General features: G+C 63.3%; 52 protein-coding genes (2 of these 52 running past the window's edge). 29 read left to right on the forward strand and 23 right to left on the reverse strand.

Annotated features, from left to right (window positions below; all coding sequences use genetic code 11):
• The 4 genes from PAN31117_RS01920 to PAN31117_RS01935 form a co-directional block, all read left to right on the forward strand.
• A protein-coding gene (locus tag PAN31117_RS01920) for a single-stranded DNA-binding protein (protein WP_150736685.1) crosses the window boundary here: on the forward strand, positions 1-362 show its 3' portion. It extends 157 nt beyond the left edge of the window; only the last 362 of its 519 coding nucleotides appear in the window; its start codon lies off the left edge, out of view; its stop codon occupies positions 360-362.
• A 191-nt stretch (positions 363-553) separates the two neighbouring features.
• Positions 554-1,774 carry a glycosyltransferase gene (locus tag PAN31117_RS01925; RefSeq protein ID WP_150736686.1) on the forward strand — a complete coding sequence of 407 codons (1,221 nt, stop codon included), beginning with the start codon at positions 554-556 and terminating at the stop codon, positions 1,772-1,774.
• Positions 1,775-1,784: 10 nt separating this feature from the next.
• Entirely contained in the window at positions 1,785-2,486 is a 702-nt protein-coding gene (locus PAN31117_RS01930) for a polysaccharide deacetylase family protein (RefSeq protein ID WP_150736687.1), read from the forward strand.
• Positions 2,487-2,633: 147 nt separating this feature from the next.
• Entirely contained in the window at positions 2,634-4,988 is a 2,355-nt protein-coding gene (locus PAN31117_RS01935; RefSeq protein ID WP_306440177.1) for a patatin-like phospholipase family protein, read from the forward strand.
• Between the two features lie 6 nt (positions 4,989-4,994).
• Here PAN31117_RS01935 and PAN31117_RS01940 read toward each other — a convergent pair whose 3' ends face one another.
• The 3 genes from PAN31117_RS01940 to PAN31117_RS01950 form a co-directional block, all read right to left on the reverse strand.
• A complete protein-coding gene (locus tag PAN31117_RS01940; protein WP_150736688.1) occupies positions 4,995-6,134 on the reverse strand; it encodes an ATP-binding protein in 1,140 nt (379 codons plus the stop codon).
• A 39-nt stretch (positions 6,135-6,173) separates the two neighbouring features.
• Entirely contained in the window at positions 6,174-6,878 is a 705-nt protein-coding gene (locus tag PAN31117_RS01945; RefSeq protein WP_150736689.1) for a response regulator, read from the reverse strand.
• 205 nt (positions 6,879-7,083) lie between these two features.
• Positions 7,084-7,470, reverse strand: a complete 387-nt coding sequence (locus PAN31117_RS01950) for a DoxX family protein (RefSeq protein WP_246188867.1) — start codon at positions 7,468-7,470, stop codon at positions 7,084-7,086.
• Between the two features lie 300 nt (positions 7,471-7,770).
• Between PAN31117_RS01950 and PAN31117_RS01955 the strand changes: the two genes are divergently transcribed.
• Positions 7,771-8,475: a GntR family transcriptional regulator gene (locus tag PAN31117_RS01955; protein ID WP_150736691.1), complete on the forward strand. Its 705-nt coding sequence runs from the start codon at positions 7,771-7,773 to the stop codon at positions 8,473-8,475.
• 10 nt (positions 8,476-8,485) lie between these two features.
• Here PAN31117_RS01955 and PAN31117_RS01960 read toward each other — a convergent pair whose 3' ends face one another.
• Positions 8,486-8,941 (reverse strand): GNAT family N-acetyltransferase, encoded by a 456-nt coding sequence (locus PAN31117_RS01960; protein WP_150736692.1) that lies wholly within the window; start codon positions 8,939-8,941, stop codon positions 8,486-8,488.
• 51 nt (positions 8,942-8,992) lie between these two features.
• Positions 8,993-10,006 carry a serine hydrolase domain-containing protein gene (locus PAN31117_RS01965; RefSeq protein ID WP_150736693.1) on the reverse strand — a complete coding sequence of 338 codons (1,014 nt, stop codon included), beginning with the start codon at positions 10,004-10,006 and terminating at the stop codon, positions 8,993-8,995.
• A 481-nt stretch (positions 10,007-10,487) separates the two neighbouring features.
• On the opposite strand from PAN31117_RS01965, the gene PAN31117_RS01970 reads away from it, so the two are divergent.
• The 4 genes from PAN31117_RS01970 (at position 10,488) to PAN31117_RS01985 (ending at position 14,444) form a co-directional block, all read left to right on the forward strand.
• Complete coding sequence (locus tag PAN31117_RS01970; RefSeq protein WP_150736694.1) at positions 10,488-11,555, forward strand: TauD/TfdA family dioxygenase; 1,068 nt, start codon at positions 10,488-10,490, stop codon at positions 11,553-11,555.
• A gap of 72 nt (positions 11,556-11,627) precedes the next feature.
• Positions 11,628-12,521, forward strand: coding sequence for an ABC transporter substrate-binding protein (locus PAN31117_RS01975; protein ID WP_150736695.1), 894 nt, complete (start codon positions 11,628-11,630; stop codon positions 12,519-12,521).
• A 26-nt stretch (positions 12,522-12,547) separates the two neighbouring features.
• A complete protein-coding gene (locus PAN31117_RS01980) occupies positions 12,548-13,687 on the forward strand; it encodes an amino acid ABC transporter permease (protein WP_150736696.1) in 1,140 nt (379 codons plus the stop codon).
• 13 nt (positions 13,688-13,700) lie between these two features.
• The gene (locus PAN31117_RS01985) at positions 13,701-14,444 is read left to right on the forward strand and encodes an amino acid ABC transporter ATP-binding protein (RefSeq protein WP_150736697.1); all 744 of its coding nucleotides are present in this window, start codon (positions 13,701-13,703) and stop codon (positions 14,442-14,444) included.
• A gap of 69 nt (positions 14,445-14,513) precedes the next feature.
• On the opposite strand, the gene PAN31117_RS01990 is transcribed toward PAN31117_RS01985, so the two are convergent.
• Positions 14,514-15,533: a LacI family DNA-binding transcriptional regulator gene (locus tag PAN31117_RS01990; protein ID WP_174990764.1), complete on the reverse strand. Its 1,020-nt coding sequence runs from the start codon at positions 15,531-15,533 to the stop codon at positions 14,514-14,516.
• A gap of 123 nt (positions 15,534-15,656) precedes the next feature.
• On the opposite strand from PAN31117_RS01990, the gene PAN31117_RS01995 reads away from it, so the two are divergent.
• The 3 genes from PAN31117_RS01995 (at position 15,657) to PAN31117_RS02005 (ending at position 19,122) form a co-directional block, all read left to right on the forward strand.
• Positions 15,657-17,189 carry an alkaline phosphatase D family protein gene (locus tag PAN31117_RS01995; protein ID WP_150736699.1) on the forward strand — a complete coding sequence of 511 codons (1,533 nt, stop codon included), beginning with the start codon at positions 15,657-15,659 and terminating at the stop codon, positions 17,187-17,189.
• 5 nt (positions 17,190-17,194) lie between these two features.
• The gene (locus PAN31117_RS02000) at positions 17,195-17,896 is read left to right on the forward strand and encodes an HD domain-containing protein (RefSeq protein WP_150736700.1); all 702 of its coding nucleotides are present in this window, start codon (positions 17,195-17,197) and stop codon (positions 17,894-17,896) included.
• An 86-nt stretch (positions 17,897-17,982) separates the two neighbouring features.
• Complete coding sequence (locus PAN31117_RS02005; RefSeq protein ID WP_150736701.1) at positions 17,983-19,122, forward strand: porin; 1,140 nt, start codon at positions 17,983-17,985, stop codon at positions 19,120-19,122.
• Positions 19,123-19,157: 35 nt separating this feature from the next.
• Here the strand turns inward: PAN31117_RS02005 and PAN31117_RS02010 are convergent, their stop codons facing one another.
• On the reverse strand, positions 19,158-19,631 hold the full coding sequence (locus tag PAN31117_RS02010) for an Lrp/AsnC family transcriptional regulator (RefSeq protein ID WP_150736702.1): 474 nt from the start codon (positions 19,629-19,631) through the stop codon (positions 19,158-19,160).
• Positions 19,632-19,790: 159 nt separating this feature from the next.
• Between PAN31117_RS02010 and PAN31117_RS02015 the strand changes: the two genes are divergently transcribed.
• From PAN31117_RS02015 to PAN31117_RS02025, 3 genes are all read left to right on the forward strand, one after another.
• A complete protein-coding gene (locus PAN31117_RS02015) occupies positions 19,791-21,059 on the forward strand; it encodes a Zn-dependent hydrolase (RefSeq protein WP_150736703.1) in 1,269 nt (422 codons plus the stop codon).
• Between the two features lie 64 nt (positions 21,060-21,123).
• A complete protein-coding gene (locus tag PAN31117_RS02020; protein WP_150736919.1) occupies positions 21,124-22,356 on the forward strand; it encodes a diaminopropionate ammonia-lyase in 1,233 nt (410 codons plus the stop codon).
• Between the two features lie 36 nt (positions 22,357-22,392).
• Entirely contained in the window at positions 22,393-23,571 is a 1,179-nt protein-coding gene (locus tag PAN31117_RS02025) for a M20 aminoacylase family protein (protein ID WP_150736704.1), read from the forward strand.
• Positions 23,572-23,589: 18 nt separating this feature from the next.
• On the opposite strand, the gene PAN31117_RS02030 is transcribed toward PAN31117_RS02025, so the two are convergent.
• Positions 23,590-24,327 carry a GntR family transcriptional regulator gene (locus PAN31117_RS02030; protein WP_150736705.1) on the reverse strand — a complete coding sequence of 246 codons (738 nt, stop codon included), beginning with the start codon at positions 24,325-24,327 and terminating at the stop codon, positions 23,590-23,592.
• A 224-nt stretch (positions 24,328-24,551) separates the two neighbouring features.
• Between PAN31117_RS02030 and PAN31117_RS02035 the strand changes: the two genes are divergently transcribed.
• Entirely contained in the window at positions 24,552-26,006 is a 1,455-nt protein-coding gene (locus PAN31117_RS02035) for a 2-hydroxymuconic semialdehyde dehydrogenase (protein WP_150736706.1), read from the forward strand.
• A 90-nt stretch (positions 26,007-26,096) separates the two neighbouring features.
• Here PAN31117_RS02035 and PAN31117_RS02040 read toward each other — a convergent pair whose 3' ends face one another.
• From PAN31117_RS02040 to PAN31117_RS02050, 3 genes are read right to left on the reverse strand one after another with little or no spacing between them, the layout of a single operon-like run.
• A complete protein-coding gene (locus PAN31117_RS02040; protein ID WP_150736707.1) occupies positions 26,097-27,293 on the reverse strand; it encodes an aminotransferase-like domain-containing protein in 1,197 nt (398 codons plus the stop codon).
• 20 nt (positions 27,294-27,313) lie between these two features.
• Positions 27,314-28,813, reverse strand: coding sequence for an L-piperidine-6-carboxylate dehydrogenase (amaB, locus tag PAN31117_RS02045; RefSeq protein ID WP_150736708.1), 1,500 nt, complete (start codon positions 28,811-28,813; stop codon positions 27,314-27,316).
• 37 nt (positions 28,814-28,850) lie between these two features.
• Positions 28,851-29,876, reverse strand: a complete 1,026-nt coding sequence (locus PAN31117_RS02050) for a DUF1338 domain-containing protein (protein WP_150736709.1) — start codon at positions 29,874-29,876, stop codon at positions 28,851-28,853.
• Between the two features lie 171 nt (positions 29,877-30,047).
• Between PAN31117_RS02050 and PAN31117_RS02055 the strand changes: the two genes are divergently transcribed.
• Positions 30,048-30,971 carry a LysR family transcriptional regulator gene (locus tag PAN31117_RS02055; RefSeq protein WP_039395699.1) on the forward strand — a complete coding sequence of 308 codons (924 nt, stop codon included), beginning with the start codon at positions 30,048-30,050 and terminating at the stop codon, positions 30,969-30,971.
• Positions 30,972-30,990: 19 nt separating this feature from the next.
• Here PAN31117_RS02055 and PAN31117_RS02060 read toward each other — a convergent pair whose 3' ends face one another.
• Together PAN31117_RS02060 and PAN31117_RS02065 are read right to left on the reverse strand one after the other, a co-directional pair.
• Positions 30,991-31,638 (reverse strand): YitT family protein, encoded by a 648-nt coding sequence (locus PAN31117_RS02060; RefSeq protein WP_150736710.1) that lies wholly within the window; start codon positions 31,636-31,638, stop codon positions 30,991-30,993.
• Between the two features lie 139 nt (positions 31,639-31,777).
• On the reverse strand, positions 31,778-32,875 hold the full coding sequence (locus PAN31117_RS02065) for a branched-chain amino acid aminotransferase (RefSeq protein ID WP_150736711.1): 1,098 nt from the start codon (positions 32,873-32,875) through the stop codon (positions 31,778-31,780).
• Positions 32,876-33,296: 421 nt separating this feature from the next.
• Between PAN31117_RS02065 and PAN31117_RS02070 the strand changes: the two genes are divergently transcribed.
• Positions 33,297-33,668, forward strand: coding sequence for a hypothetical protein (locus PAN31117_RS02070; protein WP_150736712.1), 372 nt, complete (start codon positions 33,297-33,299; stop codon positions 33,666-33,668).
• A 43-nt stretch (positions 33,669-33,711) separates the two neighbouring features.
• Here the strand turns inward: PAN31117_RS02070 and yfcF are convergent, their stop codons facing one another.
• Positions 33,712-34,383: a glutathione transferase gene (gene yfcF / locus PAN31117_RS02075; protein WP_150736713.1), complete on the reverse strand. Its 672-nt coding sequence runs from the start codon at positions 34,381-34,383 to the stop codon at positions 33,712-33,714.
• A 192-nt stretch (positions 34,384-34,575) separates the two neighbouring features.
• Here yfcF and PAN31117_RS02080 point away from each other — a divergent pair, with 192 nt between their 5' ends.
• The 6 genes from PAN31117_RS02080 (at position 34,576) to PAN31117_RS02105 (ending at position 41,097) form a co-directional block, all read left to right on the forward strand.
• Entirely contained in the window at positions 34,576-35,475 is a 900-nt protein-coding gene (locus PAN31117_RS02080; protein ID WP_150736714.1) for a LysR substrate-binding domain-containing protein, read from the forward strand.
• Positions 35,476-35,580: 105 nt separating this feature from the next.
• Positions 35,581-36,501 carry a LysR family transcriptional regulator gene (locus PAN31117_RS02085; protein WP_150736715.1) on the forward strand — a complete coding sequence of 307 codons (921 nt, stop codon included), beginning with the start codon at positions 35,581-35,583 and terminating at the stop codon, positions 36,499-36,501.
• Positions 36,502-36,711: 210 nt separating this feature from the next.
• Entirely contained in the window at positions 36,712-37,575 is an 864-nt protein-coding gene (locus PAN31117_RS02090) for a VOC family protein (protein WP_150736716.1), read from the forward strand.
• 19 nt (positions 37,576-37,594) lie between these two features.
• On the forward strand, positions 37,595-38,350 hold the full coding sequence (locus PAN31117_RS02095) for a class II aldolase/adducin family protein (RefSeq protein ID WP_150736717.1): 756 nt from the start codon (positions 37,595-37,597) through the stop codon (positions 38,348-38,350).
• A gap of 99 nt (positions 38,351-38,449) precedes the next feature.
• Positions 38,450-39,790, forward strand: a complete 1,341-nt coding sequence (locus tag PAN31117_RS02100; protein WP_150736718.1) for an MFS transporter — start codon at positions 38,450-38,452, stop codon at positions 39,788-39,790.
• A gap of 179 nt (positions 39,791-39,969) precedes the next feature.
• The gene (locus tag PAN31117_RS02105; protein ID WP_150736920.1) at positions 39,970-41,097 is read left to right on the forward strand and encodes a porin; all 1,128 of its coding nucleotides are present in this window, start codon (positions 39,970-39,972) and stop codon (positions 41,095-41,097) included.
• Between the two features lie 90 nt (positions 41,098-41,187).
• On the opposite strand, the gene PAN31117_RS02110 is transcribed toward PAN31117_RS02105, so the two are convergent.
• On the reverse strand, positions 41,188-42,237 hold the full coding sequence (locus PAN31117_RS02110; protein ID WP_150736719.1) for an aldo/keto reductase: 1,050 nt from the start codon (positions 42,235-42,237) through the stop codon (positions 41,188-41,190).
• Positions 42,238-42,641: 404 nt separating this feature from the next.
• On the opposite strand from PAN31117_RS02110, the gene PAN31117_RS02115 reads away from it, so the two are divergent.
• Positions 42,642-43,628, forward strand: coding sequence for an AraC family transcriptional regulator (locus tag PAN31117_RS02115; protein WP_150736720.1), 987 nt, complete (start codon positions 42,642-42,644; stop codon positions 43,626-43,628).
• A gap of 197 nt (positions 43,629-43,825) precedes the next feature.
• Here PAN31117_RS02115 and ligD read toward each other — a convergent pair whose 3' ends face one another.
• Positions 43,826-46,312 carry a DNA ligase D gene (gene ligD / locus PAN31117_RS02120; protein ID WP_150736721.1) on the reverse strand — a complete coding sequence of 829 codons (2,487 nt, stop codon included), beginning with the start codon at positions 46,310-46,312 and terminating at the stop codon, positions 43,826-43,828.
• 8 nt (positions 46,313-46,320) lie between these two features.
• Entirely contained in the window at positions 46,321-47,286 is a 966-nt protein-coding gene (gene ku, locus PAN31117_RS02125; RefSeq protein WP_150736722.1) for a non-homologous end joining protein Ku, read from the reverse strand.
• Between the two features lie 173 nt (positions 47,287-47,459).
• Here ku and PAN31117_RS02130 point away from each other — a divergent pair, with 173 nt between their 5' ends.
• Both PAN31117_RS02130 and PAN31117_RS02135 read left to right on the forward strand, forming a co-directional pair.
• A complete protein-coding gene (locus PAN31117_RS02130; protein WP_246188868.1) occupies positions 47,460-48,146 on the forward strand; it encodes a hypothetical protein in 687 nt (228 codons plus the stop codon).
• A 40-nt stretch (positions 48,147-48,186) separates the two neighbouring features.
• Positions 48,187-48,438 carry an MJ0042-type zinc finger domain-containing protein gene (locus PAN31117_RS02135; protein WP_150736723.1) on the forward strand — a complete coding sequence of 84 codons (252 nt, stop codon included), beginning with the start codon at positions 48,187-48,189 and terminating at the stop codon, positions 48,436-48,438.
• 32 nt (positions 48,439-48,470) lie between these two features.
• On the opposite strand, the gene PAN31117_RS02140 is transcribed toward PAN31117_RS02135, so the two are convergent.
• The 6 genes from PAN31117_RS02140 to gtdA form a co-directional block, all read right to left on the reverse strand.
• Positions 48,471-49,412 (reverse strand): 2-hydroxyacid dehydrogenase, encoded by a 942-nt coding sequence (locus PAN31117_RS02140; RefSeq protein ID WP_150736724.1) that lies wholly within the window; start codon positions 49,410-49,412, stop codon positions 48,471-48,473.
• 119 nt (positions 49,413-49,531) lie between these two features.
• A complete protein-coding gene (locus PAN31117_RS02145) occupies positions 49,532-50,875 on the reverse strand; it encodes an MFS transporter (protein ID WP_150736725.1) in 1,344 nt (447 codons plus the stop codon).
• Between the two features lie 111 nt (positions 50,876-50,986).
• On the reverse strand, positions 50,987-52,204 hold the full coding sequence (locus PAN31117_RS02150) for a 3-hydroxybenzoate 6-monooxygenase (RefSeq protein WP_150736726.1): 1,218 nt from the start codon (positions 52,202-52,204) through the stop codon (positions 50,987-50,989).
• A gap of 94 nt (positions 52,205-52,298) precedes the next feature.
• Complete coding sequence (gene maiA / locus PAN31117_RS02155) at positions 52,299-52,940, reverse strand: maleylacetoacetate isomerase (protein WP_150736727.1); 642 nt, start codon at positions 52,938-52,940, stop codon at positions 52,299-52,301.
• Positions 52,941-52,950: 10 nt separating this feature from the next.
• On the reverse strand, positions 52,951-53,649 hold the full coding sequence (locus tag PAN31117_RS02160) for a fumarylacetoacetate hydrolase family protein (protein WP_046290737.1): 699 nt from the start codon (positions 53,647-53,649) through the stop codon (positions 52,951-52,953).
• A gap of 98 nt (positions 53,650-53,747) precedes the next feature.
• The gene (gene gtdA, locus PAN31117_RS02165) at positions 53,748-54,785 is read right to left on the reverse strand and encodes a gentisate 1,2-dioxygenase (protein WP_039395745.1); all 1,038 of its coding nucleotides are present in this window, start codon (positions 54,783-54,785) and stop codon (positions 53,748-53,750) included.
• Between the two features lie 204 nt (positions 54,786-54,989).
• On the opposite strand from gtdA, the gene PAN31117_RS02170 reads away from it, so the two are divergent.
• Positions 54,990-55,940: a LysR substrate-binding domain-containing protein gene (locus PAN31117_RS02170; protein ID WP_039395747.1), complete on the forward strand. Its 951-nt coding sequence runs from the start codon at positions 54,990-54,992 to the stop codon at positions 55,938-55,940.
• A 168-nt stretch (positions 55,941-56,108) separates the two neighbouring features.
• Positions 56,109-56,385, forward strand: the 5' portion of a protein-coding gene (ruvA, locus tag PAN31117_RS02175; protein ID WP_150736728.1) for a Holliday junction branch migration protein RuvA. It continues 305 nt past the right edge of the window; 277 of the gene's 582 nt are visible here — the first part of the coding sequence; it begins with the start codon at positions 56,109-56,111; the stop codon falls past the right edge of the window.

A 56,385-nucleotide genomic window follows, 5' to 3' on the forward strand; every position in this document is an offset into this window, starting at 1 on the left:
GGCACCGCGTGTCGTTCTTCGGCCGTCTGGCGGAGATCGTCAACGAGTACCTGAAGAAGGGCTCGTCGGTGTATATCGAAGGCCGCATCCGTACGCGCAAGTACCAGGCGCAGGACGGCACGGAGCGCTACAGCACGGAAATCGTGGCTGACCAGATGCAAATGCTGGGTGGCCGTAGCGGCGGCGGTGAAGGCGGCGGCGGTGGCGGCTACTCGCGCGGCGGTGGCGGTGGTGGCGAAGAAGGCGGTGGCGGCGGTTACTCGCGTGGCGGCGGTGGTGGCGGCGGCGGTGCCCGTCAGCAAGCCCCGGCCAAGCAGTCCGGCGGCGGCTTCGACGACATGGACGACGATATTCCGTTCTAAGAAGAGACGACCGGGCGACATCTCGCCCGTCGACAAAACCCGGCAAGCGTTACGCTGCCGGGTTTTTTTACGTCCATACGTCCACACGCCCGCACACCCGGCGACAAAACGAAACAAAACTCATTGAGTCTCGACACCGTGCCGCCCCGGGTCTCTCTACCATTCGTGGAGACACCATCGGGCCGGAACGCATGAAGATTCTTTACACCAACTTTCACGTCGGCTGCGGCGGCGGGCAGGACACCTACGTCCGCGAGCTCGCGCTCGCCATGAGCCGCGACCATGAGGTCACCGTCGCTACCCCTCCCGGTAGCTGGCTCGGTGAACAGGTCAAACGGCTGCCGCGCATCACATCGGTCGACATCGACTTCAAACCACGCTGGTACCGCTTCTGGCGCGAGACGCTGCGTTTGCGCCGTCTGATCCGCGAGCACCGCTTCGACGTCGTGCACGTCAACGGCTCTCCCGATCATCGCCAGGTCATGCTCGCCGTCGCCGGATTGTCGGTGCGCCCCGAAATCGTCTTCACCAAGCACAACACCTATCCCGCCAACTCGTTCGGCAACTGGTTGCGCGCAAGCTTCGGCACGAGCCGGACCATCGCCGTGAGCGATTACGTACGCACGATGCTCAGACGTGAGTCGTCCTATCCGAACATCGTGGTGATCAAACACGGCGTGCGTTCGCCGGCTGCCGAACGGCTCAACGAGGAGGAACGCCTGCGCCGTCGCTCGGCACTGCTCGGTGCAAGCACCGACGACAGCATCGTGCTCGGCAGCGCGGCGGGTACCGGCGCAGCGAAGGGATGGGCCGACCTCGTCCTGGCGCTCACGCTGCTGCCCGAAGCGACACGTCGGCGCTTTCGCGTCTGGCTCGCGGGCACCGAGCCGAGCATCGAGCAACGTGCAATGGTCGAGGAGTGCGGTCTCGACGCGCAGATCCTCTTCACCGGGCCGATCAACCACGTCCACCATCTGCTCGCGGCCACCGATGTCGCATTCGTCCTCTCCTATCACGAGAGCCTGTCGTACGCGTGCCGCGAAGCAATGGCCGCTGGCTGCGCCAGTCTTGTGACGAAGGTCGGCGGATTGCCGGAAAACGTCACCCCGTGGGTTGACGGCTGGATTGTGCCGCCGCGCGATCCGCAAGCGATTGCCAACGTGCTGATGCACATCGCCGACAAACCGGAGCGCGTGCGACACATGGGGCACATGGCACGGATGAAGGGGCGGACCGAGTTCGATTTCGACGATTTCGTCGAGGCGACCTACGGCGTGTATCTGGACGCCGTTGCCGCCAGCATCAGGCCGCACCCCCCGACTCGCGCGAATCTCCCGATGCGTCAGTGGCTGCATAAGTGCTTGCATAAGGCATTGCGTCGCCATCGACGCAATCAGAAGCGAGCCGCCTGAGGCCCCCGCCATGTCGGTTCCGATCCTGATGTATCACCAGATTTGCGCAGTGCCACCGCACGACAATCCGCTGCGGGGGCTGTGCGTCGACCCCGATACGTTTGCGTCACAGATGGCCTGGCTTCGTCGCTTCGGCTATCAGGGCCTGAGCATGTGCGAGCTTCAGTTGTATCTTCGTGCACCGGGACGCGCCAAAGTGCTCGGCATCACGTTCGACGACGGCTTTCAGAACGTATTCGATCACGCGATGCCCGTGCTCGATTCGGTGGGCTTCACTGCGACCTGCTATTTCGTGGCGGATCATCTGGGCGGCACCAATCACTGGGACGCCCACCTTGCCCCGTCCCCCGCACCGCTCATGGACCGCGACCGGCTCCTGACATGGATGCGTCGCGGGCACGAGGTCGGCGCGCACACGCTCAATCACGTGTCGTTGCCGGACCTGACGCTGGACGATGCGGCCGCAGAAATCGTCGGCGCCAAGCACCAACTCGAATCGATTTGCGGGACGAACATCGAAGCGTTCTGCTACCCGTACGGCAACGTCACCCGACACGTGCGCGATATCGTCGAGCGCGCCGGGTATCGCAACGCCACGACCACGCGACGCGCTCGGGCCGACCGTGACGACGACCCCTTTCTTCTGCCCCGTCTGGCCGTCGCGCCGGATGTCGGGCCCTTCCGCCTTTTGTTCAAGTGTCTGGCGAGCTAGTTCGCCCCGCATCGAATCGGCCGAGAGGCCGCCTTTCTGTACCTCTCCCGTCTGAAAGATCCTCCGCACGTAATTCGTGGGAGCAGGTCCATTAGGTGAAACGGAAAGCGGGTATTCTTGCGTTTTTCCCAAATCTCTCCGTAAGCCATGAGCCGTTTCCCCCAACTTCATCTGCGCGACGGGGACGGTTTTCGCTGGCTCGGCGCGTGCCTGCTGCTCGGTGGGTTGTTCGCCTTGCTCTGCCCGGCGGCAAGGGCTGCAGCATCCACTGCGGGTACTGCGTCCGCAACACCCGGGACGATCTGTCGCGTTGAAGGCGGCGATTCCGGGCGTCCGTCGGTCGGGCTGGTGCTTTCCGGCGGAGGTGCGCGAGGCTACGCGCACCTCGGCGTGCTCAAAGTACTCGAAGACAATCGCATTCCGGTGGACTGCGTCGCAGCGACGAGCATGGGTGCAGTCGTCGGCGGCTTGTACGCGAGCGGCCTGAGCGCGTCCGACATGCGCGCCAGGCTTGAACACGTGAACCTCGCGGACGTTGCGTTCGACGTCACCGATCGCAGCGATCTTCCGCAGTCGCAGCGCGAAGACGAACGCTACTACGTCGACAGCTTCTCCCTCGGCTTCGGTCGTAACGGCTTCCAACTGCCTTCAGGGCTGGTGCATGGCAACCGGCTTCAGGCCCTGCTTCAGGAGTGGACGCCGAACATCGGCGGTTCGGTGTCGTTCGACAAACTTCCCGTGCCGTTCCGCGCGATTGCCGCCGACTTGCAGACCGGCCAGATGGTCGTGCTCGATCACGGCTCGTTGCCGCAGGCCATTCGCGCGAGCATGGCGCTGCCCGGTCTGTTCTCCCCGGTGGACGTCAATGGCCGCACGCTGGTCGACGGCGGCATCGTCAGCAATCTGCCGATCGAGACGGCACGCTCGATGGGCGCGGATGTCGTAATTGCCGTGGACATCGGCTCGCCGCTGCGTCCGCTGAACGCGCTGTCGTCGCCAGCGGACGTGTTCCAGCAAATGGTCGGCATTCTGATTCGCCAGAACGTCGCGCGTCAGCGCGAGCAGCTTCGCGCAACCGACGTGCTGATTCAGCCGGATCTGGGAGGCCTGACGTTTACCGACTTCGAGAACGCTACACAGGCCATTGCCTCGGGTGAAGCGGCCGCTCGGGCGGCGTTGCCGCAACTTCAACGGCTCGCGCTGAGTCCGGAACAATATGCTGCTTGGCGAACTGCGCACGGGACAGCCCCGGCGCAAGCGGTACGCATCACGAAGGTCGAGATTAACTCGCGCGGTGTGGTGCCTGCCAAGCGCATCCGGGCGGCGCTGCATGTGAAGGAGGGGGACGTCTACGACCCGGCCGCAGTCAACAAGGACCTGCTCGCACTCGTCAACGAAGACGATTTCGAGAGCGTCACGCAGCAAATGGTGGAAGAGAACGGCGAGCACAAGCTCGTCATCACCGCGCAGGAAAAGCGTTGGGGACCGAACTTCCTGCTGTTCGGCCTCGGCTTGTCGGCGACGTCGAAGGAGGAGGGCAGCTTCCGTCTGCACCTCGGATACCGTCGCCCGTGGCTGACGAGCAGCGGGCTCGAAGCCCGTGCCGACGCCACGCTCGGCAGCGACGTCCTCGCGTTTCATGGTGAGTTGCGTCAGCCGTTCGCCAACCCGTGGGGTGCTTACATCGCGCCGTACGTGGAGATTCAGCGCCGTCACGCCAACGTGTACGACGAGTCGGGCGATATCAGACTCACGCGGTATCGACTCACCACGGAGCGCGCCGGTGTCGATATCGGCTTCCCGATATCGACACTTGGCGACTTCCGTGTCGGTCTGGTGTATTCGCACGGCACGGCCGTGCCGCAGTACAACCTGCCCATTGGCAATGACGATGACGACGATGCGACCCCGACGAATCAACTGCTCTTCCCCGACATTTACGGACGTCAGCTGAGCGCCCGCGCAAAGCTGGTAATCGACCAGCTCGACGATCCGCAATTTGCCCGTCGCGGTTACTTCACGGAGTTGCGCGCAGAGCGGTCGTTGTTCGCGGGAAGCAACAGCTATACCGAGGTGTACGGCAAGGGCATGGTGGCGATGAGCTACGGGCGGCATAGCGTGAGCGCTACGGTGGAGGCGGGCAACAACTTCGGCGGCACCAACGTGACGAACCCGCTCGGCTTCACGCTCGGCGGCTTCCAGCACTTGTCCGCATACGCCGCCGATCAGTTGGCGGGCAATTCCATGATGTACGGGAACATCACGTACATGAACCGGATTGCGTCGTTCAGCGCATCGCCGATCCGGCGTCTGTTCGTCGGGGTGAGCGTGGAAGCGGGCAACGTCTGGTCCGTGGACGATTCGTTCGGGAGCGGTACGCTCAAGCGCAGCGTCACGGTCTTCTCCGCGCTCACTACGTCGTTCGGTCCGATCTACTTCGGCGTGGCGTTCGCGCCGGGCGGACGCAACAACATCTACTTCCAGTTGGGACGTACGTACTGAGTCGGCTCAAGGGGGCACCGAGGCCGAACCGGCGGGCGACACAGCGGGCCAGCTGATTTCGAAGCGCGCCCCGCCGAGCGTGACGGGATCCGTGGCGGCAACGTTGCCGTTGTGCGCCCGCATGACTTGCTCCGTGATGGCGAGGCCGAGCCCGTAACCGCCGGTGTGGCGGTCGAGTCGCACGAAGGCGTCGAAGATCCGTTTGCGGTCGTCTGGCGGAATGCCGGGGCCGTCGTCTTCCACGTAGATACCGATGTTCCCATGGCGCAACTGCATCCCCACGACGATGCGCGAGCGCGCATACCGGCTCGCGTTGCGCAGCAGATTGCGCATGGCATACGCCATCAGCCGCTTGTCCATGACGACCTGATACGACGGCGCAAGATTGCACTCCAGCGTGATGTCGCGCTCGGCGTAGAGCAGGGAAGCGTCGCGTACCTGATTCGCGAACCAGTGTGCAACGGACGTGGCCTCAAGATTCGACTGAAGCGAGCTGTACTCCAGCCGCGCGAAGGTCAGACTCATGTCGATGAGTTCGTCGAGCTCGGTCACGTCCAGATCGATGCTCGCCAGTGCTTGCTGATACGCGTCGGCAGACGACGTCGGGTCGCGAAGTATCTCCAGCGCAAAACGCAGGCGCGCGAGCGGTGTGCGCAGTTCGTGCGAGATGCCGTTGGTCAGGTCGCGCTGCGTGGCGATCAGTTTCTCCATTCGCTCGGCCAGCGCATTGAGCGTGCGTGCCAGCGGGCCGATGATGACGCTGTACGACTCCTTTGCGCGAGTGTGGAAGCGGCCGCCACTGAAGTCGATGGCACGCTCGCGCACCATCACGAGATCGACCCAGACCGGACGCATCCACCGATACGCGACGATGGCAGGTAACAGCAGCGTGCTCAATATCACGGGCGCCAGAAAGTGAGCGGTCCCCAGACTCGTGCGCCATGCGCTGTCCGGTGCATTAAACACGATGAAGAGCGCCGGGACGGCGAGCACCAGCAGACAAAGCCCCAGCAGGTTCGTGTACGTGCGCACGAAGAGCCGCGACCAACTGGGACGACGGTCGGCGCGGGTGTCCGTCCATGAACGACGAAATCGCTGCCACCGCAGCCGGCAGTATCGATAGGGCTGGAAGGGGTTGGCGGGCATGATGTGCGCTGGGCGGGCCGGTCGTGAGGTCGTGCTGGGTCAGTCCCAGCAGGATTTGTTGAGTTGATACCCCTTGCCGCGCACCGTCAGAATGCACTGCGGGGCGGTGGGATCGTCGTTGAGCTTGCGTCGCAGCTTGTAGATGCCGCCGTCCACCGAGCGGTCGATGCCGTCGAATTCGACGCCCCGCAAGTGGCGCACCAGCGCGTCGCGCGTCACTACTTCGCCCGCCGAGCACGCGAGTGCCCAGAGCAGATCGAATTCGGCGGAGGTCAGATCGGGCTGCTTGCCGTTCGGCAGCGTGACGGACCGGGTGCCCCGGTCAATGCGGCACCGGCCGAGCGAGATGCTCTCGGGGGAGTTGCTGACGGGAATCAGGTGTTCGTTGCGACGCAACTGAGCCTTGATGCGGGCAAGCAGCACACGTGGCTCCACCGGTTTGTGAACGTAATCGTCCGCGCCCAGCTCCAGCCCCAGCACTTCGTCGAATTCCTCGTCGCGTGCCGTCACCATGATGACGATGCCGCGATACTGCGCGCGCGCCTCACGACAGATCTCGAAGCCGTCCTTGCCCGGCAGATTGACGTCGAGAATCACCAGATCGGGGCGACGGCGCAGGATGGTTTGCACGGCACGTGCGCCATCGAGCACGCATTCGACCTGATAGCCGTGCTTCTGAAGGTAGCCGCAAACCAGGGCGGACAGACGGGCGTCGTCTTCAACGAGAAGGATGCGGGCGGACATGTGGATGCTGAAGGGAGATTGCGCGAGTGTAACGAGTTCCGTTGCGCCGGTATTGCCTGGCGACAAAACTCGACAATTCTCCAACGTCGATGCGTTGTGTTTTCGGCATCTGCTTAAAACGAACACCCCGAGGACCGTAAGCCTCTCGGGGTGTTGTCCGGACGACGTGCCCGATCACGCCGGGCTAACCGACGGGTTCGCTGGTTTACGCTTTCGACGAAGACGTGTGCGCCTGTGCGACCAGCAGAAGGAACCCACCGGCAATCGCAATGTTCTTGAAGAAGTTGTTAAGTTGACCGCTGAACTGCGCGGGATCGGCGGCCCAGAACTTATGGCCGATGAGGGCCGTTGCCACGGTGTAGATCGCGAGCAGAAGCGCCAGCGGCTTGAGACGCCAGCCAAGAATCAGTGCGATGGCGCCACCGGCTTCGATCAGGATGACCAGCGCGGTCACGACTTCGGCAAAGGGCAGACCGATGGCGGCGAAATAACCGGCGGTCGCTTTGAAGGCGAAGATTTTGCGAACCCCGGCAATCAGGAACAGGGCCGACATCAGCACCCGTGCAAACCACTGAATATTGAAACGATGCATGGTGATTGTTCTCATCCAAAAGCGAGTTTTATTCGACAAAACGTCGGCATTGATGCGTTCCAGCGTGATGTGCTGTCGCAGTTGGCGGTCATCATATCGATGCGATACGCGGCACGAAATACATGCCCGGGTAACTTAAAGTTGCATGGACGGAACAATTGACATGAAACCTTTGCGTGGACATGCGATAGCCGGATGTCCGAGAAATTCTCAACCGGCCGCTGATGTGGAAACGTATACGGAAATTGGAATTTGTATAATCGTCGCGTTATCCACTTCGGCCTCGACGGGTTCTGCGCTGTGACCAAATCCCCACGCGACGACGCGACCGGCAATCTCGCCGCCACTGCCACGCTCGATGAAGCTTCGCTCTCGACGGCGGACCGGGCTTACGACGCCATTCGCCGTCAGATTGTGTCGGGCGAACTGCCGGAAGGTGCGCCGATTCGTCAGGACGAGATCGCGGCGCAACTCGGCGTAAGCAAGATTCCGGTGCGTGAGGCGCTGATGCGTTTGCAATCCGAGGGATGGGTGTCGCTCAAGCGTCATTCGGGGGCGATTGTTTCGCCGCTCACGGTGAACGATTGCGTTGAGATGCTCGACATGCGAATCGCACTGGAATGTCGCGCGCTGGAGATTGCGGTGCCAAACATGGCGCCGAGCGATCTCGCGCTGGCTGAACAATTGCTGAAACGCTACGCCAAGGCCGACACACCGCAATCGTGGAGCGATCTGAATCTCGCATTCCATCAGGCGCTCTACGCACCGGCGAATCGCCCGCGCCTCGTCGCCACGGCGCAGGCCGCACAAGAACGCATGGGACGTTTTCTGCGCGCTCACCTCTCGGCCGTCAACGACCACCAGCGCTCGACCGACGAGCACATCGCCATCCATCAGGCCTGCGCTGCGGGCGACACAAAAACCGCCGTGCGTCTGCTGCGCAAACATTTAGAACAAACGCAGCGCGAAGTGATGGCGTATTTCCGGTTGAACGGGAAGGCGTAGGGAACCCGCGCTAGTGCGACTCGCCTACCGCATTCGTGAATAACATGTGCGTCGCGTTCGCATCCTTGATGCGAACAAAGCCAAGCCGCGAATAGAACGCATCACCGGCATCGGTATCCGTCGAGAGCCGAACTACGCGGAACCTGTGGTGTGCGTCTAAAAGAAGCTCGTACACCAACGCTTCGCCGATCCCGCGACGCCGAAAGTCATTTGCCACATACAGACGACGCAGCCGCGCCGTGTCGCCAGTTGAATCGTACGGGTCTACGTTCAGACCGCCGATGCCGACGAGGCACCCGCTGTGTGTCGCCACAAGAAGGCGCTCCCCTGGCTTGTCAAACCTGTTCTTGCCCGTCTCCCATTCTTCGATCAGACGGCCGAGAAACCTGAACCCTTGCGCTGCGGCTTCACGCTCAAGGTCGGTCAACTGTGGGGGAAGGTCTTCTATCTGGATTATCGCGAGCATGTGCACACATTGACGCCTTGGGCGTCGCGATGTTTCGGTCTCATTGGTGGCTCATTCGCTGACGTTCTCAGCTAGCCAACGAATTGCGTCATGATGCCCCGGTAAAACGTCGCGCGTCACGCCTTCCATCAGCCTTAACCCGCGATTGCCGTTCGTCAGCAAAACGACGCCTGCCTGTCGTTCGAGGCTTCCGAGCACGAAGGCTCTGACCCCCGTCATCTTCCCCCACTGGAAGAAGGTTCGATGACTCGGTTCTATACCCCAGCCCAGACCCCAACCGATGTCACGCTCAGTTTCCGGCGGTTCGCCATGTAGATGAACGATTGCGTCCTTGGGCACCATAATGCTTGCGCTCAGCCATGCCTTCCAGGTTGAAGGCTTGAGTCGCGCGCCACGGAGTACCGCTGCAACGAATGCCCCGTAGTCGGAGGCGGTTGTGAGGAGAGAGTAAGACGCGTTCGCGGCCGAAGGGCGGTGAATCTCGACCTCCCGGTTCTCCTCATGCGGACGCGCCAGATTGTTGAGAAACCGATCCTGCCATTCAAGGCTTGACAAGCGCATTCCCAGCGGCTCGAACACAAGCCGACGCATCGTCGCTTCCAGTCGTTCACCCGTCTGCGCTTCGACCGCCGACTGCATCAACGTGAATCCCATGCTGGAATAGCTGAACCACGCGCCAGGCGTGAAATGCACCCGAACCGGCTCCTTCCCTCGAATGTTTTGCAAACCACAGGTATGTGTGAGGACGTGGCGCAGGGTGATAAGCGCGGATCTCGGATCGTCGGGCACTACTGGCGCAATCGAGCGGGCAAGCGGCGCATCGAGATCCAGTACCCCGGCATCCGCAAGCTGAAGCACGGCGTACGACACGACAGGCTTCGTCAGAGACGCTACCGGAAAGACTGTGTCGACGCGAACGGCATCGCCAGTCTCTTTGCCTTTCAGGCCGCTGGCAGCGGCGTCGATGCCGTTTTCATGCACGCATGCCACTGACGCGCCAATCACGTCACGGTCGGCCATTTCGCGCTTAAGCCAACGCTCGAGAGACTGTTCACTTCGGTTCATTCGCCCCTCGCATTTTCGATTTGGCAAGCCGTGAAGGAAGGTTTCGAGAATGGATTGTTGACGATTTCAGCAGGCGTGTCGAACGACCGGTCATGCGCCACAGTGGCCTTGCCGCGTCATGTCTGTCGCCTTCGCACGTTCAAAATCGTATACGAAAATAATAAATGATATACGGACGCAATTCTGTTCGCGTATAGTCCATGTGACCGGGGTTTTGCGTACCCGCTGTTCGGGCAGTCCCGCGCGGGGCTATGAACCCGAAGCTTGTCTCGTCTGTCGCCTGCCAGAGAGGCGCTGCGCGCGCTCGCACCGCGATGTAGAGCGCACCCAGGACACCTGGCCGTTGTGTTGTTTTCCAGCGCCAGGACTTTCCCTGATCCGACGCAACCCCTGATTGCCGGAATCGAAAAGCTTGGTGCAATGTCTTTGCATGTATATACAACACAGAGCGAACTACTAAACACATCTATCAGGAGGTTTCATGTCCGAGTCGAAGAGTCTTCAGGGCGCTGCCGTCTGGCGCGGTGCCGAAATGGTGAACAACGACCGTTGGGTCAAGACGTTCCCGGCACACGTGCTCGATCAGATCGATGCCGCGCTGGCGCAAACGCGCAACGTCGATTGGCGTGACATCAATCGTCAGAACTTCCCGCTGCCCGATGCGGGCGCGTTCTTCGACGACGTGCGTGAAGAACTCGAAAACGGCTCCGGCATGGTCAAGATTCGCGGTCTGGACGTCAGCCGCTATGACGCCGAACAACTGCGTCGCATCTGGTACGCGCTCGGTGCACACCTCGGCACGCCGATGTTCCAGAACTGCCGTGGCGAAGTCATGCGCGAGATCAAGGACGAAGGCATGGGCGTCGGCGCGAAGCTCTACGGCGCGACCGTCGACAGCTCAGGCAAGCAATTCCTCTCCTCCGGCGCACGTACGCTCTCGCCGGGGCAGCTGCGCTTCCACACGGACCGCTGCGACGTGGTCGGTTTGCTGTGCGTGCGTCAGGCATCGGAAGGCGGTGTGAGCAAGCTGGCGAGCAGTGCTACCGTCTACAACGAGATGCTCAAGCGTCGTCCGGATCTGCACGCGCTGCTGTGCAAACCGATTCCGCGCAGCCGTTTCGGCGAAGAGGCCGGCGGCGAACACATCGCTTACGACCTGCCGATTTTCGGCGTGCGAGACGGTAAGCTGACGAGCCACTTCTCGCTCACCTATATTGAGAACGCCCAGATGCTGCCGGGCGTACGCAAGCTCAGCTACGCCGAGCACGAAGCCATCCAGATGCTCATGGCGCTGGCCGAAGAAGAGTGCTTTCAGATGCGGTTCGCACCGGGCGACATTCAGTTGCTGAACAACCACATCGTGTACCACGGGCGTACGGCCTTCGTGGACGATGTGCAGACCGGTCAGGACCGCATGCTCATGCGCCTGTGGCTGTCGATGCCCAACTCCCGTGCCTTGCCCGACGATCACGCCGTCCTCTGGGGCGACGTTGCCTCGGGCAAACCGCATGGTGGCATCGCTCAACCGGCTGCAGCATTGCCTGCTTGACACCCTGGACCACTGAAGCCCCCGCGCTCGCGCCCCGAATCACATACTAAAGACGCAAGGAGAGACTCCCTCATGAAACCGATCGAACAGCAGGACAAGAACCGCGCAACCCGCAAATCGACTCATCTGCGCTCGCTGCTCATTCCGCTCGTGCTGGGCGGCCTCTCCGTTTTGTCGACGGCCGCCTCCGCAGCGCCAGACTTCGGCAATTGCCAGGTCACCGGCACGCGCGGCTCGGTCAAACTCGAAACGGTCACGCCGGGCGCATTGTCGGTGCGTCCTGTGCTGCCCGCACCGGGCTGGTGGAACGGCGATTCCCCTGACACCATCAAGGACGGCTTCGAATACTGCATGGCCGCCAACATGGCTTATCGCGCCGGTCTGGATCGCGTGATCGTCGTCAACCGCTCGTTCGCGCAAGTGGTGACGGGGCAGGCCAAGGGCTTTGATATCGCGCTGAGCGAAATCACGATTACCGACGAGCGCAAGAAGGTCGTCAACTTCACCGATCCGTACTTCAGCTCGGATCAGGGCATTCTCGTGAAGACGGGCACCAAGGTCGACAAGGACAGCATCAAGAAGATGCGTCTGGGCGTGAAGCAGGGCACCACGATCCTGCCGTATCTGACGGACAAGGTGAAGGTCGCCGAACACCCGAAGGTCTACACCGACGCCGCTGCCATGTACGCCGCACTGGCCGCCGGTCAGGTCGACGCCGTGCTCTACGACACGCCGAACGTGCTGTCCATCGCGAAGAAGTCCGAAGGCCGTTTCGAAGTCGTCGGCCGCTATGACACGAGCGAACAATGGGGCGGCCTCGTCAACAAGGATTCGCCGAATCTGGCCGCCTTCAACAAGCTGATCGCCGAGATGAAGAAGGACGGCACGTTCGACCGTCTGGCCACGCAATACCTCGTGCCGAGCCTCGGTGCCGATCCCGCCAAGGTGCCGGTCCTGACGCCGTAAGGTCGACGAGACCCGAGTCAATCCATATGAGCGAATCCACTCAAAAGGCCCCGGGGTCTACCCTCGGTGGCATGGGCCGGGAGCGCCGTCTGAACGTGGGCGGTACGCCGTCCGCACCGACGGTGCTGTGCTTGTGCGCATTGCTGGGGGCGGCGATTGCCGTCGCCAGCAGCGTCTACACGATCGGCGCCCTGCGTGAAGGACTGATGGCCAACCAACTGGGTGGCTGGTGGGTGCCCGTCGGTACGGTTCTGCTCGGGCTGGCCTCGTTGCTCGTGCTCATTCCGCTGGTGCGCGCGTTTGCGCGTTACCGGGACTTCCGAAGCGCCACATTGCGCCGTGACATTGTCGCGGCGCGCGTGGCGAAGGCCGAAGCCGGGGTGCAAAGCTGGATCACGCTGGGCTACACGCTCGCGCAACTGATCGTCGTGCTCGCGTTGCAGTTCGTGCTGGCGAACGATCTGGCAGTGGCGAAGACATTCTTCCTCGTTCCGCTCATCGTCAAGACGTTCCCGCTCGTGCTCGAAGCCTTCTGGGTGAACGTGAAGATATTCCTGATTGCGGAAGTCTTCGTGCTGATCTGGGGCCTGGTCGTCGCACTCGCGATGTTCGCACCGGGGAATGCTGGTAAGCCGCTGCGGTTCATCGCTACGGCTTACGTCGACATCTTCCGCGCGATGCCTGCCGTGCTGGTGATCTATCTGGTCGGCTTCGGTCTGCCGCTCACCGGCGTGCCGATCCTGAAGGACCTGTCGCTCACTACCTACGTTGTGATCGCGTTGACGCTGACCGTCGGCGCGTACGTGGCGGAGATCTATCGCGCCGGTATTCAAGGCGTGCACTGGTCACAGGTGGCGGCGGCGCGCTCGCTCGGCCTGTCATACACCCAGACGCTGCGCTTCGTGGTGCTGCCGCAGGGCATCCGCCAGATCATCCCGCCGTTGCTCAACGCTTTCATCGCATTGCAGAAGGACACGGCGCTCGTGAACGTCGTCGGCGTGATCGATGCGTTCAATCAGTCGATGGTGATCGCGTCGAACCATTACAACCTGTCGGCGGCGACGACCGTCGCCATCCTGTTCATCATCATCTCGGTTCCGCAGGTGCGCTTCGTGGAACGGATGGCCAAACGCGACCGCGCCCGCATGCGTGCCGGCGGTGCCTGAGGAGCGAACGACCATGTCATTCATCGAGATTCGCGACATTGCCAAGTCGTACGGCGACGTGTCGGTCATCAACGGTCTGGCGATGACGGTGGAGGAGCATCAGGTGGTGTGCCTGATCGGTCCGTCCGGCTCCGGCAAGTCGACGTTGCTGCGCTGTATCAACGGGCTGGAGTCCATCGACGCGGGCGAGATCCTCGTGCACGGCGACCGCATTACCGGCCCGGGCGTGGACGTCAATTCGCTACGCCGGGACATCGGCATCGTGTTCCAGGGCTACAACCTGTTCCCGCATATGACCGTGCTGGAGAACGTCACGCTCGCGCCGATTCGTGTGCTCAAGCAGCCCAGGCGCGAAGCGGAGGCACGCGCGATGGCGTTGTTGGAGCGCTTCAGTCTGGCGCATAAGGCGAACGAGTATCCGGACCGGATGTCGGGCGGTCAGCAACAACGCGTGGCCATCGTGCGTGCGCTGGCGATGGACCCGATGGTGTTGTTGCTCGACGAAATCACGTCGGCGCTCGATCCCGAGCTGGTGTCCGAAGTGCTCAACATCGTGCGCGATCTCGCGCACGAGGGCATGACGATGCTGCTCGCCACGCACGAGATGGGCTTCGCACGCGAAGTGGCGTCGAAGGTCTGCTTCCTGTGCGACGGTGCCGTATGCGAGGAGGGACCGCCGGAGCAGATCTTCGGCGACCCGCAGCAGGAGCGCACGCGGGCTTTCCTGCGAAGCATCCGGCAAGCCAAGCGTCTGTAACAGACACCCCCTCGCGCCTCTCGGTTCGAGGGGGTTTTTCTTTATCGCGTCATTTTCTGCGCGCGTCGATCAGGCGATGCAGGGCCCCGTCGAATCCCGCAATATCAGCCGTGTTTGCACTGTGCTGACAGTCGTCGGTTGTCCGGCGCGTTTGCGCAGAAAAGTGTCGACGGCTGACTCGCCGAGCGATTGCGTGGGAATGGCAATGGTGGTCAGCGGCGGCTCCAGCAGCGACGCGAGTTCGATATCGCCGACGCCCACGACCGACACCGATTCCCCGATCTTCAGCCCGCAACGCGTGGCGGCCCGATAGACAAGCGGTGCTAGCAGGTCGTCGTCGCACACGAACGCCGTCGGACGGTCGGCCTGCGAGAGCAACGCTTCGACGCGTGACGACGAGGTTTCGCCGAACGGCACTTCGATCTCCCGGCGGGCGTCGTACGTTAGTCCATGCGCCTGCAAGCCTTCCCGATACGCCCGTGAGCGCACGCGAAACGTATTGGCTTCCAGATCGAAGCCGACCCGTGCGATGCGCGTATGCCCAAGCGAAGCGAGGTGATCGACCATCTCCCGCACGATCACGTCCGATGCGATGAAGACGTCGGCATCGGCAGACGAATCGCCGTCGACCACGACCACGGACGTCGGCATGATTTCCAGCGCCCGCGCTGTCCACGACGCCTCCCAGAAGATCATGCCGTCGAAGGCGTGCGCATCGAGGCTGAGGAGCAGACGCTCCGGGTCGTTTCCGTATTCGCCGGTGTTAATAAGCACGGTGGCGTAACCGTTGGCCGCAGCGCTCCCGATGACGGACTTCAGTACCGACGCGAAGTAGGGGTTCGAGACGTTCGGCACGCCCAGCGCGAGCAGCTTCTGCGTGCCGAGCTTCAGGCCGCGCGCCGAGGAGTTCGGCCGGTAGCCCAGCGTTTGGGCCGCCTGAAGGATCTGTTCGCGCCGCTCGGGCGTGACGCGTCCCTCGGCCTTGCCACCGAACACCAGCGATACCGTGGATTGGGAAACCCCGGCCAGACGGGCGACATCGCGGCTCGTCGGACGCGCAGCCGCAGGACTTTTCTTCTTATCGCTCATTGCGTTCATTCACGCGTTGAATTTTTGGAAATTCGAGTTTAGTGGTTAAAATCCGTCAGTCATACGTATGACATGATTCGAAATGCATACTTCGGCGCATTCGCAGTGTAATGGGAAACAGTAATGAAGCGTCGTACCTTTCTCGCCGGTTCCGGTCTTCTGGTGGGTGCTCCGGCGGTGATCATCCGGCAGTCGAGCGCGGGCAGCGTGTCGCACGGCACCCGCTTTCCGTTCTCGGTCGCCAGCGGCGATCCGACCGCGAACGCGGTCGTACTCTGGACGCGTCTCGCACGCGATACCGTCGACACGAGCCCTGTGGCCAGCACGCCGGTGAACGTCGAGTGGATGGTCGCGACCGACCGCCGGATGACGAAGGTCGTGCGGCGCGGCGTCGCCCTCGCACAGCCGATGTACGGGCATTCCGTGCACGTCGATGTCGCTGGGCTCGCACCGGATCGCGAGTACTGGTACGCCTTTCGCTGCGGCAACGAGCTGAGCCCGGTCGGGCGCACTCGCACGTTGCCGTCCAGGCGCGCCGATATCTCGCGCTTCCGGTTCAATGTCGTGTCGTGTCAAAACTGGGAGCAAGGGTATTTCGATGCATATGACGGCATGGCCGCTGACGATCCGTCGTTTGTGATGCACGTCGGCGATTACATCTACGACGTGAGCCGTGGCGGCGGAGTGCGCGCCCACGAGCGCCGCGCACTGCCGATGACGCTCAACGACTATCGCCGCCGTCACGCGCTTTACAAGACTGACGCAGCATTGCGACGTGCGCATGAAACCTTCCCGTTCATTCTCACGCTCGACAACCACGACGGCCTCGAAGACAACACCACCGACGTCGCACAACTCAAGCGCCGCGCGGCCGCGTATCAGGCGTGGTACGAGTTTCAGCCGGTGCGCTACGCGCCGCTGCCTGCGTCGCCCGCCATGCAAATTCAGCGGGGCTACGATATCGGCAATTTGATGCGTCTCACGATTCCCGACACACGTCAGTTCCGCGATTCGGAGACGCCGTGCGCTTCGGTGTCGGATAGCAAGTTCGCGTTCGGCGTCTACGAGCAGGCATGCAAGGCCAACGATGCGACCGAGCGTTCGATGCTTGGTGCAGGACAGGAACTGTGGCTCGCGGATCGTTTGCAGAACACGCCCGCGCAATGGAACGTGATCGCCTCGACGGTCAAGATGACGCCGTTCGACATGCGGCACAATGACGCCCTTTACCGCTACCTGCAATCGTGGGACGGCTATCCCGCCGAGCGCAATCGCATCCTCGATCAGATCACAGCGGCGCGTGTGCCCAACCCGGTCTCGCTCTCGGGCGACATTCACTCGTACATGATTTCGTCCGTGGTGCGCAATGTGGGCGACGACCCGCGTACCGCGCCGATGACAGAGCTGGTGGGCACGTCGATCAGCGCGCTGTGGCCCGAGCCGCTCGACAAGCCGATGGCGCAGGGACTGCCGCTGAACCCGCACGTCAACTACTACGAGAGTCAACAGCGCGGCTACATGCGATGCACGGTCACGCGCGACTCGCTACTCACCGATTTGCGCACGATCGACTTTACCGACAAGCCCGGTGGCACCGTCCGGACGAGCAAACGCTTCGTCGTCGAGAACGGCAAGACCGGCGCACAGGAAATCTGAACGTCATGAACGCTACGACTTATCCGTTGCTGCAAGCCTTCTTCCCCTACGGCGACGTGATTGCCGCGGTGCTTCGCATCATGGGCATTTCCGCCGATCAGCAGGACAGCGACGACGGCTCGCACGACTGGTCGCATTTGATTCGGGTATGGAAACTGGTGACCGAAATCGCCACCGACGACCCGACGCTCGATCTCGAGATGCTGGCGGTCTCGGTGCTGCTGCACGATTGCGTGCAAGTGGAGAAGACGGACCCGCGCCGCGCACAGGCGTCGCGGTTGGCGGCGGAGAAGGCCAGTGAGGTGCTGCGAACGTTGGGTTGGGATGCCGTACGCATCGACGCCACCGCGCACGTCATCGAAGCGCATAGCTTCTCGGCGGGGATCGAACCCCTGACGAACGAGGCTCGCGTGCTGCGCGACGCCGACCGGCTCGACGCCATCGGCGCCATCGGCATCGCCCGCACGTTCTACGTCGCAGGTCGCAATGGCTCACGGCTTTACGATCCGCTCGATCCTTTCGCCATGCATCGCGAACTGGACGACCGGCGCTTTGCACTCGATCACTTCGAGACCAAGCTGTTGCACCTCGCCGACGGGTTGACGACCGCCACCGCGCGGCGTATTGGAGAACACCGCATCGCCACCATGCGCGCCTATGTCGAGCTGCTGCGCGACGAGATTTCAACGACACGCCCAACGTCCTGATCCTTTCTGAACCCTTCCTGATCCCATAACGCTGGCGAATGAGAATTCGTCAACTGTTGACAAGTTAATTAGTTATGCGAAATAACATGATGAAGGTGCCCGTCGCGGCAGGTCTGCTGCTGGGTGCCGTCTGTGCGATGCCGTCCGCGGTGCTGGCGCAGAGTTCGGTGACGCTGTACGGCATCATCGATACCAGCCTGCAATATGTGAATCACGCAGGCGGCAAGCAAAGCCAGATATCGATGGTCACCGGCAACGGCCTCGGCACGCGCTGGGGTATTACCGGCACCGAGGATCTCGGCGGCGGGCTGCAATCCGTCTTCAAGCTGGAAAACGGTTTCGATTCGACCAACGGCAAGTTACTGCAAGGCTCCCGAGAGTTCGGGCGTCAGGCCTATGTGGGGCTGACGAGTCGTGAGTGGGGCTCGGTGCTGATCGGACGGCAGTACGACCCACTGATCGATCAGGTGCTGCCGACGCAGGGCAACTTCTTCGTGGCGGGCTATTGGACCGCGCCGGGCGACGTCGACAACTCGCAGAACACTGCGCGTGTGAGCAATTCCGTGAAGTGGACGAGCCCGGTGTGGCGCGGCGTGCAGATCGAAGGCATGTACGCGCTCGGCGGCGTGGCGGGCGCGCAGGCTTCGGGTCAGACTTACAGTGCCGCAGGCTCCTATACGTTCGGTCCGGCGCGGGTGGCGGCGGGGTATCTGCACATCGATAACGGCAACGCCCGTGCGACGACGCGTCCGTCGAGTACGACCGACTTCTTCTTCGTGAGCGCCGTGAACCGGGCGTACGCCAGTGCGAAGTCCATCGACATCTACCGCGCAGGGGGACGTTACACGCTCGGCAACGTCACGCTCGGCGGCTACTACAGCCAGTCGTATTACAACGCGGACGCCGCCTCGACTTTCAGGGCGACGCAGCGCTACGACAGCTATGGCGTCTACGCCGTGTGGCAGATTTCGCCCGCGCTTGCCGCACAGACGGGCTACGACTACCTGAACGCATCGGGGGATTCGTCGGCGCACTACCACCAGGTCAGTGCTGCGGTGGATTACAGCCTCAGCAAGCGTACGGACCTCTTCTGTGTGGTGACGTACGCGCACGCCACGGGCTACAACGGCATCGGCCCGGCACAGGCGGCAATTGCCACCGTCTACGTCGACGCGGGTGTGAATTCGCAGATGTACGTCACCGCAGGCGTACGGCATAAGTTCTGAGCCGTCACGCCATCATTTCTGTGCCGTCGCCGGATTCAGCCTGCGACGGCGTCCAGAGGCACCTCCAGCCCGACCTTTACGTTGCTCATCGAGACGAGCGTCTTGAAGCGTTTGACGTTGTTGCTCTCGAAGAAGAGCGCCCGCGTGAGCGCGGTGTACTGCGCCATGTTCTGCACGACCATGATCACCACGAAGTCGCATTCCCCCGCGACGTAATAGCATTGCTGCACCTGCGGACACGCGAGAAAACTGCGCTTCATGGCATCGAGCAGATCGAGACGCTCGTTCTCGACTTCGACTTCCGTGATGATCGTGAGCGGATAGCCGACCTGCTCCGGGTCGACCAGCGAGACGGTCTTGCGCGTCACGCCTTCCTCCGCGAGCTTCTTCAGACGCCGGTTCACTGCTGCAGACGACAGATTGACCTGCGCCCCCAGCGCATGCTGAGGCGTTGTCGCATCCTGCTGAATCGCCGCAAGGAGGGCGATGTCGTAACTGTCGAGGCTCATTTGCGCAATAAAAATTCGATGGAGACGCCTAAAACGCGCAAATCGTACGCGCGCTCCGGAATATTATTCAGGCTGCCCGATGATACTCCGCTAGCGGCGACCTTCCGAAGTCTTTGCCGCAGCGTGCTTTCGTCCTCTACAAGAACAACCGACCGCCTCATGTCCGACACGAAAATCCCCGCGCTTCGCCTGAACGGCTCCTTGCTGCTCCAACAACTCCGTGAACTCGGCGAGATCGGTACCGATCCCGTCGCAGGTGGTCGCACGCGCGTTGCGCTGACCGACGACGAGAAGGCTGGCCGCGATCAGGTCGTCGCGTGGATGCGCGCGCTCGAGCTCGACGTGCAGATCGACCGTATCGGCAACATCTTCGGTACGCTGCCCTCGGAGACGAAGGATGCGTCGGATGAAATGCCCCGCCCGCTGATGATGGGCTCGCACATCGATACCGTCGTCAACGCCGGTGCACTCGACGGGTGCTATGGCGTGCTCGGCGGTCTGGCTGTCGTGCGCGCGTTTCGCGACGCTGGCATCGCGCCGTCGCGTCCGATCACGGTGGCGGCGTTCACCAACGAGGAGGGCGCGCGCTTTCACCCCGACATGATGGGGTCACTTGTGCACGCGGGCGGGCTGTCGGTGGACGAAGCGCTCGACGCTATCGGCACGGATGGCGCGCGTCTGGGCGACGAACTCGTGCGCATCGGCTACGCCGGTGATATGGAACCGGGCACGCTCGTCCCTCACGAATACCTCGAACTGCACATCGAGCAGGGTCCGATTCTCGAAGCCGAGGGGTTGGAGATCGGCGTCGTCGAGAGCTTGCAGGGCATCTCGTGGCAGCAGATCACCGTGCAGGGCAACGCCAACCATGCGGGCACGACCCCGACGCGTCTGCGTCACGATGCGGGCTACGTCGCTTCGGCGACGGTGACCGAGCTGCGCCGGATTGCCGTCGAATCCGGCACGACGCTCGCGACCGTCGGCACGATGAAGTTCGAGCCGGGCGTCATCAACGTGATTGCGCGCCGTGCGGTGTTCACCGTCGACATGCGCGATCCGAGCGAACAGCGTCTTGCCGAGAGCGAAGCGCGTCTGGCCGAATTCCTGACGAAGATTGCACAGGCCGAAGGCGTGCGCATTTCGACGCAGCGTTTGGCGCGCTTCACGCCGGTAGTCTTCAACGCCGAGCTGGCCGATGTCATCGAAGCCTGTGTTAAGCGTCGCGGTCTGTCGTACAGGCGCATGACGTCGGGCGCAGGACACGACGCGCAGATGATCGCGCGCATCGCCCCGGCCGCGATGATCTTCGTGCCGAGCCGGGGTGGCATCAGCCACAACCCGCGTGAACATACCGATGACGACCAACTCGTGCGCGGTGCCGAGGTGTTGCTCGACGTCGTCGCACAACGTTTGGGCGTGTCGCAGTAAATCAGCGGCTGCTTTCACGAACATCCAGTCACATCCCGCAATACCGGAGCCCCCCATGCCCCCCATGCTTTACGTCAACCCGCGGGCTGCACGCGTGCCGTACCCGGCCGAACTTCAGGACATCATGAGCATCGCTCGCGCACAGCAGAGCCGCGAGTGGCTTGCGCACTGGGACGGACTGGCGCCCGGCGCTACGCCGTTGCGTTCGCTGCCGGATCTGGCGGCGTCGCTCGGTGTGCGCAGCGTGCTGGTCAAGGACGAAGCGCTACGCTCCGCACTCGGCAGTTTCAAAGCGCTGGGCGCGCCGATTGCCCTCGTGCGCTTGTTGTTGCGTCAGTTCGACGGGAAGGGGTTCACCGCGAAATCGTTGCTGAACGGCGAGCATCGCGACGCGCTGGCCGGTTTCACGGCGATTAGCGCGACGGATGGTAACCACGGTCGCGCGCTGGCGGCTGCTGCGCAAAGTATCGGCTGCCGCTGTGTGATCGTTCTGCATGCGCATGTGAGCGAGGAGCGAGAGCAGGCGATTGCGGCGTATAGCGCGGAGATCGTGCGCATCGCGGGCAATTACGACGATTCGGTCGAAGAAGCGGCGGCGCTGGCATCGCGTCACGGCTGGTATGTCGTTTCGGATACGTCTTACGACGGATATGAAGCCATCCCGCGCGACGTCATGCAAGGCTACGGCACGGTGGCGGCGGAAGTCTCGGAAGCACTGCGCGACGATGCGTCGCAAAAGGATTCGGCCAGCCCCGTCACGCATGTCTTTCTGCAAGGCGGTGTGGGCGGGCTGGCAGCGGGTATCGTGAGCTATCTGTGGGAGCGCTGGGGCGTGTGGCGTCCGACGTTCGTGGTCGTCGAGCCCGAGCAGGCGGACTGTCTGTATCAGAGCGCCGTCGCGGGGAGGGCCGCGTCGGCGTCCGGATCGGTCGATTCGGTGATGGCCGGGCTGGCGTGCGGCGAGACGTCGCCGCTCGCGTGGCGTTTCCTCCAACCGTCGGTCGACGCATTCATGACCGTCACGGACGCGCAGGCAGTGCAGGCCATGCAGCGGCTCGCACGCGGCACCGACAACGATGTGCCGTTCGTCGCCGGGGAGTCCGGTGTGGCCGGGCTGGCGGGGTTGATGCTGGCGGCAGCCACGCCCGGGATGGCGTCGGCGCTCGGCCTCACGTCGGACTCGCGCGTGTTGCTCATCAGCACCGAGGGCGCGACGGCCCCGTCCGTCTACGCCGAACTGGTCGGCGAGCCAGCTACGTCGGTCGAGGCGCGCCAGCAGGCGTGGCTCGCACGCTAACCTCGTCATCCATCAAGCCTGTTGCCGGAGCCACATATGAGTCACGACACTGCACAAGAGACGTATTTCGCCACGGCGCTGACCGGATGGCGGCACGCGTTCCATCGTCAGCCGGAAACGGGGTTCGAGGAAGTCGGCACCTCGCACACGGTAGCGACGATTCTGGAGAGCCTCGGACTCGACGTGCATCGCAACATCGGCGGCACGGGCATCGTGGCGAATCTGCGTGTCGGAGACGGCAAGGGCGCGATTGGCATTCGTGCCGACATGGATGCGTTGATGATCGACGAGAAGGCGCCGGGCCGCGACTACGCGTCGCAAGTCCCCGGCAAGATGCACGCATGCGGACACGATGGGCATATGTCGATGGTGCTGGGAGCGGCGAAGCTGCTTGCCGAGTCCCGCGACTTCAACGGCACGGTGCGCTTCATCTTCCAACCGGCCGAGGAACACGGTCGCGGTGCAAAGGCGATGATTGCCGACGGGCTGCTTGAGCGCTTTCCTATCGATGCGATTTACGGCATTCACAACATGCCGGGTATTCCGACGGGACGCATTGCCACGCGCGTGGGCGGCATCATGGCCAGCGAGGACAACTTCGTCATCCGGGTTCGTGGCAAGGGCACGCACGCGGCGCGGCCGCACATGGGTATCGATCCGCTAGTGATCGGCGCACAGATTGTCGTGGCATTGCAAACGGTGGTGTCGCGCAGCGTCGACCCGGGACTGTCGGCAGTGGTGTCGTGCACGGAGTTCATCACGGACGGCATTCGTAACGCGATTCCGACGAACGTCGAGATCCGGGGCGATACGCGTAGCTACACACCGGACGTGCAGCAACTGCTCGAAGCGCGCATGCGCGACATCTGCATGGGCGCGTGCGCGATGCACGGCGCGCACTGCGAGTTCGAATATACGCACGAGTTTGCGCCGACGACGAACTGGGCGGACAACACGGCGCTGGCCGTGCGCGCAGCGCAAACCGTGGCGGGTGAGGGGATGGTGGACGCGGAGATCGCGCCGGTAATGGCGTCGGAGGACTTCGGCGTGTTTTTGCAGCATGTGCCGGGCAACTTCGCGTTCATCGGCAACGGCAGTGGAGACGAACCCGGCGCGATTCCGCTGCACAACGCCTGCTACGACTTCAACGACGCGATCCTGCCGCTCGGCGCGCGTTACTTCGCGCAGATCGTGCGCGACAGCTTGCCGCGCTGAGCGTCCGGGCTTGTCGGTTTAGCGGACGGCTGCGAGTGGCACCGTCCCGGCGTTGATCACGGCGTCGGGCAGTTCGCGAACGGCTTCGAGCGTCTTGCGAATGTGCGCGGCGAGCAACGTTGCCGCGCGGTCGGCGTCGCGCGCAAGGCATGCGTCGAAAATCGCCTGATGTTCTTCATGGACGTCGCGCGGCACTGGGCGGTGCGTGATCGACAGCCGTCGATAGCGCTCGGACTGACGATAGAGAATCGCCAAAAAGTGGTGCAGCCAGCGCGACGGGCAAGCACGAATCAACACCTCATGAAACGCGCGGTTTCGCGCTTCCCATTGGGCAAACTGCCCGACATCCTGCTCGCCATCTTTCCCAAGCCGCTCTTCGGCGAGCGTGAGCAAGTGGAAGGCGCTCGTCAGATCGGCTTCCCACGCATCGTCCCCCAACGCGACCGACTGGCGTAGCGCCTCGGTCTCCAACTGCACGCGCGTCTCGGTGATATCGATGAAATCGGCCAGCGAGATCGGCGTCACGCGAAAGCCGCGATGGCCGTGCTGGACGACGAGTGCGTCCGCCACGAGCAGCGCCAGCGCCTCGCGCAGCGTCCCCGCGCCCACTTCGTACCGATCCTTCAGATGCTCGACGCGCAGCTTCTCGCCGGGCGCGAGATGCCCCTCGACGATGTCGCTGCGCAAGCGCATGTAGGCGCTTTGCGCCAGCGTGGCGTCTGCGGCCGGGGCGGAAGGGGCGGTCGGGCTATGCATGTGTCAGGCGGTCAGGACCTGTGGGGACGGGTGCCGAGAGTATAAGCGGCTTCCCTCGGATTGTCGCAAAATCGACGAATAATCGAGATAAATAAAAATTCTCGAGAAAATGTTGACGGGAATCGGGCGACGGATTTATCGTGTGCTCCATGCCGACGTCAGCCCTTTGCCCGTTATCGGGTGCTGACGCCCATCCGCATCCAACCAGACAGAGAGCGTGAGACATGAAGGATTTCCAGAACTTCATCAACGGTGAGTGGGTGTCCAGCCCGCGCACCTTCGAGAACCGTAATCCGGTGGACAACAGCGTGATAGGCCTCGTCCACGAAGCCGGGCGCAGCGAGGTCGATGCCGCCGTGCGTGCCGCCCGCGCCGCGCTTCACGGCCCGTGGGGCAAGATGACCGTCGCGCAGCGCGTGGAGTTGTTGCATGCGGTGGCCGACGGCATCAACCGGCGCTTCGACGACTTCCTGGCCGCCGAGATTGCGGACACCGGCAAGCCGCACGGACTGGCCAGCCATCTGGACATCCCGCGCGGTGCGGCAAACTTCAAGGTGTTCGCCGACATGATCAAGAACGTGCCGACCGAGTCGTTCGCGATGACGACGCCCGACGGCGGCAACGCGCTCAACTACGGCGTGCGCACGCCGCGCGGTGTGATCGCCGTCGTCTGCCCGTGGAATCTGCCGTTGCTGCTCATGACGTGGAAGGTCGGCCCTGCGCTGGCGTTCGGTAACACCGTGGTCGTGAAGCCGTCGGAAGAAACGCCCGCGACCGCTACGCTGCTCGGTGAGGTCATGAACGAAGTCGGTGTGCCGCCGGGGGTCTACAACGTGGTGCACGGCTTCGGGCCGGACTCGGCGGGTGCGTTCCTGACGGAGCATCCGGGCGTGAACGGCATCACCTTCACGGGCGAGACGCGCACCGGCGAAGCGATCATGAAAGCCGCCGCGAATGGCGTGCGTCCGGTGTCGTTCGAGCTGGGCGGGAAGAACCCGGGCATCGTGTTTGCGGACGCCGATTTCGACAAAGCCGTCGCGGGCATCACGCGCTCGGCGTTCGATAACAGCGGTCAGGTGTGTCTCGGCACGGAGCGCGTGTACGTGCAGCGTCCGATCTTCGAGCGCTTCGTGGCGGCGCTCAAGGGGCGTGCCGAATCGCTGAAGATCGGCGATCCGTACGCGGAAGGCACAACCTTTGGCCCGCTCGTGTCGCAGGTGCATCGCGAGAAGGTGTTGTCGTATTACGCGAAGGCGCGTGAAGAAGGCGCGACGGTCGTGACCGGTGGCGGCGTTCCCGACATGCCTGCGTCGATGAAGGACGGTGCGTGGGTGCAGCCGACGATCTGGACGGGCCTGCCGGAGACGGCGTCGGTCATCCGAGAAGAGATCTTCGGGCCGTGCTGCCACATCGCGCCGTTCGATACGGAAGAGGAAGTGATTGCGATGGCGAATGCCACGCCTTACGGGCTGGCCGCCACGGTGTGGACGTCGGACGTCAGCCGCGCACACCGCATGGGGGCGGCGCTGGAAGTGGGCGTGTGCTGGATCAACGCTTGGTTCCTGCGTGACCTGCGAACGGCGTTCGGCGGCGCGAAGCAGTCGGGCATCGGACGCGAAGGCGGCGTGCACTCGCTGGAGTTCTACACGGAGCTGCGTAACGTCTGCGTGAAGCTGTAAGCGCTGACGCTGGCGCACCATAAACGCCAAGGGCCTCGCCAACCGTCGCTTTCGAGACGGCCCGCGAGGCCCTTGTCATGATGACGCGACTTACCTGTCCGTCGCGTCCATTGCACGTGCGAGACGTGCCACACCTTCTTCAATCGCCGTCACGGCCGGGGCCGCGAACGACAGACGCAACGACGCTTCGTCCGCGTTGTCGGCAAAGAATGCCGTGCCCGGAACGAACAGCACCTTCTCGGCAATCGCATTTGGCAACAGCGCACTCGTCTTCACTGCCGCCAGACGCGCCCACACGAACATGCCGCCCTGCGGTGCGTGGAACTGAATCGCGTCGCCGAGCTTGTCGCGCAATGCGTTGCACATCGCTTCGCACTTGAGACGGTAGGCCTCGGTGATCTTCGGCAGATGCCGCGTGAGCGACCCTTCCGCGAGATACTCGGCGGCGACGGCCTGCGTCCACGGCACGCTGCACAGATCGACCGTCTGCTTGGCGACGACGCAACGTCGCGCAATTTCCGGTGGCGCGACCGTCCAGCCCACCCGCAAGCCGGGCGCGACGATCTTCGACAGGCTGGAGAAATGCACCACCCAGTCGCGCGATCCCGGCACCTCGGCCGTCAGACCGAGCATCGTCGGCACGGCCTCACCGGAAAAGCGCAGATCGCCGTACGGATCGTCTTCGACGATCACGAAGCGGTATTCCACTGCCAGCTTCAGCAACGCAATACGGCGTTCGCGCGAGAGCGTGGCCCCGGTCGGATTGGCAAACGTCGGCACCGTGTAGAGCAGCTTCGGCACGGCGATCTTGCCGTCGCGCAACAGCGCGCTCAACTGTGCGACGTCGAGACCGTCTGCATCGACCGGCACTGTGACGATCTTCGCCTGTTGCAGACGCAGCGCCTGCAACGTTGCCGGATAGGCGGGCTGTTCCGTCACGACGACATCGCCCGGTCCGACCATCACGCGCAGCATCAGGTCGAGCCCTTGCTGCGAGCCGGTCGTCACCAGCAATTCCTCGGACGCACACGGTGCGCCGCGTTGCGCCATGAGCGCGATGATCTGCGCCTTGAGTTCAGCGAGGCCGTCGGTCGGGCCGTATTGCAGGCAGCGCGTCGGCTGAGCGAACGCACGCGCCTGCGCGGCGGCCAGACCGTCGACATCGAACAGATCGCTCGCCGGATAACCGCCGGCGAACGAGATCATGCCCGGCTCGGACAGGTATTTGAACAACTCGCGAATCGGCGAGCCAGCCGGATTCGCGAAAGGAGTCGTAAAGTCGTACATGTCTGTCGGCTATCGCGACTTCACTCGATCGAGAAGTCAATGCCTTGCGCGAGCGGCAGGGCGGACGAGTAGTTCACCGTGTTCGTTGCGCGGCGCATGTAGCCCTTCCATGCATCCGAACCCGACTCGCGGCCACCGCCGGTTTCCTTCTCGCCGCCGAACGCGCCGCCGATTTCTGCGCCGCTCGGTCCGATGTTGACGTTGGCGATGCCGCAGTCGCTACCGGCCGACGACGTAAAGCGCTCGGCCTCGCGCAGGTCGTTCGTGAACACGCACGACGACAGGCCGTGCGACGACGCGTTGTTGGCGTCGATGGCTTCGTTGAAGTCGCTGTACTTGAGCACGTAGAGAATCGGCGCGAACGTTTCCGTCAGCACGACTTCCGTTTGCGACGGCATTTCGACGATGGCCGGTTTCACGTAGAAGCCGCCTTCGTTGCCCGCCACCGCGTGACGCTCACCGCCCGTGACCTTGCCGCCTTGTGCACGTGCCTGATCGAGCGCGCCTTGCATGCGCTTGAACGCGCCTTCGTCGATCAGCGGGCCCATCAGCGTGCCGCGCTCCAGCGGGTTGCCGATAGCGACCTTGCCGTACAGCGTCTTCAGACGATCGACGGTCTTGTCGTACACACTCTCATGCACGAACAGGCGACGCAGTGTGGTGCAACGCTGACCGGCGGTGCCCACAGCCGAGAACAGAATGCCGCGCAGGGCCAGTTCCGGGTTGGCGCTTTCGGTCACGATACCGGCGTTATTGCCGCCGAGCTCGAGAATCGAACGACCGAAGCGGCGAGCGACTTCCACACCGACCTTGCGACCCATTTCGGTGCTGCCCGTGGCGCTCACGATGGCCGAGCGCGGATCGGCGACGAGCGCCTCACCCACGTCGCGACCGCCGATGATCAGCGCGGTCAGGCCTTCCGGCGCGTCGCCGAATTCGGCGATCACTTCTTCCATCAGCTTGTTGACGGCCAGCGCGGTCAGCGGCGTCTTTTCCGACGGCTTCCACACGACGGCATTGCCACACACCAGCGCCAGCGCAGCGTTCCACGACCACACGGCGACCGGGAAGTTGAAGGCGGAGATGACGGTGCAGACGCCCATCGGATGCCACGTCTCGGCCATGCGGTGGCCGGGGCGCTCCGAGGCGATCGTCAGGCCGTACAGTTGACGCGACAGGCCGACGGCGAAGTCGCAAATGTCGATCATTTCCTGCACTTCACCCAGACCTTCTTGCAGGATCTTGCCTGCTTCGAGCGTGACGAGCGCGCCCAGTGCCTGCTTGCGCTCGCGCAGCTTTTCGCCGAGCAGACGCACCAGCTCGCCGCGACGCGGGGCGGGCACATTGCGCCATGCAGTGAACGCCTTGTGTGCGCGTGCGAGGGCGGCTTGTGCGTCGACGACCGACGCGCTGGCCACACGGCCGATCAGTTCGCCGTTGATCGGCGAGTGCACGGCGATGTCGCCCGCTTCGGCCAGTTTGGCAATACCCAGTTCGTTGAGGATGGAGGTCGCGTTCACGTTAATACCCTTATGGAATTCAGCGTTGATTCGTTGATTACTTGGCGTTGGCCGTCATCTTGAAAATGCCCTGCGCGTTACCGGCATCGAAGCGAAGATCGATTTTCCAGCAGCGATTGGCGGTGTCGTACTCGCGGTGACGCGTGATGAATTCGTAGAACGAACCCGGCACGTCGCGGGTGACCGTCTCGCCGTTCTTGCCACGGAACTCGCGACGTACGGTGTCGGCGCGATAGGCCGTCTGGAACACGCGACCCGAGCGCGAGCGCTCGACTTCGGGCTTCATCGGGCGGCCCTTGGCCTTCTCGGCGTCCGACAGCGCGAAGACGTCGTCCACGCGGTCGGTGGCGTGGTTGAACGCATTGCCTTCAGTGGAGATCCACGCCATTTCGGCCGATTCTGCCAGCAACAGTTCGTAGTCCGCCTCGCTCGGCACATCGTGCTGACGCGCAAACGCGCCCACGATCACCGGCAGCAGCGCCTGCGCGGACGCCAGCGGCAGCGTGCCGTCGCGCTCCAGTTCCCACAGCTGTCCGACGGCCGCCGGTGTGAGCGGGTCCTTCGAAGTGCCGACGACGCGCGACACGGCTTGCTGGAACGTCTCCGAGAAACGCTCTGGATGCAGCTCGCTCACGAAGAATTGCGAAATCTCTTCGGGGGCGTCTTCATGCGCATAGGCGCGGCCCGTCATGCCGAGGCGGTCCAGCGGATAGCGGCCGTTCAGCTTGAAACCGAGCGGACGCAGGATGCGCGTGAACGCCGCTTCGCCCGGGGGCAGGGCGCCGTTCTGGTCCCAGCGCACGGTGCGCAGCGCGCCGTGATCGAAGTAGACGCCACCCCCGGCGGCAATCGCTTCCTCGGTGTAGGTGCGGCCGTTTTGCGAGCGCGCGAGCAACCCTTCGAACAGCGCCATGTTCATGGCTTGCGCCAGTTCGGCGCGCGTGACGCGCCCCGGTTCGAAGTCGGCCAGGATCGACGGCGAATTGAGCGTGGCAAAAAGCGCGTCGGTACGCGCCTCCCCGATCAGGGAAACCAGCAAGGACTGCACGTTGGCGTTGCGCATCAGGTTGTCTCGCAGGGGGGATGCCGTCTCGTGCGGCATCACAAGGTGAGGGTGTCAGGGCATGGCATGCGGCGCACCGTCATGCCTTCTTGCAGTGACTGCATTATTGGAACGGATGCGTCGCGCGTAAAGCGAGATAAAATTGCCACTTGATGCGTTTTTGGAATCAACATGCGCAAATTCAAGACTCCCGGCACGGCGGCGCTACTGGCGTTCGAGGCGGCGGCCCGGCACGAAAGCTTCACCCATGCGGCCCGCGAGCTGTTTCTGACCGAGAGCGCGGTGTCGCGCCAGATCGCCACGCTGGAGACGCAATTGGGCGTGCGGTTGTTCGTACGCGCGAAGCAGCGCGTGGTGCTCACCCGCGCTGGGCGGCTTTATGGCACCCAGGTGCGACGTACGCTCGAACAACTGGATCGCGACACCCTGTCCATCATGGCGCACGGCAGCGGCGGCGGCTCGCTGGAACTGGCGGTGCTGCCAACGTTCGCGTCAGAGTGGTTGATTCCAAGAATGAAAGACTTCGACGACCGGCATCCGGACGTTCGCGTGAACATGGGCGTGCACACCGACCTATTTACGTTCGACGAGACGCACTTCGAGGCGGCGATTCACTTCGGTCAGCCGACGTGGCCGGGCACGTCGTCGGATTATTTGTTCGGGGAAGAAGTCGTGCCGGTATGCCGTCCGTCGATCCTGAAGGGACCGGTGCGCACGGCGGCGGATTTGCTGACGTATCCGTTGTTGCACTCGACAACGCGTCCGAGTGCCTGGTCGCAGTGGTTTGCGGAGCAGCGCGTTGAGGACCATCGGGCGTTGCAGGGCGTGCGCTACGAGCTTCACACCATGCTCATTGCGGGCGCGGCAGCGGGGTTGGGAATTGCGCTGGTGCCGAAGTTCTTCGTCGAGGGACAGTTGGCGACGCTCGGTCTCACGATTCCGTTCGACGTGAAGAGCGTGGCCGAGTCGGCTTACTACCTCGTCTATCCGACGGAACTGACACACGGGCAGCCACTCAGCGTCTTCCGCGAGTGGCTGCTCGATCAGGCGAAGGCGTATCGGCCGACGTACCGTCCGGACTATCGCCCCGCCTGATGGTGGGCGACGGGATCGATCAGCGTCCCGTGTAACGCCCTGGCTTATGCCACGCGACGACCATCGCGCTCATGGCGATGGCCGAGATGGCGGACCAGGCGACGCGTCCTGCCGGAATCGTGGCGAGCGACGCGATCAGAATCGTCGTGTCGATGCACACCTGGGTGATACCGGCATTGATGCCGCGCTGGCGTTGCAGCCACAGCGTGACGATGCCGGTGCCACCGACGCCCGCCCCGTGACGCGCTAACGCCAGAATGCCCATGCCGCACAGCGTGCCGCCGACGAACGCGGCGAACAGCGGATTTACGAAGGCGATGTCGAACGTTTGCGGCATGGCCGCGAGGGCGAAGGTAATCCCGAAGCTCGCGACCGTTGATTTGAGCGCAAAGCGCGCGCCCATCGTGAAGTACGCGAACAGGAAGAAAGGGATGTTCACCAGCGTGAAGATGGTGCCCACCGGTAGCGGAAAGATGTAAGAGGCGAGCAGTGCGATGCCAGCCACGCCGCCGGTGACCAACCCGGCAGCCTTGAGCAGCACCAGACCGACCACCACAAATGCCATGCCGATGACCATCGCATAGATGTCTTCGACGACGGAGTGCGGTACACCGATTGTGTCGGTTGCCGCAATAGCGCCGGATACAGCGCCCGTATCGTGTTTCATGATCAGTAAGTCAGGAACGACAAGACGGCGCGCCCGGCTCTCCTCATGCCGAAACGCGCCGCCGAAGATTTCCCGCGTCGCTGTCTCGGGCGACGCGCAGCTTCACAGCTTGTTATGTAGTGACTGTCTTAACGCGCGATTACGCGACGTGGTGGACCCACTTGAACGGATCGGCGACCTTGCCACGTTGAATACCCGTGAGCTGATCGCGGATACGTTTGGTGACCGGGCCTTCGCCGCCATCGGCGATGTTGAATTCACCGTTGGCGTGACGCACCTGACCGATGGCCGTCACGACCGCAGCCGTGCCGCACGCAAACGTTTCCTTCACACGGCCGCTGGCCGCATCGGCTTGCCACTGTGCGAATTCATACGGTGTTTCGTTGACGGTCATGCCTTCGCGGCGTGCCAGTTCGATGATCGACGCGCGGGTGATACCCGGCAGGATCGTGCCCGAGAGCGGTGGCGTCTGGAGCGAGCCGTCGTCCATCACGAAGAAGACGTTCATGCCACCGAGCTCTTCGATCCAGCGATGTTGTGCGGCGTCGAGGAACACGACCTGATCGCAGCCCTTGGCGCTCGCTTCCGTTTGCGCAATCAGGCTGGCGGCGTAGTTGCCGCCACACTTTGCTGCACCGGTACCGCCGGGTGCAGCACGGGTGTACTGGTCCGAGACCCATACCGTCACGGCCGATTTGCCGGGCTTGAAGTACGGGCCGACCGGGCAGGCGATCACGCAGAAGATGTATTCATGCGCGGCGCGCACGCCCAGGAAGCTTTCCGAGGCAAACATGAACGGACGGATGTAAAGGCTGCTGCCTTCCGAGCCCGGGATCCATGCACGGTCGATGTCGACCAGCTTTTCCACGGCTTCGAGGAAGACGGATTCCGGCAGATCGGCCATCGACATGCGCTGGGCCGACTCGCGGAAACGCTTAGCGTTGGCTTGCGGGCGGAACAGCGAAATCTTGCCGTCTTCGCCACGATAGGCCTTCATGCCTTCGAAGATTTCCTGCGCGTAGTGCAGCACGGCGCACGCCGGATCGATCTGGAACGGGCGACGGGCTTCCACCTTCGCGTCATGCCAGCCGCGGCCTTCGGTCCAGCGGATCGTGACCATGTGATCCGTGAATACGCGGCCGAATACCGGGTTCGCCAGTGCGGCGGTGATCTGGTCGGCGGGGGTGGGGTTGGCGTGCGGCTCCACGACAAAACGCAGTTGGTTATCGGCGCTCATGTTTCTTCAAATGTCTCGGCAGAGGTGGCTTTGGTCGACAGTGCCGTTAACGTAAACGGCAAGGTGGCTATTTTCCTCCTTTCGGGCCCTGCCTGTCGACTGAATTCACCGCTTCTCCCGTCACAACGGGCTTTCGGGTGATATTGCGCCGAAAAAAATCGGAATTTGGACGATTTTCGCAAGAAAAGTGCGTGATTTGCCGAAAGTTGCGTGGGCGCACGTCTGCCACAAAACCGCTGCGTCGCAGGGTAACAGTGTGTAAAAAAACATTTCAGGTCACAGGGCGGCTGACACTCGACATTTAATATCGAAGGCGCATGATGTCGGGAACGTCCCCACAGGCGATGCGCCCCCCAAGCAAGACCGGGTTGCAGCATTCGCAGACGTTCCGCCCGTAGATCAAGAATGGGAGAGGAGACAGATGAAATCGACAACGATTCAAATGTTGCGCGCGTATCTGATCGTGGCCTCGCTGGGCGCTATGTGCATCGACGTTTGCGTGGTCATTGCCATGCTCGTCTTCGATGTGCCCGAGCGCGTCTTCACCTCGGCCGACTTTCGTATCGCGATGGCGGCGTCTTTGCTGCTGCTGTTGCTGGCGGCACGCTCGCTGGCGTCGGCAGCTTTTCGGGCGGCGCTAGCCAGTCGGCACGCCATGTTCGACGGCGTTGAACGTGCCAACGGTCCGCGCGGCACAGGCAGCGTCGCCTTGCGCGACGACTGCCCGCACCGTCTGCTGGTGCTGCTGCATATCCGTATCCACCGCCAGCAACTGGCGATGGTGGCGGCGTGACGGTGACGCTGCTTTCGTCGCCGTCAAAGCACGTTAGTCCAAATCAAGCGGCTTTCCCGTCCACCAGATCGCATTCGCGCGGCGGACGCGTCATCGCAATCCACTCCTGCACCGCCGGGCGCAGGAACTGACGGCGCGCGTATTCGGCCAGTGCAGGCGGGACGACGTCGTCGTTATAGACCAGACGGTTGAGCATGACCGCGAGGTCGACGTCGGCAATGCACCACTTGTCGAACAGCGACATGCGCCCGTCGGGCAGCAGGCTCCCGGCGATGGCGATCAGCTTGCTCGCTGCGGCGTAGCCCGCGTCGGTCAGCGGCGCATCGGACGGGCCGTAAAAAATCACCTGCGTCGAACGATCCTCGCGCAGCGCACCGAGATCGCTGCGCAGCCATGCCTGTACCTGCCGGGCACGCGCGCGATCGCAAACGTCGGCCGGATACACCGGCACGTCGGGCGAGATCGTCTCCAGATATTCGACGATGGCGGACGATTCGGACAACGTGAAATCGCCATGCACGAGCGTCGGTACGCGACGCGTGATCGACAGGTCGGCAAAGCCGCTTTCGTGATGCGCGCCCTGATCGAGATCGACGGTACGCAGATCGAACGGAATACCTTTCTCGCGCAGCGTGACGAAAACCGACAGCGCGTAAGGGCTGGTGAACTGGGCGTCGACGTAGAGCGTGAAGGAGGCGGGGGCAGCAGCTGACACGATGGGCTCCTGAAGGGAACGTGCGAAGGGCGAAATTGCCCGCAGCTGCCTATGTTGCCGTACGTTCGTGGTGATAAGCTACTGCACAAATCGATGGCAAGCTGTGAGTCAGATTCACAGCTTGCCGCGCGCTTTCGCGCAGCGATCTGTCCCCAATATTCGCCTGCACTCCAACTCGATATCCCCTGGACTATGAACGCCGAACCTCGCGCCCGTCCGCCGCTGGCGAATCTGGAAACCGTCTGTCTCGTCGCCCGACACGGCTCGTTCACGGCGGCCGCCGAAGCGAGCGGCCTCACGCACGGCGCGATCAGCCGCCGGGTCGGTGCCGTTGAAAACTGGCTCGGCTGTGCGTTGTTCGAGCGTCACGGGCGAGGGGTCAGCCTGACGTGCGACGGTCAGCGCTTTCTCGGTCGCATCGAACACGCTTTCGACGTGATCGACGCAGCTGCCGATCAGTGGCACCAGGCGCGCAAGGCCCCGGCGGTGCGCTTGAGCGTGGTGCCGTCGTTCGCCAAGCTGTGGCTGCTGGAGCGTCTGCAATCGCTCGAAGCGGGCAAGCCGTTCATCGACATTCATGTGACGACAGAGCACCGCAACGCCGACGTGGGCGCGGGCGAGGTGGACATCGCGTTACGCTACGGCCGTGGCGGTTGGGCGAGCGTCGATTCGGAACCGCTGATGGGCGAGACGCTGTACCCGGTGGCCTCGCCCGAGATGGCGCAGCGTCTGAAAGGCGCGAGTGTGGCGGAGATGCTGGCAATGCCCTTGCTGCACGACTCCGATCTCACGGGCTGGCGCGCGTGGTGCGGTGCGCATGGCGTGTCGCTGCGACCGCGTGCGCGTGACCGTCGATTCGAGGATTACACCGTGGTGCTCGCGGCGGCCGAAGCGGGGCTGGGCATTGCGCTTGCCCGTGCACCGCTGGCGAGTGAGTCGATAGCGCGCAGCCGTCTTGTGCGACTGTCGGACGCCGAAGTCGCCTGCCCGTTGCAGTACCACGTGGTAACGGCCAAGCGCGAGAAGCGCCCGGAAGTGCTGGAAGTGATCGCGCGTCTGCACGCGCTGGCGCGCGAGGATGCGCGCACGTAAATACCATGAACGAGACGACGCGCAGCGCAGGGGTTTCCCGCACTGCGCGTGCTGCTGCGGGTTGCCTAAAATGCGGGACGCTTCTTGCAGGACTGCCTGGCAGAGATGAACTTACGCTCGCTCGATCTGAATCTGTTGCTCGTGTTCGAGTCGCTGTTGCGCACGCGCAGCACGACGGTCACGGCCGAGGAACTGAACCTCACGCAATCGGCGGTGAGCAACGCGCTCAAGCGTCTGCGGCTCGCCTTCGGTGACCCGTTGTTCGTCAAGACACCGCAAGGCATGCTGCCGACCGATCTCGCCGCATCGCTGGCGCCACCGGTCACTGAGGGACTTGGCCTGATTCGCGGTGCCGTCGAAGCGCCGCAGGACTTCGTTCCGGCAAACGCGCAGCGCACGTTCCGCCTTTACCTGAGCGACATCGGCCAGCTGATCTTCATGCCGAAACTCATGGCGACGCTTGCCATCGAAGCCCCCGGCGTTCGCATCGTCACGGTCGACACGACACCTCGCGAAGCGCAGAACGCGATGGCGATGGGCGACATCGATCTCACGCTCGGCCTGTTCACGCGTTTCTCGTCGGGCTTCCATCAGCAGCGCCTGTTCCGCGAGCACTACGTGGCGCTCGTGCGCGAAGGGCATCCGACGATTCGCGGCGAATTGACGGCCGAGACGTTCCTTCACGCGGCGCACGCCGTCTACCGTCCGACGGCAGGGCATCACGATGTGTTCGAGACCGCCGTCGAGCACTGGTTTGCGCAGTCTGGGCAGCAGCGTCACGTAGCACTGCGCATGGCGCACTCGATGGGACTCTCTGCGCTGATCGCCGCTAGCGATCTGGTGGTGTGCGTGCCGACGCGTCTGGGACGTGCGCTAAAGGCGGCCGCCGACCTGCGCACTTACGCGCTGCCGTTCGACGGCCCCGAGTTCGACATCTCGCAACTCTGGCACGAGCGCTTTCACACCGATGCAGGCCATCGCTGGCTGCGCAGCACGATCTTCCGCCTATTCCACGGCGAAGACTGATCGTCCTCCTGTCTGACGGCACACGTTCGTTGCGCTCGCGCGCGCGGCTCCGTCACGCCCGCATGCTGCACCCCCAATTCACGACGTAAATACCGCGCATTTACGCAATTTGTTGGCGTCATGCGACGCCGGTCCTTATCGTATCCCTCACGACATTGAAGTCACCGGACGCATGTCCGGGACACGAACAATATCCGCAGGAGACAAGCGGTGATCAATCTGCACGACATTCGTTACGTGCGGCTGGGGACGCGCGACCTCGAAGGTGCGACACGCTATGCGCGCACCATTCTCGGGTTGCAGGAAGTACGTCGGGAAGCCGGTTTCGTATTCCTTCGCAGCGACAGCCGCGATCATTCGGTGTGCTACTTCGAGGGCGACCCCGCCGATCACACGGTAGCGTTCGACGTTGCCAGCGATACGCATTTCGACGCGGCCGCCGCACAACTCGATGCCATGCACATTGAGTTTCGGCGCGGCACGCGCGACGAGGCCGACCTGCGCCGCGTGGCCGATTTCCTCACGTTCCGCGATCCCACCGGCAACCGGATCGAACTGGTGCTGCGCGCGGCGCAGACCGGGCGCGGTTATCACGGCGAGCGCGACGCGGGCATCGATTCGTTCAGCCATGTGGGCTTGTGCACGACCGATGCGCGTCGCGACGAAGCCTTCTGGACGAGCGTGTGCAACGCCCGTGTGTCGGATCGTATCGGCGACGCACCGTTGCTGCGTATCGACGACGTCCATCACAAGATCGCGCTGTTCCCGGCCAAGCGTGCGGGCATTCAGCACGTCAACTTTCAGGTCAACGGCATCGACGACCTGATGCGCTCGTGGTACTTCCTGCGCGAGCAGGGCGTGCCGATTCGCTTCGGTCCGGGGCGTCACCCGACGTCGCACGCGATGTTCCTGTACTTCGCGGGGCCGGACGGCATGGTCTACGAGTACTCCACCGGCGTGCGCAAGATCGCGCCGGAGGACGAAGCCACCTACGTGCCGCGTCAGTTCCCGTTCGATCCAACCGGGTTCTGCATGTGGGGCGCGAAGCCCGAGATCCCTGAGTTTTCGTCCTGACCTGCTGGCCGGTATCCCCATGACACAAGTTACGTTCGATGCCGCCCGTCACGGCGGCATTGCCGACCTCGACCGCGCGGTGCGCGTGGCTGCCCGCACTCTGGCACGTGCCGGATTGGCGCATGCATACGGGCATTGCAGTGCGCGTCTCGATGCGGATCGCTTCGTCGTCTGCGCCGCACGCCCGATGGGACTCATCGGCATTGGTGAGACAGGCACCGTGGTGCCGATCGACGGCCCGTTGCCCGACGGCGTGCTCGGCGAAGTCCGTCTGCATCAGAAGATCTATCGTTCGCGTCCCGACATCGGTGCCGTTGCGCGCACCATGCCGCCCAAGACCATGTCGCTCTCGACGCTTCGCCGCACGCCGCGCGCGCTGCACGGGCCGGGCACGTACTTTGCACCCGGTGTGCCGCTGTGGGACGACCCGCAACTGATTCGTTCCGATGAACAGGCCGCCGCCGTGATCGCCACGATGGGCACGAATGCTGCCGTCGTGATGCGCGGCAACGGGGCCGTCGTCGCGGCGGACACGCTCGAAGCGATGGTCGCGCTCACGTGGTACCTCGAAGACGCCGCGCGCGTGGATCTCGACGTGCTCGCTCTCGAAGCATCGCTGCCCGCCGCCGTGCTGAGCGACGACGAATGCCGTGCGCGCGCCACACGCTCGGGCCGGATTATCGAGCGCATGTGGGAGTACCTGTCGGCGGGTGACCCGGAGTTGCCCGGCGAGACTGCGCTCCCGTCGTCATCTTCTTCACACCGCCGTTATTGATGTAATCGCCCCCAACCGGCTGCGAGCCCTTGCACAGAGCGTCGTCGACAGACGCCACGGCCCGCTGCTCTCGCGGTAATCGCCGCACAGGAGACAGACATGGAAATATCCGCTTTGATGAACCGCAGAGGCATCACGCCATTTCAATGGCGCGTGATTGCTCTGTGCTTTCTGATCGTCACACTGGACGGCTTCGACACGGCGGCCATCGGTTATCTCGCACCGGCCATCCGCAGCGAATGGGCGATGGCGACGACCAGCCTCGGTACGGTGTTCGGCGCGGGCCTCGGCGGCCTGATGCTCGGCTGCTTCGTGTTCGGGCCGCTCGCCGACCGCATCGGCCGCAAGCGCGTGCTGATCCTCTCCGTCATTCTGTTCTCGCTTGGCAGCATCGCCTCGGCCTATGTGAATAGCCCGACGGAACTTGCTGTGCTGCGCTTCATCACCGGCATTGGTCTGGGCGGTGCGATGCCCAACGCCATCACGCTCAGTTCCGAGTATTGCGCCGAGCGTATGCGCTCGCTGCTCGTGACGGCCACCTTCTGTGGGTTCACGCTGGGCTTCGCCATCGGTGGCGAAATCGTGGCGCAGACGCTACCGCACATCGGCTGGCGCGGTGTGTTGATCGCGGGCGGCGTGGTACCGATTGCCTTTGTGCCGGTGCTTATGCGCTGGTTGCCGGAGTCGATGCGCTACCTCGCGGCGCGCGGTGACCGTGCCGATCAACTGCTGGAAATCGCCCGTCACATCGATCCGCAGGTCACGCGCATCGATCCGGAGGTGACGCCTGCCGGGCAGACGAATTCGGCGGTGGGCGGCTTGTTCACGCGTCGCTACATCATGGGCACGCTGCTGCTCTGGGCGACGTACTTCTGCACGCTGTGCGCGTTCTACCTGCTCACGAGCTGGCTGCCCCTGGTCGTGAAGGATTCCGGCTACACGCTCGCGGAAGCGGCGCGTATCGGTGCAATGCTGCCGCTTGGCGGCACAGTGGGCGCGGTGATGATCGGCTTTGCGATGGACCGCACGAGTCCGTATCGCGTGTTGGCGGCGTCTTACGTGATGGCCGGTATCGCGCTGTGCGTGCTGGGTGCGGTGACGCACCAGTCGGGCTGGCTCATGTTCGTCGTGTTCCTCGCGGGCTTCGGCATTGCGGGATCGCAGACCGGCGCGAATGCGCTGACGGCGGCGTACTACCCGACCGCTTCTCGTGCGACGGGCGTGGCTTGGGCACTTGGCGTCGGCCGTCTCGGCTCGATCCTCGGATCGAGCCTGGGCGGTGTGCTGATCGCTTCGGCATCGAGCACCGCTCAGGCGTTCCAGATCGTCGCGATTCCGGCGTTTCTTGCGGCGGCGCTCATGCTGGTGATGCGTCGTCGCGTGGGACGCGGTGGCTCGCTCGCCGCAGCCGCGACGCAGCCTGCACCGGGCACCGTCTGACCGTTGCCTGAGCGCTGATTGATTCCCTTATAGAGGCACGCCAAACCTCCGGCGTGCGTCTGCGAAGTACCCGCCGCAACTGCGCGTCCCCCGACGGCGATGCGGCGGCGCTGCAACTGACCGGCACAGGTCAGGCCACCACACGTATCCATGGAGACATCACCGTGATCCACAAGGGACTGCCTGCGCTCGCGCTGGCTGCCGGCCTCGCATTGGCCACCACTTCCGCTTCGGCCCAGAGCGTGACGCTCTACGGCATTCTCGACACCGGCATCGAATACATCTCGCACGCCGGGCCCAACAACAGTTCGCTCGTACGCATGCTAGCCAATACCGGTTCGCTGCCGTCGCGCTGGGGCCTGCGCGGTGACGAAGACCTCGGCGGCGGTCTGCACGCGCTCTTCATGCTGGAGAACGGCTTCAATGTGCGCGCGGGCGATCTGAATCAGGGCGGACGCTTGTTCGGGCGTCAGGCGTGGGTCGGGTTGTCGAATCAGTACGGCACGCTGTCGTTCGGCCGTCAGTATTCGATGACGTTCTGGGTGATGAGCGATGCCGACATTCTCGGCCCGGACCTGTACGGCAGCGGCTCGCTCGATAACTACATCCCCAATGCGCGCAGCGACAACACCGTCGCTTACAAGGGGGTGTTCAGCGGGCTTACCGTCGGCGCGACCTACTCGTTCGGACGCGACAGCGGCGGCACCGGCAACTCGCCCGGACAAGGCACCTGTGCCGGTCAGACGCCGGGACAGATGACGGCCTGCCGTCAGGTCTCCGCGATGCTGAAGTACGACACGGCGTGGTTCGGCGTGGCCGGGGCGTGGGACGAGCAACGCGGCGGTGCGGGCGCTGCTGCGAGCTTCTTCAACGGCGCGGCGGCGGTGCCGCTGACCAGCTCGTCGGACAAGGACACCCGCTGGCAATTGAACGGCTATGTGAAGGGCGGCAACTGGAAGGCGGGCGCGGGGTGGCTCGGACGTCGCGTGCAGACCGCGTCGGCCGCCGTTGCCGATGTGAATTCCGACATGTTCTACATCGGGGCGCTGTATCAGTTCTCACCGGCATTTGCCGTCGACGGCGAAGTCTTCCGCATGTTGAACGCTCGTCAGAACGCGCGAGCGACGATGGCGACGTTGCGCGGTACGTATTTCCTGTCGAAGCGCACGGCGGTGTACACGCAAGTTGCCTGGCTGGGTAACAGCGAGCATGCGGCTTACTCGGTCAGTTCAGGCGGGGCGGGGGGATCGCCTTCGGCGGGGACAAGTCAGTTGGGTGTGAACGTCGGCATGCGGCACACGTTCTGATCTTCTGATCGCATGAAAAGGAAACGGCGCACTGTGTTCACAGTGCGCCGTTTCTCATTCCGAACGCCGAAGACGTTCGGCGTCGATCTCTTACAGCAAACCAGCTTCGGCAAGTTGCGCGCGACGCGGGTCGCCCTGACGCGAGAGCATCCAGCCCGGGTACTCGCTGGGCAGCGCGCTCGCGGCGTTGATCGCCGACAGTTCGCGTTCGCTCAAAGTGACACGCGTGGCGGCGATGTTGTCGTCGAGCTGATCGGCGCGCTTGGCCCCGATGATGACCGTCGAGACGACCGGTTGCGCGAGCAACCAGGCGAGTGCGATCTGCGCAACCGATACGCCCTTTTCAGTGGCGATGCCGCGCATCACGTCGATCACGTCGTAAGCACGCTCGACATTCACCGGCGGGAAGTCGAAGCTCTGGCGGCGCGCGCCGTCCTCCGTCTTGCCGTCACGCGTGTATTTGCCCGAGAGCAGGCCGCCCGCCAGCGGACTCCACACCATCAGACCGACGTTCTCGCTGCGCAGCATCGGGACGATTTCGCGTTCGAGATCGCGTCCGGCGACGGTGTAATACGCCTGCAGCGACGCGAAGCTCGCGAGGTTCAGGCGGGCCGAGATGCCTTGCGCCTTGGCGATCTGCCACGCGGCCCAGTTCGAGACGCCGATGTAGCGCACGTGGCCCTGACGCACCAGCGTGTCGAGGGCGCTGAGCGTTTCTTCGATGGGCGTGACGGGGTCGAAACCGTGCACCTGATACAGATCGATGTGATCGAGTTGCAGGCGCTTGAGGCTGGCCTTGACGCCGTCCATGATGTGATAGCGCGACAAACCGCGCGAGTTGCTGCCCTGTGCGCCGGTGACGCCGAAGACCTTCGTGGCGACGACCACGCTGTCACGCGGCACGTTGAGGTTGCGCAGGGCTTGTCCGGTGAGCATTTCCGACTGGCCTTCCGAATAGACGTCGGCAGTGTCGATGAAGTTGATGCCCGCATCGAGCGCACGACCGACGAGTGCATCGACGTCGTTCTGCTGCAATTGGCCGATCTTGCTCCACATGTCGCCCTGTCCGCCGAAGGTCATCGTGCCGAGGCACAGTTCCGAGACGAACAGGCCGGTGTTGCCGAGTTTCCGTTGTCGCATTGCATCGCTCCGTTGAGTAGCTGCCCGTCGCAGGTGGCCGTCGGTGAGGGAGACGGTGTGCACGGGATGGGATGCATTATGCGTCGCGGGGCATCAGGCAAGCAGTACCTGTTCCTGCACATTTCCTGCCTGATTCTGCAATCGGATGCGATGACGGGTGTCGTTCGGTCCGTCATGCGACGGGAAAGCGTTGTCGAACATGGCGGTAAGGTGACAGGCGACTGTCTTGGCCTGTCGTCGGATGATCGCCGGTGCAGGTTGAATCTTGCCGGATTCTCCGGGATTTATGCCTGATCGTGTGGATGTGGTTCCGGAGGATCAGGCAATTTTTTATGACAGGCGTATGCTTCGGTTCATTGCGGCCGGGGATGTCGAAGACGGCCAGCCTGATTCGAGGACTTGCCATGCATCTCGTCAAAACATCGCCACTTGCGTCGCTTCCCACGGTACCGTCGCAGGACGGTCACGCCAACGATCCGTCGCACGCCGCTCGCACGGAGCTGGTACATCTGCTCGAACGCGCGACGCATGGATTGGAAGGCACGGCACCCACGGCGGTGGACGGTTTGATGGTGCATCGCATCTTGCATCCGGGTGGTCCGAAGCCTGCGTTGCAGCAACCGGCCTTCGCTGTGATCGCCCAGGGAGAGAAGCGTTTGCAGATCGGCGAAGCGCATTACGCGTACGACCCGATGCACTACATGGTGTCGTCGGTGCATTTGCCGGTGGTGGCGCAGGTGTCCGGGGCGAGCGAGCAGTCGCCTTATCTTGGCATGCGTCTGAACTTGGTGGCGGACGACGTCACGTCGCTGATCGGCGACGAGCATCTGCCGCCACCGGCCCCATCGCCGTGTGGGCGCGGGTTGTACGTCAATCGGCTCGATGCCGCGTTGCTGGACGCGGTGCTGCGTCTGCTGCGTCTGCTCGATGCTCCGCGCGACATCCCGATTCTTGCGCCGATGATCAAGCGCGAGATCATCTACCGACTGCTGATGAACGGGCAGGGGGTGTTGTTGCGTCAGATGGTGATGCAGGACAGCCAGATGAACCGGATCGCGAATGCGGTGCGGTGGTTGCGCGATCACTATGCAGAGCCGTTGCGCGTGGAATCGTTGGCGCAGGCGGTGCATATGAGCGTGTCGTCGTTGCATCACCACTTCAAACTGGTGACGGCGATGAGCCCGTTGCAGTACCAGAAGCAATTGCGCTTGCAGGAAGCGCGTCGTTTGATCTTCGTGGCGGACGTTGCCGTGTCGTCTGCGGCGCAGGCGGTGGGCTACGAAAGCGCGTCGCAGTTCAGCCGCGAATACGCTCGCGTGTTCGGCGAAGCGCCGCTACGGGATAAGCGCCGGTGGTTACAGGATGGGGATGTGGGTGCGCCGAGGAGCTAAACGTGTCCGAGTCGCTTCACGATGGATAGCGAAACGGCGTTCGACGATTTCGCTCGGTATTGTTGGGCGCGGATCGAGAAGTGCTTCACGTATCTTGGAAACGGCCCATGCATGGTGAGCGTCCGAATCGGTCGGTTTCATCGTGACGATCAAGAGTGTCTGAATGTGGCGGTCGGATCATACCAATGCTGAACCGCCTAATCTTGAAGCCGATCCAGCATCGCCTTCGTCACCCGCTGCTGAGATGCCTTCTCATACTCCGCCCACGGGTCTTGTTTCAACGCAGTGAGACGGTCGAGGGCATTGCGCACGGTCCAGGCGTCGGCACCGGGCAAATCGGACAATTCATCCCAATGGATCGGCATCGATACCGCCATGCCTTCTCTCGCCCGGGCCGAGTATGCGCACACGGTCGTCGCGCCACGGTAGTTGCGCAGATAGTCGATAAAACACTTCCCCACGCGATGCTTCGGTCCCATCGTCGCCGTAAATCGGTCGGGAAACACGCGCGCCATATGCTTCGCGACGGCTTCCGCGAACCCCTTCGCGAAGTCCCATTCGTGACGCCTCGCTAATGGTGTCACCACGTGCAGTCCTTTGCCGCCGCTCGTCTTCACGAAGGCTTTCAGCCCCAGTTCGTCCAATAGTCCCCGAATGAGTTGCGCGCCTTCCACAATCTGCGCAAACGTCACCCCCTTACCGGGGTCCAGATCGAAGATCACGCGATCGGGACGCTCGATCAGATCGCTGCGTGCGTTCCACGTGTGGAACTCCACCGAACCCATCTGCACGGCTCCGACGAGCCCGCGTGGATCATCGATCTGCATCAGCGGCTCGTGCTCCGGGTCAAGCGACGGGTCGAGCATATGCACGCCGGTGATCGTCTTCGCTGCATGCTTCTGGAAGAACATCTCGCCGCCGATACCTTCCGGCGCGCGTAAAACAGCGACCGGCCGGTCGGCGAGTTGCGGGAGCATCCATCGGCTGACGGCGTCGTAATACTCGGCAAGCTCGACTTTCGTCACGCCGGAGTGCGTGTCCATCACGCGTTCGCCGTGTGTGATCTTCACCGGAAGTGCGGACGATTTCGGCATGGATGGCATCTCCTTCGATGCGTTGACGGTGCCGCTGCGGCGCGTCTCGCGGCGAATCTCCTTCGCCGGTTTGTCGGTGCGCATTGCGTGGAACGAGGCCTGACGCACATGACCGTCACGCGTCCACTCGGCGAAGCGGACTTCGGCGACCAACGTCGGGCGCACCCAATGCACGCGCGATTGCCCTGCCGGACGCGGCGCAGGAGACAGCGCAGGGCGGCGAGTTTCGATGGCGTCGAGTTGCTTGCGCATGCGAAGCAGCGCCCCGGTGTCGAAGCCGGTGCCGACCTTGCCCGCGTAGCGTAGAGTCTTGCCATCGTCGTCGTAATAGCCGAGCAGCAGTGCGCCGAACCCTTGCCTCGAAGCGGATGGCTCGGTGAACCCCATCACGACGAACTCCTGACGCTGCGAACACTTCAGCTTGCGCCACGCGTCGCTGCGACCGTCGACGTAGGTCGAGTCGTCGCGCTTGGCCATGATGCCTTCGAGGCCCGCTTCGCATGCACCGTGCCAAAGCGATTCGAGATCGCCCGCGACTGGCTGGAGCACCCGCACGGCATCCATCTCCTTGCCTTGAAACACGCTCGCGAGCCTCGCTTGTCGCTCGTGTAATGGCGTCTCGCGCAGATCCTGTCCGTTACACCACGGCAGGTCGAAGACGTAGATGACGATGGCGCTCTGCGTGTCATCGTCGAATGCTCGTTGCAACGCCTGAAAGTCTGGCAACCCGTGCTCGTTTGTGACGACTGCCTCCCCATCGAGCCACGCGTTCGGGAGACCGCGCTCACGCAAGGCGGTGACCGCGGGTTGGAAATGGTGCGTCCAATCTTGCCCCGAGCGCGTAAAGACGCGAATGTCGCTGCCTGCGATGCGGATGAGGACGCGATATCCATCGAGCTTCAACTCGGCGTGCCAGCCCTCCGACGACGGTGCTTGATCGACGAGCGTCGCGAGCATCGGACGCATCTCGTCGGGCGGTTTCGCCGAAGACTTGCGTGACGTCGCAGACTTCGACGTCGGCGCTTTGGCGCGCGGTGATGCATGCCCGTTGTCATGCCGGTGAATCAACAACCATTGCGGCTGACGCGCGGGTTTGTCGGTGCGCACCAACGTCCAGTGACCGCTGAGTCGTTCGCCTTGTAATGTGAACGACAACTTGCCGTGTGCGTAATCGCGTGACGCGTTGCCGTCGGGTATCCAGATGCCTCGATCCCAGATGTCGACGTGTCCCGCACCGTAGTTACCAGCGGGAATGTCGCCTTCGAAGTCGGCGTAGGCGAGCGGATGGTCTTCGACCTGAACGGCTAGTCTCGCACCGCTGACATCCGGACTCGGTTGCTTCGGCAGCGCCCATGAACGCAGGGTGCCGTCGAGTTCCAGACGGAAGTCGTAGTGGAGATGGCTGGCGTCATGCCGTTGGATGACATACCGCAGCGCATGCTTGCGGGCTGAACGTTGACCACGCGGTTCGGGCGTGGCGGAGAAGTCGCGTTTCGCGTCGTACGCCGCGAGTGGATCGGCGGATCTGCGGCGGCGATCCGGCTTCGCGCTCGTCGCTTTGGTCGGCTTATCTGAGGCGCGTCCAGGCATCGTCGCGCTCACTTGGACTTGTCGGACCTGGTCGACTTGGTGCGCTTGGCCGAAGCCTTCTTTGCCGCAGTCTTCTTAACCGTCTTGCCATCCGACGCTTTTGCGGACTTACGCGCCTTCGCAGGCTTCTCGTCGACGTCTTGCGCGTCCACGGTCACTGCGTCGCGCTTGCCCTTCGTCCCAAGACTGCGCTTGAGCAGTGCCATCAGATCGGTGACGTTTGCGCTGCTCGCCAGCTTCGGTGCGCTCGCTTCGATCTGCGCGACCTCGCGTGTCTGACCGGACGCGATCTTACGGTCGATGAGCGCCTTGAGATCGTCCTGAAACGTGTCGTGGTAATCGCCGGGACGCCACGGTCCCGACATCTCGTCGATCAGCCGGATCGCCATGTCCAGTTCGCGCTCGCCGGGCGCCGCGAGTTTCTGTAACTTCTCCTTCGTCAACCCGACCTCGGCCGGATCGCGCATTTCGTCCTGCCATCGCAGCGTGTCAAGTACGAGTGCGTCGCCTGCCGGAGCGAGCACGGCAAGATGCGCGCGCGTGTGCATCACCACGCGCGCGATGCCGAGCTTGCCCGCATTGACGAGCGCTGCGTGCAGCAGCGCGTAGGCCTTCGCGCCGCCTCGCTCGGGCACAAGGTAGTAAGGCGTATCGAGATACATGAAGGAGACGTCCGTGGCATCGACGAACGCCAGAATGTCGACGGTCTGCGTCGCTGTCGGATTTGCCGAGCGAATCTCGTCGTCGCTAAGCACGACGTAGTTACCCTTTTCGTACTCGTAGCCGTGCACGATCTGGTCGCGCGGCACCTCCTTGCCGTTTTCCTTGTTCACGCGCTTGTAGCCGACCGGCGACATGGTGCGCTTGTCGAGCCAGTCCAGATCGAGCTTGTGTGTCGTCGAGGCAGGAAACAGGGTGACGGGTACGTTGACCAGTCCGAAGCTGATGGCACCCTTCCAGATTGCGCGAGCCATAGATGCTCCCAATGGGGGGGTAATGTTGCGATTCTTGCAGGACAGGTCGGGTTCCCGTGCATTGATTTTCTCAATGCCGATGACCATGCCATAAGAATTCCTTGATGAAACAAAGCTGCCGGACGCTTATCCCACTGGAATCGATGCATGACATCAGCAAAGGGAGATAGGCGATGGCGATGATCGTGGCAGGGCGATTCACGACGTTCGATCAGGCGAATCTGGTGGCGAGCCGGTTGTACGACCGGTCGTTTCGACCGTCCGACGTGTCGGTGTTTTTTCTGAATCCCACCGGCCAGCACGCTACGTTTCCGATGGGCGGCGATGTGGATGCCGATGCTGCTGCCCGTCCGGCGAGCCGAGGGGCGGCGCAGGGTGTCATCGCGGGCGGCGCCTTCGGGCTTGCGCTGGGGGCATTGCTATACGTGGCGATCTGGCGCTTCTGGCTTGTACCTGTCGTCGGCATGATGGCAGGGGCCTATCTGGGCGCGTTTCTCGGTGCTTTGCGACGCATGCAAAGCCGCGAGCGCGTGTCGGCAAAGCAGGCAGGCATGCGAGACGCTGGGGTGATGCTGGCCACGCACGTCAGCGAATCGACGGCGGACGCGGCAATTGCCGTGCTGCGCGATGCGGGCGCAGCGGAAATCGAGCAGGCGAATGGTGTATGGGAGGGCGGGGAATGGCGCGACTTCGATCCGGTGCGGCACGCACGTCATGCACAGGATGTGCCGTCCGCGCGCGACGCCGAACCCCATACCGAGCCGACCATTGGCGTGGCGGCCAATGAGCGCGATACGCGTGAGAGCTGCGAGGGACGCGACGAGACTCGTGTGCGCCCCCGGCGTACCGACTGGCTGTAGAATCGACTGAGTCGCTTGATGACCGTCCAGGAGGCTGACAATGCTGTCGATCCATACCGGTTTCGTCGTTTGCCCGACCTGCAAGTCGCGATTCGCCGTGGCGGCCAGTGAGCCGACCGTTCAGGCGCTCCACGACTATCTCCATTCGGATGCCGAAGTGAAGTGCCCGACCTGCGATACCGTTTTCGCAACGGGCAGCGCTAACAGCAGCATCGAGTTCGAGCCCGTCAACGACGGCGAGACGCTGTCATCGTCTCCCGAGCGAAGCATCGACGGGCTCGACAATCACTGAATCTATGCGTGAGCGTCGCGAAGGTCAGCGGCTCACAGCGGCGTCATCACCGGCTCGCCCGCCTGATAGCGGCGGGTATTCTCCATGAACATCGAAAGGGTAGCGGCTTCCGCTTCTGGCGAACGACCTGCCACGTGCGGACTCAGCACGATGTTCTGCAAGTCGATGAGTGCGGCGGGCGGCGACGGCTCGCCTTCGTAGACGTCCAGCCCCGCGCCAGCGATCACGCCGTTGCGCAATGCATCGGCAAGTGCTGCGGTGTCGACGACGCTGCCGCGTCCCAGATTGACGAGAAAGCCGTCTTTGCCAAGCGCGCGCAGCACGTCGGCATTGATCATGTGATGTGACTCGGCACCGCCCGGTGCCGTGACGACCAGAATGTCGGCCCATTCGGCCAGAGCCGTCACGTTGTCGAAGTATTGATAGTGCGACGGGAGGTCGTCGCGACGGTTCCGGTTTCGGTAGCCAATCTGCATATCGAAGCCTTCGCCGCGTTTGGCGAACTGACGGCCGACCGCGCCAAGACCGACGATCCCGAGCTTCTTTCCGGCCACACCCGGCTGCATCGGCAGCGCGTCGCGCCAGATGCCCTTGCGGCACGCCGCGTCATACTCCGGAAGGCGACGAATTGCGGCGAGCAGTAGGGCAAAGCCCTGATCCGCCACGGTCGGGGCATTGGCGCCCGCGCCATGCACCACCACGATGTTGCGTGCGTGCATCGCCGGAATGTCCAGATTCTCATAACCGGCACCGAGTGCGCTGACAAGCTCGGCGTTCGGCAGATGCACCAGCTCGGCGGCGTTCATGCCGCGCGAACCGTTGGTGAGCACGAAACGCACGCGCTCGCCATCGGGTCCCCAGCCTTCCGGCGTCGGATGATGGCTCGGGCGGTAAATCACTTCGAAACGGGTTTGCAGTTCGGACAACTGCTCGGGATGCATCGGGATGATGACCAGCAAGGGGGGCAGCGACACCTTCAATCTCCGTCAGAGGAATTTGGACCGACGGCGGCAGGTGTGCAGGCACCTCGATTCGCCGTCAGTCCACACTCTATCCCTATCCGCGACGGATTGCGCGCTGCGTCAACGCCGGGTCAGGCCGCCGCCTCGACGGCGAGCAAGGCTTGCCGGTGGCGAATGCGACCGAGCGTCAGCATCGTGAAACCGGCCAGCACAGCAGGTACGCCGATGGCGGCGAACAGCGCGGGCATCGACCAGCCCATCGCGAGCATCGATGCACCGCCAACCGACCCAACCACCGAGCCCATGCGCCCGACACCGTTTGCCCAGCTCACGCCCGTCGCGCGGCAATCCGTCGGATAGAACTCGGCGGAGAGCGCGTTCGCGCCGACCTGTCCGCCCGAGACGCAGAACCCGGCCCAGAACACGGCGACCGAAGCGAGCACCGGCGAACTGGCCAACGGGCCGACGGCGGCTACGCACACGCCTGCCAGTACGTAGGCTGTTGCGAGCACGTAATGCGGATTGAAACGGTCCATCAACCAGCCGAGCACAATGGCCCCGAGCGTGCCGCCGACCTGGAACATCGCAGTGACGATGGCCGCGTTACGCAGCGTCAGACCGTTCGTGCGCAGCAGCGTCGGAAGCCAGCTCGAAAGCAGATAGATCACCAGCAGGCTCATGAAGAACGTCACCCAGAAAAGCAACGTGCCACGCAGCAATTCCGGCTTGAACAGATGGCGCACCGGCGACGTGGTCGACGGCTTCATCGCCACATTGAATGTTGCGCCGCGCAGATCCTCATGCGGCGCAATGCGTTGCAGCGACGCGGCCACCCGCTCCGGCGACTTGCCCGCCATCACCAGATAGCGCACGGATTCAGGCAGAGCCCGGATCAGAACGACGCCGAGCACGATGGGCATCACGCCACCGACGATCAGCACCGAACGCCAGCCGAACGCTTCGATCAGGCCTGCCGAAGCGAGGCCACCCAAGGCCGAGCCGAGCGTGAAACCGCAGAACATCGTCGTCACAAGAAACGAACGGCGCGAGTCGGGGCAGTATTCCGACGTCAGCGTGATCGCGTTCGGCATCGCACCGCCGAGACCAAGGCCCGTCAGGAAACGCAACGCGATCAGGTGCCACAGATCCATCGACCAGGCCGACGCGAGACTTGCGACACCGAAGAACAGGACCGAGAAGATGAGGATGGTCTTGCGTCCGAGCTTGTCGGCGAGCGGGCCGAACAGGAACGCACCGGCCATAAGACCGGCGAGTCCCGCACCGAACAGCGGGGCGAGATGTGCGGGCGTGAGCGACCATTCGGCACGAATCGCGGGGGCGATGAAGCCGATGGCGGCGGTATCGAAACCGTCGATGGCGACGATCAGGAAGCACAGAACGACGATCATCATCTGAAACGGCGAGATGCGATGCCGATCGATGAACGCCGTCACGTTGATGGGACTCACTGGCATGGGGTGTCTCCTCGAAGGTGCCAGAAATCGCGCGACAGCAGGATAGCGGTCGCGCGACGGGTCCACGCGGTGGAATATTTTTGTTCCGCGTGGTGTATTGCGCTCAGCCGTTCATGCGTCGGCCAGCCACGGGGTTTGCGACAGGCAGTACTCGGCGCGCCAACCGTGCAGCCATTGCAGGGCGTCGTAGAACTGTGCTTGCGTGCGGCCCTTCCACAGCGAGTTGCGCACCCAGCGATCCACGCCTTTGGCGTGATAGACGCGGCCCATGTCGCGTGCGCCGTAAAGCACACGCGCGGTGCGCGGAATGCGAGCGTGCTCGTAGCGACGGAAGGCCTCGGTGAAGTCGCCGTTCGCTGCCGTGTAGGCGGCCCCGAGCGTGACGGCGTCTTCGAGTGCCTGACACGCGCCTTGCGCGATGTACTGCGTCATCGGGTGCGCCGCGTCGCCGAGGATCGTCGCGCGGCCAAAACTCCACTGCTCGACCGGGTCACGGTCGGCGGTGGCCCAGCGACGCCACGACGTCGGACGGTCGAGCATCTGATGCGGCAACGCGTCGATGCCTTGGAAGTACGACAGCACTTCTTCCTTGCTGCCGTCGCGCACGCCCCACACTTCCTTCTCGCGGCTATGGAAGGTCACGACGAGGTTATATTGCTTGCCGCCGCGCAGCGGGTAGTGCACGAGGTGGCAGTTTGGACCGGCCCACACGACCGGCGCGTTGACCTGCAAGTCCTTCGGCATGTTCTCGACGTCAACCACTGCCCGGTAGACCACATGACCCGTCACACGCGGCTCGTCGCCGATCAGGGCGGCGCGCACGGCGGATTTCACGCCATCGCAGCCGATCACGGCGTCGGCGGTGTGACGCTCGCCGTGCTGGTCGATGACCGTGACGCCAAGCGCATCCTGTTCCAGCGACACGACACGGGTGGCCGTGCGGAACTGGATTCGCGGATTGCGTTGCACGGCTTCGAGGATCGACAGATGAATGTCTGCGCGATGGATCACGGCGTATGGGTTGCCGAAGCGTTCGCGATACGGCGCGCCAACGTCGACTTCCGCGATGATGCTGCGGTCGATGGCGTCACGTAGCGTGATGTGGTCGGTGAAGACCGAGCGTCCGCGCGCGGCCTCGCCGACGCCGAGCGCATCGAGTGCGGCGAAGGCGTTGGCTGCCAACTGGATGCCCGCACCGATTTCGCCAATGGTCTCGGCCTGCTCCAGCAGCTCGATCTGCACGCCCTGATTGGCGAGCGCGAGCGCAGCGGCGAGGCCGCCGATGCCGCCGCCGACGACCAGCGCTTTGGGTTGATGGGGTTGCGTCATGCTTGTCTCCTCGGGCAGTGCCTGCCCTCCTGCTTTTTCTTTCACTTCCGGCGCACGCGGCCAGCGTCGTGTGAGGACGCTGGCGTTACATCGTTCACGCCGAGTAATCCGGTTGACGGCTGGGGGCCGCAGCGAGAAACGCCGGATGCGTTTCCGCCAGCGCGAACACCGCCATCGCGCGCGGATACGCCGACAGATCGCAACCCATGCGCTGTGCGTTGGCGATCTGCGGGATCAGGCAGACGTCTGCCAGCGTGGGTGTGTCGCCGAAGCACCATGCGCCGTGCCCGTACTTCACCAGCAGACGCTCGACACCCGCCATACCTTCTGCGACCCAGTGGCGATACCACGCGTCCTTCTGCTCGGCCGACAACCCGAGCGGTCCTTGCAGATACTTCAGGATGCGCAGGTTGTTCACCGGGTGGATGTCGCAACTGATGAGCATCGATAGTTCGAGCACGCGGGCGCGCGCCTCGATGTCCTGCGGCACCAGGCGCGTCTGCGGATACTTCGCGTCGAGATAGTCGATGATGGCGAGCGACTGGCCGAGCGAGACGTCGCCGTCGACCAGCGCGGGCACGGTGGCCGACGCGTTCACTTCGTCGACATACGGCTGCGCGCGATGCTCACCGACACGGATGTTCACCGCAATGGTGTCGAACGCGAGTCCCTTGAGCGCGAGGGCGATGCGCACGCGGTACGACGTCGAACTGTTGAAAAAGCTGTAGAGCTGCATGGCCGTTGCCTCAGACCACGCGCACCGTGATCTCGCCGAGACCTTCGACGGCCGTGACCATCGTCTCGCCTGCCTTGACCGGGCCAACGCCTTCAGGGGTGCCCGTGTAGATCAGGTCGCCCGGTTCCAGACGGAAGAATTGCGACAGGTACGAGACCGTTTCGGCCACCGACCAGATCAGATGCGTGACGTCGCTCTTTTGCTTCTGCACGCCGTCCACGGTCAGCGAGATCGCGGCCTTTTCGACGTGACCGACGCTGGAGACCGGATGGATCGGGCCGATCGGTGCCGACGCATCGAAGGCCTTGCCGATTTCCCACGGACGGCCCATCTCGCGCATCTTCATTTGCAGATCGCGACGTGTCATGTCCAGACCGACGGCGTAACCCCAGACGTGTTCCAGTGCCTGATCAAGCGGAATGTCGGAACCGGCCTTACCGATCACGGCGACCAGTTCGGCTTCGTAGTGATAGTTGCTCGTCTGCGCCGGGTACTTCAGTTCCAGCGTGTCGCCGTAGGCGACCGGCAGCACGGCGTCGGCGGGCTTGCAGAAGAAGAACGGCGGTTCGCGGTCCGGATCGAAGCCCATTTCACGGGCATGGGCAGCGTAGTTGCGGCCCACGCAGTACACGCGACGTACGGCGAACTGGTCGTTGCTGCCGACAACGGGAATGCCGACGACGGCGGGCGGGGTGAAGACGTAGGACATGGTGATTGACTCAGCGAATTAAGTGGAAGGGCGATGACCTCGCGCGTGCCACGCAGGCGTGGCTGGCGACGTGAGGTCGTCAGATAGTGGGATCTCGCTCAGGTGCGGGACTCGCGCAGCAGGTTCAGCGCTGCGAGCACGGGGCGGTCGGAGTAGCTGAACAGCACGGCGTCGTCGAGCGCGGCGAGTTGCACCGGCGCCCACGACGGCACCACAAAGTGATCGCGCGGTTCGAACTGAAACACGTCGTCGCCGATGCGCACCGTGCCGCGACCTTCGACGACCGAGAACACCGTTGCATCGGTGCTGCGATAGGTCTTGCCCTGGAAGCCGGCCGGCAGGTATTGCATGAACGTCGCCATCGTCGGCATCGGCCAGCCACCGGTCGCCGGATTGACGTAGCGCAGCTTGATGCCGTCCCACGGATCGAGTTCACCGTTGCGATACAGCGTGTCGAGCGCTTCGCGCGAGCGGGCGTACGGGTAGCTGAAGATCGGCGACGTCGGATCGCTGACCTTGTGATGCACCGGCAGCATGTTGAAGCCGTAGCGTGCGAAGCTGTCGCCCTCGGGACGCTGTACGGGTTGTTGCGATTCGGGGTAGTTCTCGGCGAAACCTGCGTCGAAGTACTGCACGAGCGGGATGTCGAGGCCGTCGAGCCAGACGACCGGCTCGCCGTCGGACGGATTGCCGTGATCGTGCCAGGTCCACGACGGCGTGATGATGAAGTCACCCGGGTGCATCGTCGTGCGCTCACCGTTGACGGCCGTCCATGCGCCGCTGCCTTCCACGATGAAGCGCAGTGCCGATTGCGTGTGACGATGGCTCGGGGCGATTTCGCCCGGCAGGATCAGTTGCAGACCGGCATAGAGCGAACCGGTGATGCTCGACGACCCCGGCGTGCCGGGGTTCTGCAGAATCAGCACGCGACGTACGGCTTCTTCGGCGCTGATGACGCGACCTGCTTCCATCACGAGCGGGCGCACTTCGTTGTATTTCCAGATGGCGGGAACAACGCGCGGGCGCGGCTGCGGTGGCACCAGGCTGTGCAGTGATTCCCACAGCGGGGCCATGTGGTTGTGACCGATGTGTTCGTAATAGGCAGCGCGTTCGGCGCTGGGGGCGCGATCGGACATGCTTGTCTCCATGTAGGAAGGGAGCCCGGTTGGCTCGTCTGGCGACTGTCGCAGACGGCGTTGCGTGGTGCTTTTCGGGTCTATGAATAGCGTTATACTCGGCGAGACATATTATTTGAAATGAAAAAATCATCGGATCCATACGAAAAAACGTATGGGTAGAGGGATTTGAGCGGTACCCGCCGAGGTACCCGGAGACAGCGTATGGATTGGACGCAACGACTACGGCTGCGCAACTTGCAGATGCTGCTGACCCTTGCGGAGACGGGCAACATGAGCCAGTCCGCCGCGCTGCTCAACACGACGCAGCCCGGTTTGTCCAAGTGGCTCAAGGATCTGGAGGACGACATTGGTCTGCCGCTTTTCGAACGTCAGGCGCGCGGACTGCGGCCGACGTCGTACGGCGAGGCGCTGATTCAGCACGCGCGGCGCATCGAAGCGCAGCTCGACACGGCCCGCGACGATCTCGACGCCATGCGAGAAGGCGGGAGCGGACTGGTGGCGATTGGGACGTCCGGGGCGTCGTCGGCGGACACGGTGCCGCTCGCCGTATTGCTGCTCCTGCAACGCATGCCGCGGGTGCAGGCGCGCGTTGTCGAAAACACGATGGACCGGCTGATGAATCAGTTGGCACACAGTGAGATCGACATCGTTGTCGGACGCTCGGCCCCCGAGCTACAGGACCGTAACGTGCGCACGGAGGCGCTGTATCTGGAGCCGTTGCACTTTGTCGCACGTACGCGGCATCCGGTGTTTTCGTTACCGACGGTGGATTGGGCGGATATCCAGCGCTACCGCTGGGTCGTCTGGCCGCGAGGCACGCCGATTCGCAATGCGCTGGAGTCGGCGCTGGCCGAAGCGGGGTATCCGCTACCGAACGACACCGTCGAATCGAACTCGACGATTCTCAATCTCACACTGCTCAACAACAGCGACATGATCGGTCTGGCGTCGCACCGTACCGCAAGCCGCCTGCAGGCGCTTGGGGCGCTGCGCATTGTGCCGTTACGTCTCGCTGGATTCGGTGGCGTTTCGATGTACTGGCGCGACGACGGCGCGAACCGCGCCGCCGTGGTCGAGGCGCTTGAATGCCTGCGTTCGGCAGCGAAGCGTTCGACGGGGGATTTGGTGGAGGGGGTTGGGGGGGAAGGGTGAAAGTTCAGGAGGGCCGCCGCATTTTGGCGGCGCCAAGTTTAGCGGGCACTTATCCGAACTTCCCCATACCCGCCGCGTCACGTCGGAAAACCTGCACCCCAAACCCCAAAGCGGCCCGAGCGGTTTGCTAAACTTGCCGCCTGTCGAAGTCACTCTCTCGGGGCGTCAATGATTGGCCGCATCTCCGGCACATTGCTGGAAAAGAATCCGCCGCACATCCTGGTCGATTGCCAGGGTGTGGGTTATGAAATCTCGGTGCCGATGAGCACTTTCTTCAACCTGCCGAACGTCGGTGAGCGCGTGGCGTTGCTCACGCAGTTCATCGTGCGCGAAGACGCGCAACTGCTCTTCGGTTTCGGCTCACCGGACGAGCGTAACACGTTCCGTGAATTGCTCAAGATTTCGGGCGTCGGTGCACGCACCGCACTCGCGATCCTCTCGGGCA

Origin of the sequence: Pandoraea anapnoica, from assembly GCF_902459765.1 — a bacterium.
Taxonomy (GTDB): Bacteria; Pseudomonadota; Gammaproteobacteria; order Burkholderiales; family Burkholderiaceae; genus Pandoraea; species Pandoraea anapnoica.

What these genes read in the sequence shown, in the direction of transcription:
- PAN31117_RS02135 (WP_150736723.1), top strand. Translation starts at nt 48,187, where the DNA reads ATGCTGTCGATCCATACCGGTTTCGTCGTTTGCCCGACCTGCAAGTCG.
- PAN31117_RS02170 (WP_039395747.1), top strand. Translation starts at nt 54,990, where the DNA reads ATGGATTGGACGCAACGACTACGGCTGCGCAACTTGCAGATGCTGCTG.
- PAN31117_RS02070 (WP_150736712.1), top strand. Translation starts at nt 33,297, where the DNA reads ATGAAATCGACAACGATTCAAATGTTGCGCGCGTATCTGATCGTGGCC.
- maiA (WP_150736727.1), bottom strand. Translation starts at nt 52,940, where the DNA reads ATGCAGCTCTACAGCTTTTTCAACAGTTCGACGTCGTACCGCGTGCGC.
- PAN31117_RS01990 (WP_174990764.1), bottom strand. Translation starts at nt 15,533, where the DNA reads ATGAGCGATAAGAAGAAAAGTCCTGCGGCTGCGCGTCCGACGAGCCGC.
- PAN31117_RS02100 (WP_150736718.1), top strand. Translation starts at nt 38,450, where the DNA reads ATGGAAATATCCGCTTTGATGAACCGCAGAGGCATCACGCCATTTCAA.
- PAN31117_RS01930 (WP_150736687.1), top strand. Translation starts at nt 1,785, where the DNA reads ATGTCGGTTCCGATCCTGATGTATCACCAGATTTGCGCAGTGCCACCG.
- PAN31117_RS02035 (WP_150736706.1), top strand. Translation starts at nt 24,552, where the DNA reads ATGAAGGATTTCCAGAACTTCATCAACGGTGAGTGGGTGTCCAGCCCG.
- PAN31117_RS02005 (WP_150736701.1), top strand. Translation starts at nt 17,983, where the DNA reads ATGATGAAGGTGCCCGTCGCGGCAGGTCTGCTGCTGGGTGCCGTCTGT.
- PAN31117_RS02085 (WP_150736715.1), top strand. Translation starts at nt 35,581, where the DNA reads ATGAACTTACGCTCGCTCGATCTGAATCTGTTGCTCGTGTTCGAGTCG.
- gtdA (WP_039395745.1), bottom strand. Translation starts at nt 54,785, where the DNA reads ATGTCCGATCGCGCCCCCAGCGCCGAACGCGCTGCCTATTACGAACAC.
- PAN31117_RS02095 (WP_150736717.1), top strand. Translation starts at nt 37,595, where the DNA reads ATGACACAAGTTACGTTCGATGCCGCCCGTCACGGCGGCATTGCCGAC.
- ligD (WP_150736721.1), bottom strand. Translation starts at nt 46,312, where the DNA reads ATGCCTGGACGCGCCTCAGATAAGCCGACCAAAGCGACGAGCGCGAAG.
- PAN31117_RS01975 (WP_150736695.1), top strand. Translation starts at nt 11,628, where the DNA reads ATGAAACCGATCGAACAGCAGGACAAGAACCGCGCAACCCGCAAATCG.
- PAN31117_RS01925 (WP_150736686.1), top strand. Translation starts at nt 554, where the DNA reads ATGAAGATTCTTTACACCAACTTTCACGTCGGCTGCGGCGGCGGGCAG.
- PAN31117_RS02025 (WP_150736704.1), top strand. Translation starts at nt 22,393, where the DNA reads ATGAGTCACGACACTGCACAAGAGACGTATTTCGCCACGGCGCTGACC.
- PAN31117_RS02050 (WP_150736709.1), bottom strand. Translation starts at nt 29,876, where the DNA reads ATGCGCAACGCCAACGTGCAGTCCTTGCTGGTTTCCCTGATCGGGGAG.
- PAN31117_RS02040 (WP_150736707.1), bottom strand. Translation starts at nt 27,293, where the DNA reads ATGTACGACTTTACGACTCCTTTCGCGAATCCGGCTGGCTCGCCGATT.
- PAN31117_RS01985 (WP_150736697.1), top strand. Translation starts at nt 13,701, where the DNA reads ATGTCATTCATCGAGATTCGCGACATTGCCAAGTCGTACGGCGACGTG.
- PAN31117_RS02055 (WP_039395699.1), top strand. Translation starts at nt 30,048, where the DNA reads ATGCGCAAATTCAAGACTCCCGGCACGGCGGCGCTACTGGCGTTCGAG.
- PAN31117_RS01950 (WP_246188867.1), bottom strand. Translation starts at nt 7,470, where the DNA reads ATGCATCGTTTCAATATTCAGTGGTTTGCACGGGTGCTGATGTCGGCC.
- PAN31117_RS01980 (WP_150736696.1), top strand. Translation starts at nt 12,548, where the DNA reads ATGAGCGAATCCACTCAAAAGGCCCCGGGGTCTACCCTCGGTGGCATG.
- PAN31117_RS02145 (WP_150736725.1), bottom strand. Translation starts at nt 50,875, where the DNA reads ATGCCAGTGAGTCCCATCAACGTGACGGCGTTCATCGATCGGCATCGC.
- PAN31117_RS01970 (WP_150736694.1), top strand. Translation starts at nt 10,488, where the DNA reads ATGTCCGAGTCGAAGAGTCTTCAGGGCGCTGCCGTCTGGCGCGGTGCC.
- PAN31117_RS02010 (WP_150736702.1), bottom strand. Translation starts at nt 19,631, where the DNA reads ATGAGCCTCGACAGTTACGACATCGCCCTCCTTGCGGCGATTCAGCAG.
- PAN31117_RS01935 (WP_306440177.1), top strand. Translation starts at nt 2,634, where the DNA reads ATGAGCCGTTTCCCCCAACTTCATCTGCGCGACGGGGACGGTTTTCGC.
- PAN31117_RS01940 (WP_150736688.1), bottom strand. Translation starts at nt 6,134, where the DNA reads ATGCCCGCCAACCCCTTCCAGCCCTATCGATACTGCCGGCTGCGGTGG.
- PAN31117_RS02160 (WP_046290737.1), bottom strand. Translation starts at nt 53,649, where the DNA reads ATGTCCTACGTCTTCACCCCGCCCGCCGTCGTCGGCATTCCCGTTGTC.
- PAN31117_RS02080 (WP_150736714.1), top strand. Translation starts at nt 34,576, where the DNA reads ATGAACGCCGAACCTCGCGCCCGTCCGCCGCTGGCGAATCTGGAAACC.
- PAN31117_RS01965 (WP_150736693.1), bottom strand. Translation starts at nt 10,006, where the DNA reads ATGAACCGAAGTGAACAGTCTCTCGAGCGTTGGCTTAAGCGCGAAATG.
- PAN31117_RS02015 (WP_150736703.1), top strand. Translation starts at nt 19,791, where the DNA reads ATGTCCGACACGAAAATCCCCGCGCTTCGCCTGAACGGCTCCTTGCTG.
- PAN31117_RS02110 (WP_150736719.1), bottom strand. Translation starts at nt 42,237, where the DNA reads ATGCGACAACGGAAACTCGGCAACACCGGCCTGTTCGTCTCGGAACTG.
- PAN31117_RS02030 (WP_150736705.1), bottom strand. Translation starts at nt 24,327, where the DNA reads ATGCATAGCCCGACCGCCCCTTCCGCCCCGGCCGCAGACGCCACGCTG.
- PAN31117_RS02060 (WP_150736710.1), bottom strand. Translation starts at nt 31,638, where the DNA reads ATGAAACACGATACGGGCGCTGTATCCGGCGCTATTGCGGCAACCGAC.
- PAN31117_RS02150 (WP_150736726.1), bottom strand. Translation starts at nt 52,204, where the DNA reads ATGACGCAACCCCATCAACCCAAAGCGCTGGTCGTCGGCGGCGGCATC.
- PAN31117_RS01945 (WP_150736689.1), bottom strand. Translation starts at nt 6,878, where the DNA reads ATGTCCGCCCGCATCCTTCTCGTTGAAGACGACGCCCGTCTGTCCGCC.
- PAN31117_RS02065 (WP_150736711.1), bottom strand. Translation starts at nt 32,875, where the DNA reads ATGAGCGCCGATAACCAACTGCGTTTTGTCGTGGAGCCGCACGCCAAC.
- ku (WP_150736722.1), bottom strand. Translation starts at nt 47,286, where the DNA reads ATGGCTCGCGCAATCTGGAAGGGTGCCATCAGCTTCGGACTGGTCAAC.
- PAN31117_RS02020 (WP_150736919.1), top strand. Translation starts at nt 21,124, where the DNA reads ATGCTTTACGTCAACCCGCGGGCTGCACGCGTGCCGTACCCGGCCGAA.
- PAN31117_RS02130 (WP_246188868.1), top strand. Translation starts at nt 47,460, where the DNA reads ATGGCGATGATCGTGGCAGGGCGATTCACGACGTTCGATCAGGCGAAT.
- PAN31117_RS01960 (WP_150736692.1), bottom strand. Translation starts at nt 8,941, where the DNA reads ATGCTCGCGATAATCCAGATAGAAGACCTTCCCCCACAGTTGACCGAC.
- PAN31117_RS01995 (WP_150736699.1), top strand. Translation starts at nt 15,657, where the DNA reads ATGAAGCGTCGTACCTTTCTCGCCGGTTCCGGTCTTCTGGTGGGTGCT.
- PAN31117_RS02000 (WP_150736700.1), top strand. Translation starts at nt 17,195, where the DNA reads ATGAACGCTACGACTTATCCGTTGCTGCAAGCCTTCTTCCCCTACGGC.
- PAN31117_RS02115 (WP_150736720.1), top strand. Translation starts at nt 42,642, where the DNA reads ATGCATCTCGTCAAAACATCGCCACTTGCGTCGCTTCCCACGGTACCG.